The 56,431-nt window shown below is 72.7% G+C and carries 56 protein-coding genes and 1 riboswitch (1 of these 57 only partly in view); of the genes, 26 read left to right on the top strand and 30 right to left on the bottom strand.

The genetic code is table 11. The annotated features are described in order from the left end of the window. Window positions 1–165 precede the first annotated feature (165 nt). Both CLV40_RS16030 and CLV40_RS16025 read left to right on the top strand, forming a co-directional pair. The gene (locus CLV40_RS16030) at window positions 166–1,320 is read left to right on the top strand and encodes an FxsB family cyclophane-forming radical SAM/SPASM peptide maturase (RefSeq protein WP_104479693.1); all 1,155 of its coding nucleotides are present in this window, start codon (window positions 166–168) and stop codon (window positions 1,318–1,320) included. Further along, window positions 1,320–2,522, top strand: coding sequence for an aKG-HExxH-type peptide beta-hydroxylase (locus tag CLV40_RS16025; RefSeq protein ID WP_181043531.1), 1,203 nt, complete (start codon window positions 1,320–1,322; stop codon window positions 2,520–2,522). The genes CLV40_RS16030 and CLV40_RS16025 overlap by 1 nt, the downstream gene beginning before the upstream one ends. Before the next feature lie 339 nt (window positions 2,523–2,861). On the opposite strand, the gene CLV40_RS16020 is transcribed toward CLV40_RS16025, so the two are convergent. Continuing rightward, window positions 2,862–3,383 (bottom strand): hypothetical protein, encoded by a 522-nt coding sequence (locus CLV40_RS16020; RefSeq protein ID WP_104479691.1) that lies wholly within the window; start codon window positions 3,381–3,383, stop codon window positions 2,862–2,864. A 100-nt stretch (window positions 3,384–3,483) separates the two neighbouring features. On the opposite strand from CLV40_RS16020, the gene CLV40_RS16015 reads away from it, so the two are divergent. The 4 genes from CLV40_RS16015 to CLV40_RS16000 all read left to right on the top strand — a co-directional run bounded on the left by CLV40_RS16015 (window position 3,484) and on the right by CLV40_RS16000 (window position 6,604). Beyond that, the gene (locus tag CLV40_RS16015; protein ID WP_104479690.1) at window positions 3,484–4,197 is read left to right on the top strand and encodes an ABC transporter ATP-binding protein; all 714 of its coding nucleotides are present in this window, start codon (window positions 3,484–3,486) and stop codon (window positions 4,195–4,197) included. Next, window positions 4,194–4,928 carry an ABC transporter permease gene (locus CLV40_RS16010; RefSeq protein WP_104479689.1) on the top strand — a complete coding sequence of 245 codons (735 nt, stop codon included), beginning with the start codon at window positions 4,194–4,196 and terminating at the stop codon, window positions 4,926–4,928. The genes CLV40_RS16015 and CLV40_RS16010 overlap by 4 nt, the downstream gene beginning before the upstream one ends. Before the next feature lie 90 nt (window positions 4,929–5,018). Then, window positions 5,019–5,600 (top strand): S1 family peptidase, encoded by a 582-nt coding sequence (locus CLV40_RS16005; RefSeq protein ID WP_104479688.1) that lies wholly within the window; start codon window positions 5,019–5,021, stop codon window positions 5,598–5,600. Between the two features lie 50 nt (window positions 5,601–5,650). After that, on the top strand, window positions 5,651–6,604 hold the full coding sequence (locus CLV40_RS16000; RefSeq protein WP_146108048.1) for a hypothetical protein: 954 nt from the start codon (window positions 5,651–5,653) through the stop codon (window positions 6,602–6,604). Window positions 6,605–6,615: 11 nt separating this feature from the next. Here CLV40_RS16000 and CLV40_RS15995 read toward each other — a convergent pair whose 3' ends face one another. Next, on the bottom strand, window positions 6,616–7,902 hold the full coding sequence (locus CLV40_RS15995) for an erythromycin esterase family protein (RefSeq protein ID WP_104479686.1): 1,287 nt from the start codon (window positions 7,900–7,902) through the stop codon (window positions 6,616–6,618). Window positions 7,903–7,965: 63 nt separating this feature from the next. Between CLV40_RS15995 and CLV40_RS15990 the strand changes: the two genes are divergently transcribed. Then, entirely contained in the window at window positions 7,966–8,502 is a 537-nt protein-coding gene (locus CLV40_RS15990; RefSeq protein WP_104479685.1) for a helix-turn-helix domain-containing protein, read from the top strand. Window positions 8,503–8,542: 40 nt separating this feature from the next. On the opposite strand, the gene CLV40_RS15985 is transcribed toward CLV40_RS15990, so the two are convergent. Then, window positions 8,543–10,180 (bottom strand): alkaline phosphatase D family protein, encoded by a 1,638-nt coding sequence (locus CLV40_RS15985; RefSeq protein WP_104479684.1) that lies wholly within the window; start codon window positions 10,178–10,180, stop codon window positions 8,543–8,545. Between the two features lie 132 nt (window positions 10,181–10,312). On the opposite strand from CLV40_RS15985, the gene CLV40_RS15980 reads away from it, so the two are divergent. The 7 genes from CLV40_RS15980 to CLV40_RS37250 all read left to right on the top strand — a co-directional run bounded on the left by CLV40_RS15980 (window position 10,313) and on the right by CLV40_RS37250 (window position 16,039). After that, the gene (locus CLV40_RS15980) at window positions 10,313–10,663 is read left to right on the top strand and encodes an ArsR/SmtB family transcription factor (RefSeq protein ID WP_104479683.1); all 351 of its coding nucleotides are present in this window, start codon (window positions 10,313–10,315) and stop codon (window positions 10,661–10,663) included. Further along, window positions 10,660–11,124 carry an SRPBCC family protein gene (locus CLV40_RS15975; protein WP_104479682.1) on the top strand — a complete coding sequence of 155 codons (465 nt, stop codon included), beginning with the start codon at window positions 10,660–10,662 and terminating at the stop codon, window positions 11,122–11,124. Before CLV40_RS15980 ends, CLV40_RS15975 begins: the two co-directional genes overlap by 4 nt. A gap of 53 nt (window positions 11,125–11,177) precedes the next feature. After that, the gene (locus tag CLV40_RS15970) at window positions 11,178–11,573 is read left to right on the top strand and encodes a PPOX class F420-dependent oxidoreductase (protein ID WP_104479681.1); all 396 of its coding nucleotides are present in this window, start codon (window positions 11,178–11,180) and stop codon (window positions 11,571–11,573) included. 226 nt (window positions 11,574–11,799) lie between these two features. Next, a complete protein-coding gene (locus CLV40_RS15965; protein WP_104479680.1) occupies window positions 11,800–12,384 on the top strand; it encodes a TIR domain-containing protein in 585 nt (194 codons plus the stop codon). Window positions 12,385–12,400: 16 nt separating this feature from the next. Beyond that, a complete protein-coding gene (locus tag CLV40_RS15960; RefSeq protein ID WP_104479679.1) occupies window positions 12,401–14,491 on the top strand; it encodes a hypothetical protein in 2,091 nt (696 codons plus the stop codon). Window positions 14,492–14,526: 35 nt separating this feature from the next. Next, window positions 14,527–15,429, top strand: a complete 903-nt coding sequence (locus CLV40_RS15955; protein ID WP_104479678.1) for a hypothetical protein — start codon at window positions 14,527–14,529, stop codon at window positions 15,427–15,429. Then, window positions 15,422–16,039: a hypothetical protein gene (locus CLV40_RS37250; RefSeq protein WP_146108047.1), complete on the top strand. Its 618-nt coding sequence runs from the start codon at window positions 15,422–15,424 to the stop codon at window positions 16,037–16,039. The genes CLV40_RS15955 and CLV40_RS37250 overlap by 8 nt, the downstream gene beginning before the upstream one ends. Before the next feature lie 6 nt (window positions 16,040–16,045). On the opposite strand, the gene priA is transcribed toward CLV40_RS37250, so the two are convergent. Next, complete coding sequence (gene priA, locus CLV40_RS15945; protein WP_104479676.1) at window positions 16,046–16,774, bottom strand: bifunctional 1-(5-phosphoribosyl)-5-((5-phosphoribosylamino)methylideneamino)imidazole-4-carboxamide isomerase/phosphoribosylanthranilate isomerase PriA; 729 nt, start codon at window positions 16,772–16,774, stop codon at window positions 16,046–16,048. Window positions 16,775–16,783: 9 nt separating this feature from the next. Then, window positions 16,784–17,416, bottom strand: a complete 633-nt coding sequence (gene hisH, locus CLV40_RS15940; RefSeq protein WP_104479675.1) for an imidazole glycerol phosphate synthase subunit HisH — start codon at window positions 17,414–17,416, stop codon at window positions 16,784–16,786. Between the two features lie 125 nt (window positions 17,417–17,541). On the opposite strand from hisH, the gene CLV40_RS15935 reads away from it, so the two are divergent. The 3 genes from CLV40_RS15935 (at window position 17,542) to soxR (ending at window position 18,942) form a co-directional block, all read left to right on the top strand. Then, window positions 17,542–17,814, top strand: a complete 273-nt coding sequence (locus tag CLV40_RS15935) for a hypothetical protein (RefSeq protein WP_104479674.1) — start codon at window positions 17,542–17,544, stop codon at window positions 17,812–17,814. Window positions 17,815–17,909: 95 nt separating this feature from the next. Next, window positions 17,910–18,455, top strand: a complete 546-nt coding sequence (locus CLV40_RS15930; protein WP_104479673.1) for an RNA 2'-phosphotransferase — start codon at window positions 17,910–17,912, stop codon at window positions 18,453–18,455. Between the two features lie 22 nt (window positions 18,456–18,477). Beyond that, window positions 18,478–18,942 carry a redox-sensitive transcriptional activator SoxR gene (gene soxR, locus CLV40_RS15925; RefSeq protein ID WP_104479672.1) on the top strand — a complete coding sequence of 155 codons (465 nt, stop codon included), beginning with the start codon at window positions 18,478–18,480 and terminating at the stop codon, window positions 18,940–18,942. A gap of 294 nt (window positions 18,943–19,236) precedes the next feature. Here soxR and CLV40_RS38030 read toward each other — a convergent pair whose 3' ends face one another. The 6 genes from CLV40_RS38030 to CLV40_RS15900 form a co-directional block, all read right to left on the bottom strand. After that, window positions 19,237–19,398, bottom strand: a complete 162-nt coding sequence (locus tag CLV40_RS38030) for a hypothetical protein (RefSeq protein WP_181043530.1) — start codon at window positions 19,396–19,398, stop codon at window positions 19,237–19,239. Continuing rightward, window positions 19,399–20,016: an imidazoleglycerol-phosphate dehydratase HisB gene (hisB, locus tag CLV40_RS15920; RefSeq protein ID WP_104479671.1), complete on the bottom strand. Its 618-nt coding sequence runs from the start codon at window positions 20,014–20,016 to the stop codon at window positions 19,399–19,401. Then, a complete protein-coding gene (locus tag CLV40_RS15915) occupies window positions 19,998–21,116 on the bottom strand; it encodes a histidinol-phosphate transaminase (protein ID WP_104479670.1) in 1,119 nt (372 codons plus the stop codon). Before CLV40_RS15915 ends, hisB begins: the two co-directional genes overlap by 19 nt. Further along, window positions 21,113–22,435, bottom strand: coding sequence for a histidinol dehydrogenase (gene hisD / locus CLV40_RS15910; RefSeq protein ID WP_104479669.1), 1,323 nt, complete (start codon window positions 22,433–22,435; stop codon window positions 21,113–21,115). Before hisD ends, CLV40_RS15915 begins: the two co-directional genes overlap by 4 nt. 73 nt (window positions 22,436–22,508) lie before the next feature. Further along, complete coding sequence (locus CLV40_RS15905) at window positions 22,509–23,705, bottom strand: aminotransferase class V-fold PLP-dependent enzyme (protein WP_104479668.1); 1,197 nt, start codon at window positions 23,703–23,705, stop codon at window positions 22,509–22,511. After that, entirely contained in the window at window positions 23,672–25,168 is a 1,497-nt protein-coding gene (locus CLV40_RS15900) for an ABC transporter substrate-binding protein (RefSeq protein ID WP_181043529.1), read from the bottom strand. The genes CLV40_RS15905 and CLV40_RS15900 overlap by 34 nt, the downstream gene beginning before the upstream one ends. A gap of 35 nt (window positions 25,169–25,203) precedes the next feature. On the opposite strand from CLV40_RS15900, the gene CLV40_RS15895 reads away from it, so the two are divergent. Then, window positions 25,204–25,983 carry a carbon-nitrogen hydrolase family protein gene (locus CLV40_RS15895; protein ID WP_104479778.1) on the top strand — a complete coding sequence of 260 codons (780 nt, stop codon included), beginning with the start codon at window positions 25,204–25,206 and terminating at the stop codon, window positions 25,981–25,983. Window positions 25,984–27,517: 1,534 nt separating this feature from the next. Here the strand turns inward: CLV40_RS15895 and trpA are convergent. The 6 genes from trpA to nadA form a co-directional block, all read right to left on the bottom strand. Beyond that, window positions 27,518–28,321: a tryptophan synthase subunit alpha gene (trpA, locus tag CLV40_RS15890; RefSeq protein ID WP_104479666.1), complete on the bottom strand. Its 804-nt coding sequence runs from the start codon at window positions 28,319–28,321 to the stop codon at window positions 27,518–27,520. Next, on the bottom strand, window positions 28,318–29,538 hold the full coding sequence (gene trpB / locus CLV40_RS15885; RefSeq protein ID WP_104479665.1) for a tryptophan synthase subunit beta: 1,221 nt from the start codon (window positions 29,536–29,538) through the stop codon (window positions 28,318–28,320). The genes trpA and trpB overlap by 4 nt, the downstream gene beginning before the upstream one ends. A 93-nt stretch (window positions 29,539–29,631) precedes the next feature. Further along, window positions 29,632–29,802: a tryptophan biosynthesis modulator TrpM gene (trpM, locus tag CLV40_RS38025; protein WP_181043528.1), complete on the bottom strand. Its 171-nt coding sequence runs from the start codon at window positions 29,800–29,802 to the stop codon at window positions 29,632–29,634. A gap of 44 nt (window positions 29,803–29,846) precedes the next feature. Beyond that, complete coding sequence (gene nadC / locus CLV40_RS15875; protein ID WP_104479777.1) at window positions 29,847–30,665, bottom strand: carboxylating nicotinate-nucleotide diphosphorylase; 819 nt, start codon at window positions 30,663–30,665, stop codon at window positions 29,847–29,849. 14 nt (window positions 30,666–30,679) lie between these two features. Next, the gene (locus CLV40_RS15870; protein WP_104479663.1) at window positions 30,680–32,317 is read right to left on the bottom strand and encodes an L-aspartate oxidase; all 1,638 of its coding nucleotides are present in this window, start codon (window positions 32,315–32,317) and stop codon (window positions 30,680–30,682) included. Further along, window positions 32,314–33,321 carry a quinolinate synthase NadA gene (gene nadA / locus CLV40_RS15865; protein ID WP_104479662.1) on the bottom strand — a complete coding sequence of 336 codons (1,008 nt, stop codon included), beginning with the start codon at window positions 33,319–33,321 and terminating at the stop codon, window positions 32,314–32,316. Before nadA ends, CLV40_RS15870 begins: the two co-directional genes overlap by 4 nt. 61 nt (window positions 33,322–33,382) lie before the next feature. Here nadA and CLV40_RS15860 point away from each other — a divergent pair, with 61 nt between their 5' ends. Together CLV40_RS15860 and CLV40_RS15855 are read left to right on the top strand one after the other, a co-directional pair. Beyond that, window positions 33,383–34,093: an NUDIX hydrolase gene (locus CLV40_RS15860; RefSeq protein WP_104479661.1), complete on the top strand. Its 711-nt coding sequence runs from the start codon at window positions 33,383–33,385 to the stop codon at window positions 34,091–34,093. 50 nt (window positions 34,094–34,143) lie between these two features. Continuing rightward, window positions 34,144–34,824 (top strand): LON peptidase substrate-binding domain-containing protein, encoded by a 681-nt coding sequence (locus CLV40_RS15855; RefSeq protein WP_104479660.1) that lies wholly within the window; start codon window positions 34,144–34,146, stop codon window positions 34,822–34,824. A gap of 43 nt (window positions 34,825–34,867) precedes the next feature. Here the strand turns inward: CLV40_RS15855 and CLV40_RS15850 are convergent, their stop codons facing one another. From CLV40_RS15850 to CLV40_RS15825, 6 genes are all read right to left on the bottom strand, one after another. Then, complete coding sequence (locus CLV40_RS15850) at window positions 34,868–35,566, bottom strand: DUF2567 domain-containing protein (protein ID WP_245931322.1); 699 nt, start codon at window positions 35,564–35,566, stop codon at window positions 34,868–34,870. Window positions 35,567–35,754: 188 nt separating this feature from the next. Beyond that, window positions 35,755–35,958, bottom strand: coding sequence for a biotin synthase auxiliary protein BsaP (gene bsaP, locus CLV40_RS15845; protein WP_104479659.1), 204 nt, complete (start codon window positions 35,956–35,958; stop codon window positions 35,755–35,757). A gap of 10 nt (window positions 35,959–35,968) precedes the next feature. Continuing rightward, window positions 35,969–36,994, bottom strand: a complete 1,026-nt coding sequence (gene bioB / locus CLV40_RS15840; protein ID WP_104479658.1) for a biotin synthase BioB — start codon at window positions 36,992–36,994, stop codon at window positions 35,969–35,971. A gap of 110 nt (window positions 36,995–37,104) precedes the next feature. Beyond that, complete coding sequence (gene bioD / locus CLV40_RS15835) at window positions 37,105–37,821, bottom strand: dethiobiotin synthase (RefSeq protein WP_104479657.1); 717 nt, start codon at window positions 37,819–37,821, stop codon at window positions 37,105–37,107. Window positions 37,822–37,870: 49 nt separating this feature from the next. Further along, window positions 37,871–39,130: an adenosylmethionine--8-amino-7-oxononanoate transaminase gene (locus CLV40_RS15830; RefSeq protein WP_281261663.1), complete on the bottom strand. Its 1,260-nt coding sequence runs from the start codon at window positions 39,128–39,130 to the stop codon at window positions 37,871–37,873. Then, window positions 39,127–39,690, bottom strand: a complete 564-nt coding sequence (locus tag CLV40_RS15825; protein ID WP_146108046.1) for a hypothetical protein — start codon at window positions 39,688–39,690, stop codon at window positions 39,127–39,129. The genes CLV40_RS15830 and CLV40_RS15825 overlap by 4 nt, the downstream gene beginning before the upstream one ends. Window positions 39,691–39,959: 269 nt before the next feature. Between CLV40_RS15825 and CLV40_RS15820 the strand changes: the two genes are divergently transcribed. Next, complete coding sequence (locus tag CLV40_RS15820; protein ID WP_245931321.1) at window positions 39,960–40,334, top strand: hypothetical protein; 375 nt, start codon at window positions 39,960–39,962, stop codon at window positions 40,332–40,334. Between the two features lie 14 nt (window positions 40,335–40,348). Next, complete coding sequence (locus tag CLV40_RS15815) at window positions 40,349–40,933, top strand: DUF3558 domain-containing protein (protein WP_245931320.1); 585 nt, start codon at window positions 40,349–40,351, stop codon at window positions 40,931–40,933. A 122-nt stretch (window positions 40,934–41,055) separates the two neighbouring features. Here CLV40_RS15815 and CLV40_RS15810 read toward each other — a convergent pair whose 3' ends face one another. Together CLV40_RS15810 and dnaE are read right to left on the bottom strand one after the other, a co-directional pair. Continuing rightward, a complete protein-coding gene (locus tag CLV40_RS15810) occupies window positions 41,056–42,270 on the bottom strand; it encodes a cytochrome P450 family protein (protein ID WP_104479654.1) in 1,215 nt (404 codons plus the stop codon). Between the two features lie 71 nt (window positions 42,271–42,341). Further along, on the bottom strand, window positions 42,342–45,878 hold the full coding sequence (gene dnaE / locus CLV40_RS15805) for a DNA polymerase III subunit alpha (RefSeq protein WP_104479653.1): 3,537 nt from the start codon (window positions 45,876–45,878) through the stop codon (window positions 42,342–42,344). Between the two features lie 148 nt (window positions 45,879–46,026). On the opposite strand from dnaE, the gene CLV40_RS15800 reads away from it, so the two are divergent. Next, window positions 46,027–46,662, top strand: a complete 636-nt coding sequence (locus CLV40_RS15800) for a nucleoside/nucleotide kinase family protein (protein ID WP_104479652.1) — start codon at window positions 46,027–46,029, stop codon at window positions 46,660–46,662. Window positions 46,663–46,753: 91 nt separating this feature from the next. Further along, window positions 46,754–47,737 carry an AsnC family protein gene (locus CLV40_RS15795; RefSeq protein ID WP_104479773.1) on the top strand — a complete coding sequence of 328 codons (984 nt, stop codon included), beginning with the start codon at window positions 46,754–46,756 and terminating at the stop codon, window positions 47,735–47,737. Window positions 47,738–48,198: 461 nt separating this feature from the next. Here CLV40_RS15795 and CLV40_RS15790 read toward each other — a convergent pair whose 3' ends face one another. The 5 genes from CLV40_RS15790 to CLV40_RS15770 all read right to left on the bottom strand — a co-directional run bounded on the left by CLV40_RS15790 (window position 48,199) and on the right by CLV40_RS15770 (window position 53,282). Then, on the bottom strand, window positions 48,199–49,083 hold the full coding sequence (locus CLV40_RS15790) for an RluA family pseudouridine synthase (RefSeq protein ID WP_104479771.1): 885 nt from the start codon (window positions 49,081–49,083) through the stop codon (window positions 48,199–48,201). Between the two features lie 41 nt (window positions 49,084–49,124). Further along, complete coding sequence (gene lspA, locus CLV40_RS15785) at window positions 49,125–49,724, bottom strand: signal peptidase II (RefSeq protein ID WP_181043527.1); 600 nt, start codon at window positions 49,722–49,724, stop codon at window positions 49,125–49,127. 37 nt (window positions 49,725–49,761) lie between these two features. Next, on the bottom strand, window positions 49,762–51,147 hold the full coding sequence (locus tag CLV40_RS15780) for an aminotransferase class V-fold PLP-dependent enzyme (RefSeq protein ID WP_104479651.1): 1,386 nt from the start codon (window positions 51,145–51,147) through the stop codon (window positions 49,762–49,764). A 17-nt stretch (window positions 51,148–51,164) separates the two neighbouring features. Continuing rightward, window positions 51,165–51,281, bottom strand: a riboswitch (SAM riboswitch). Window positions 51,282–51,381: 100 nt separating this feature from the next. Continuing rightward, entirely contained in the window at window positions 51,382–52,863 is a 1,482-nt protein-coding gene (locus CLV40_RS15775) for a potassium/proton antiporter (protein WP_245931319.1), read from the bottom strand. A gap of 137 nt (window positions 52,864–53,000) precedes the next feature. Then, entirely contained in the window at window positions 53,001–53,282 is a 282-nt protein-coding gene (locus CLV40_RS15770) for a DUF167 domain-containing protein (protein ID WP_104479649.1), read from the bottom strand. A gap of 391 nt (window positions 53,283–53,673) precedes the next feature. Between CLV40_RS15770 and CLV40_RS15765 the strand changes: the two genes are divergently transcribed. Further along, the gene (locus CLV40_RS15765) at window positions 53,674–55,527 is read left to right on the top strand and encodes a glycosyl transferase (RefSeq protein ID WP_146108045.1); all 1,854 of its coding nucleotides are present in this window, start codon (window positions 53,674–53,676) and stop codon (window positions 55,525–55,527) included. Between the two features lie 121 nt (window positions 55,528–55,648). Then, a protein-coding gene (locus CLV40_RS15760) for a DUF4397 domain-containing protein (protein WP_181043526.1) crosses the window boundary here: on the top strand, window positions 55,649–56,431 show its 5' portion. Its footprint extends 69 nt past the window's final position; 783 of the gene's 852 nt are visible here — the first part of the coding sequence; its start codon is at window positions 55,649–55,651; its stop codon lies beyond the right edge, outside the window.

The raw sequence follows: 56,431 nt of genomic DNA, 5'->3' as shown, positions 1-56,431 counted from the left end.
CCGGGCCGGCAACGTGCCGCGCCATGATAGCCACAGGCACCGACCGCGGGGGCCCGGTCGCGCGCCCGCCGGGAACTGGAACACTCCGCGGGCGTGCGGCGATCCCCCTCGGGGGAGGAGTCGCGCCGAGGGTGCGGCCAGGACGTGCGGGAACGGTGTCAGCGTATGGGTGGTCCGGGCGCCACGGCGACGGCGGCGCGCACCCTGCCGCTGCGCCAGTTCATCCTGAAGGTGCACGGGCGCTGCAACCTCGCCTGCGACCACTGCTACGTGTACACGATGGCCGACCAGCGCTGGCGCGGCAGGCCGCGGGCGATGTCCGCGCGCACGGTCGAGCGGACGGCGGCGCGGATCGCCGAGCACGTCCGCGACCACGGCGTGGACGCCATCGAGGTGGTGCTGCACGGCGGGGAGCCGATGCTGGCCGGGGTCGAACGCCTGCGGCACTGCGTTTCCGCGGTCCGGGCCGCGGTGGGCCCGGGTGTGCGGGTCGGGTTCGCCATGCAGACCAACGGGACGCTGCTGACCGACGCGGCGCTGGACGCGTTGGCGGCGCTGGGGATCCGGGTCAGCGTGAGCGTCGACGGGGACGCGCAGGCGCACGACCGGCACCGCGTCGGGCACGACGGCCGCGGGTCGTACGCGGCGGTCAGCGCGGCGTTGCGGCGCCTGGGGTCCGCGCGGCACCGGGCGGCGTACGCCGGGTTGCTGTGCACGGTCGACCTCGCCAACGATCCACTGCGGACCTACGAGTCGCTGCTGGCGTTCGACCCGCCCGCCGTCGATTTCCTGCTACCGCACGGGAACTGGACGAACCCGCCGCCGGGCCGCGTGCCGGGCGACCCCCGAACACCGTACGCGGACTGGCTGATCCCGATTTTCGACCGCTGGTACGGCGCGCCCGAAACGGGGGTGCGGCTGTTCGAGGAGATCATCGCGGTCGCGCTGGGCGGCCGGTCGCGGGTGGAGGGTGTCGGCCTGTCGCCGTCGCGCATGGTGGTCGTGGAGACCGACGGGGGCATCGAGTCGTCGGACATGCTGACGTCGTCGTACGAGGGCGCTTCCGCGACGGGCCTGCACGTCGACCGCGACCCGTTCGACCGCGTCCCGCGCCCGTCGCCGGTGGTCGTGCCGCCGACGGGCTGCGGCGGGTGCCCGGTGCGGCGCCTGTGCGGCGGGGGGCTGCGGGCGCACCGCTACCGTGAGGGATCCGGGTTCGACAACCCGTCCGCCTACTGCCCGGACCTGTTCCGGCTGGTCGGCCACATCCGGGACCGGGTGGCGGCGGACCTGGCGGCGTTGGCTCGGGGGCGCGGGTAGTGCACCGGATCTCGGTCGGGGTGTTCGAGGAGCTGTCGGCGTGCGGCGGCGGGCCCGCGGCGGTGGCCGCGCTGGTGGCGGCGCGGCGGAGTCGGACGGTGCTGCTGCTGGAGCACGCGGTCCGGGCGTCGGGGGACCCCGAGGCGCGTCGGTTGTGGGCGTCGCTGCACGGGTCGTCGGTGTTGGACGACCCGGGGGTGGGCGCGTGGGCCGTGCGCGTCGCGTCGGGTGCGCTCGGTCTGGACGACCTGGGGTTGGTGGCGATCGCCGGGGCGGCGCGGCGGGGGCGCGAGTTGGGCGTGCGGCTGGCGGTGCCGGGTCGCGTCGAGATCCCGACGCTCGGGGTGTTCGAGGCGGTGGGGGCGTCGGAGGTCCGGGTCCGGCGGACCCCGGAGGGCGTGACCCTGTCGGTGGACGGGAAGCGGGCGCTGATCGGGCGCCGGTCCGAGCTGTGGCGGCCGATGCCGGTGATCTCGGTGGCCCACGCGGGGGTGACGGCGAGCTTCCGGTTCGACCACTGGCGGTGGGCCCCGCTGCCGCGGCGGGTCACGATCGGCGACGCCGACGTCGCCCCGTGGCGGGAAACCCTGGCGGCGGGCTGGCGGGTGCTGGTCGAGCACCACCCGGGGCGGGCCGCGGAACTGGCGGCGGCGGTGCGGGTACTGACACCGCTGCCGGACCCGCCGTCGGGCACGGCGAGCCTGACCCTGGCGGATGCGTTCGGTTGCGTTTTCCTTTCGCTGCCACCGAATCCGGCGGAGACCGCGGTCACCCTGACGCACGAACTCCAGCACGGCAAGCTGTCCGTCCTGCTGGACCTGTTCGCCCTGACCGCCGACGACCGGTCAGCGCGGTACTACGCCCCTTGGCGCACCGACCCCCGTCCGCTGCCGGGGCTGCTGCACGGCACGTACGCGCACCTGGCGGTCGCCGAGTTCTGGTCCCACCAACGGCTGGTGGAGCCGGACCCCACCCACGCCGACACCGAGTTCGCCCGCTGGCACCGGGCCACGGCGGACGCGGCGGAGACGTTGCTGGGCACGGGATCGCTGACGGACCTGGGCACGACCCTCGTCCGCACGATCCGCGCCCGCCTCGCCGAACTCGCGAACACCCCCATCCCCTCGGCGGCCCGCGAGGCGGCGGCCACCGCGGCCCGGAACCACCGCGACCGCTTCCGGGCCGAGCACGGGCAGCTTTAGGGCATGTCCCATGAGGTGGTCTTGGTGAGTCGCTTGCCGCAGGTCCATGCCGCGGCGGGGTGACGAAGCCGCAGACGTGTGCGGCTCCGCGCTCGTAGCGGATGGTCGAGCAGCGGCAGCTGGTGAGCCAGGAGAGCGTGCGTTCGACGACCCGGCTGGCCGTCAGCCGGTCGGAGAAGTCGGGCCAGGCACGCCGAAGCATCCCGACCGGCTCGATGAGCCCGGTTCCGGCGATACCGGCCAGGCGATCCGCCTGCCCACCCTAAGTCCACAAAGGATCAGCGGTTCGCGGCGCGAGGAGCGTGAGGCGCGGGCCACGACATCCTGGACGCAGTCGCCCTACCGGCCGGTGCGCCAGCGGGTGTAGTGGGTGGTGAGGTCGGCGATGTCGTCGAGGAGGGTTTTGGCGGTGACGCGGACCTCTTCCAGTTGGAGGTCGCGGTCGACCATCGCGGCGGCGCGGCCCTCGGGGCCCCGCCAGCGGCTCTGGCCGCGCCGTTCCAGGGCGACGGCTCGGCGGAGTTGGGTGGTGGGGCGCGCGTTGGCGCGGACCAGTTCGCGGCGGAGGGGCACCACCGCGACGAGGAAGTGGTGGGTGGGTGTGTCGACGCCCAGGCTGATCATCTCCGTGGCCTCCCGGGTGGCCTCGCCCAGTGCTCGGGTCAGGTCGTAGGCGTCGGCGACGAGGTCGAGGGCGTCCACCGCGTCCCCGCCCGCGTCGAGGTCGGCCAGGGCCGTCTGCCACGACTCGGTCCCGCTCGCGAGGGCGCCCTGGATGGTGTCCAGCACGGTGGCGCCGCGCAGGGGGCCGGGGTGGTCGAGTTCGTCGATCAGCGCGGCCAGGGGGCGCTCGGCGGGCATGGGGGTCCTCCGGGTCGTTCGAGGGTGCTCACCGTAGGTCTTCGGTGCTCGGGCGTGAAGGGCTTGACGGGCGAATCCCGGCGCGGACAGAATTAAACGCGTGACTAATTCAGCGGTCGCCGTCGACCGGCTCCGGGTGGCCCGCGGGGGTCGTGACGTGCTGCGGGACGTGGGGTTCACGGTGCCGCGCGGGTCGGTCACCGGACTGCTCGGGCCCAGCGGTTGTGGGAAAACCACTCTCCTGCGGTCGATCACGGGCGTGCAGGTCGTCGCGGGCGGCACCGTCGAGGTGCTCGGCCTGCCCGCGGGCCACCGCGACCTGCGGTCCCGCGTCGGGTACGCGACGCAGCACCCGGCCGTCTACGCCGACCTCACCGTCACCGAGTGCCTGCGCTACTTCGCGACCGTCCTCGGCGCCCCCGCCTCCGACGTCGACCGCGTGCTGGCCGATGTCGACCTCGCCGACCGCGCCCGGAACCTCGTCGGCAGCCTCTCCGGCGGCGAGCGCGGGCGGGCGGGCCTGGCGGTCGCGCTGCTCGGCCGCCCCGAACTGCTCGTCCTCGACGAACCGACCGTCGGCCTCGACCCGGTGCTGCGCGAGGACCTCTGGTCCCTCTTCCACCGCCTGGCCGCCGCGGGCACCACGCTCCTGGTCTCCAGCCACGTGATGGACGAGGCCGCGCGCTGCGACCGGCTCCTGCTGATGCGCGACGGCGCGATCCTCGTCGACGACACCCCCGACGGGCTGCGCGCCGCGACCGGGGAGACCGACCTCGAACGGGCTTTCCTGCGCGTGATCCGGGAGGCGGCGTGAACCCGGCCACCACCGCCGCCACCGCGCGGCGCGTGCTCACCCAGCTGCGCCACGACCCGCGCACGGTCGCGATGCTGCTGCTCGTCCCGGCCCTGCTGATGACCCTGCTGCGCTTCGTCTTCGACGACGCCCGCGCGTTCAGCGCCATCGCCCCGGCCCTGCTCGGCGTGTTCCCCTTCGTCATCATGTTCCTGATCGCGTCGGTGACCACGCTGCGCGAGCGCACCACCGCGACGCTCGAACGCCTCATGACGATGCCGCTGGCCCGCCTCGACCTGATCCTGGGCTACGCGCTGGCCTTCGGTCTGCTCGCCGTGCTCCAGGTCGGCGTCGCGACCGGGGTTTCCCTGCTGTGGCTGGGTCTCGACGTCGCCGGTTCGGTGTGGACGCTGCTGCTGATCGCCGTGCTGGACGCGCTGCTCGGCATGGCGCTGGGCCTGTTCGTGAGCGCGTTCGCGACGAGCGAGTTCCAGGCGATCCAGTTCATGCCGCTGTTCGTGCTGCCGCAGTTCCTGCTGTGCGGGTTGCTGCAGCCGCGCGCGGAGATGGCGTGGCCGCTGGAGTGGCTGTCGACGGTGATGCCGTTGTCCTACGCGGTGGACGCGCTGACGCTGGTGACCCGGTCGGCGGAGTTCAGCGGGACGCTCGTGCGCGACCTGGTCGTCGTCGCGGGGTGCGTCGTGGTGGCACTGGCCCTCGGCGCCGGGACGCTGCGCAGGCGGACCGCGTAAACGGTAAGCGCCTAGGCCGAACAGCGGGTACCGGGGTGACCGTTTCGCCGCTTACCGTCGAGTCTCGACCGTTCGGGGAAGGCTGATGCGATGCGTGTCCTGGCGACCCTGTGTGCCCTCGTCCTCATTGTCCTGACCGCGCCGTCGGCTGCGGCGGCGCCCGTTCAGCTCATCGGCGGCGACCGGATCACGTACAACGGGAAGACGTGCGTCATCGGCTTCAACGCGCGCACCGGCTCGGGTGTCCGGATGGTCATCACCACGTCGGCGTGCGGTGGCGGGAACCAGGCGTACGGCCTCATCCCGGCACCCGCCGACTCGGTGTCGACACCGTACGTGCGCACCGGAACCGGCACGACCACCGTGCGCGGCCGCACCGAGGCGGCGGTCGGGACCTCGGTCTGCCGCTACGGCCCGACCACCGGCTGGCACTGCGGCACCGTCCAGGCGAAGAACCAGACCGTCAACTTCCCCGGTGGGTCGATCACGGGGTTGACCCGCACCACCATCTGCGTCGAACCGGGTGACGCGGGCGGCCCGGTGGTCTGGAACGGACAGGCCCAGGGGGTCGTCGTCGGCGGCTCGGGCAACTGCTCCAGCGGCGGTACGAGCTACTACCTGCCCATCGCGACGGTCCTATCGCGGCACGGGCTGGTCCTGTACACGGGGTGATCGCCTAACATCCCTCCCCGTCGGCTGGTGATTGGCTCTCGGGGGCACGGATGCGCGGTTTACGCAGGCTCGCGGCGGTGATCGCGGCGGTGGCGGCCACCGCGGGGTGCACGACGGTGGTGTCGCCGCCGGAGTGGTACGCCAAACCGGCCGTCAGCGACTACAAGCCGCCGATGGTCGACGTGGGCGCGCTGCTGGGCGACCTGACCACCCTCGACCCGTGCTCCCTGTTCGAACCGTCGGACTTCGGCAACGGCCTCTTCGTGTCCGGCACGGGCTTCGACGAGTGCCTGCTCACCCTCTCGACCCCGGGCAGCACGGAGCCGGGCGTCATGATCTCGGTCGGCGGCGTCGACCAGGCCAAGCAGTTCACCGGCCAACGCGCACCGGTCGAGAAGGACGGCTTCCGCACCACGGAGTACCTGGACAACTACGCCCAGTGCGGACGGCTGGTGCTCTTCGACGACCTCGCGCTGAGCGCGTACATCCGGCGGATGGGCGGGGGCGCGCAGAACCAGTGCTCGCTGCTGGGGGCGGGCTTCACCAAGATGCTCGAGCGGTTGAAGAAGAACCCCAAGCAGGTCAAGCACCGGGTGTACGGGAAGAACTCGTTCGGGCCGGTCGACCCGTGCCGGGCGATGCCGTCGGCGGGCACGGCGGGGCTGACCGTGAAGCGGAGCTGGCCGACGAAGCACACGTGCCAGTGGAGCAACGCGGCCCAGACCATCATCATGCGGGTGACGTTCGGGTTGTACTCGTCGCCGACACCACCGGCGCGGCCGGTGACGATCGCGGGGCGGGTGACGGACCGGATGGAGGCACCCGCGGGGAACACGGTGCACTGCATCCTGCAGTACAACCACGTGAAACTCCCGGATGAGCCGAAGTACGAGTCGGTGAGCCTGGTGGTGAGCCACATGACCAGCACCGACATGGCGGCGGCGTGCGATCAGGCGGGGAAGGCGGCGGAGCAGCTGTGGGCCCAGCTGCCGCCGACTTCCTGAGTCGCGCGGGGTCAGCCCGCCCACCGGGAAAACGCTTGCCGCACTTCGTCAGGGGAATGGGCGAGGGCGTCCTTGTCGGGTTCGGCTCCGGTTACGCGGGGCAAGTGGACGATCACGTCGTAGGCGGCGAGAGGATCCAGATCGGCGTAGTGGGTCCCGTGGCGTTGGCACGTGGCAGCGGCGACCGTGGCGACGTCGGTTGGAGGCAGGGTCCGGAGGTCTGTCGCGAAGGGACTGTCGTAGCAGGCCTCCATGAGGGCGTCGAGGCTTCCGGGTTGGGGTGGCCCCAGGTCGGAGAAGATCTTGCCGCGGTAGAAGTCCGGGCTGGTCGTGAGGGTTTGACCGGTGCCGGTGGTCGTGCCGATGACCCGGTAGTCCTCCCCCAGTCGCTCGGCCAGGTGCATGCCCATCGGGGTCATCGGCGCCATGCCGGGGAGGGGGCAGGGCCAACGTTGGATGTGGCCGTTGTGCGCGCCCAGCACGACCCGCCCCTCCCTGCGCAGGATCCATTCGACGGTGTCGGCCATCGCGGCGTCCCGGTTGAGCATCGCGGTTCGCAGGTCGCCGCGGGCGATGGCTCGGATCACGCTGTCGAGGGTCAGGACGAGTCGCAGGGAGCGCAGGGCGCGGTTGTAGGCGTCGACCGTGGTTCGGCGTTGGTAGTCCAGGCGTCGGCCGATCAGGTGTGCGGCGAGGGTGGCCAGGCCCGCGGTCAGCGCGTCTCGGGTGTCGGGGGTCAGATCGGCGTAGGCGGCGACGGCGGAAGGGGCGGAGAACGCCGACGGTGGGGCGAAGATCGCGGCGGTGTCTCTCAGGTGGGGGTCCACTGTGAACTCGGGGTCGGCGTCGGCGAGGTAGGCGGTCACGGCGTCGAGGCCGGGCAGTAGGGAGACGTTGGAACCGCCCAGATCGATGCCGTAGTAGCCCACCGAGCGCGTGCGCATCCACTCCAACTGCGCCCGCATCGGTTCCCACAGCAGCATCAGCGACGTCATGCCGTCGCCCATCACGCCGCCGAGGCGGTCGGGGGCACCGTGGACCCAAGCGTCGGCGCGCCATCCCTCGGTGAACCCGGACTCCATGGCGTAGGCACCGAATCCGTGCCGTTCCACCAGGTAACGCAGCAGGCGGTGGCGCAGTTGGTACGACTCGGTGTTGTAGTGCGCGCTCTCGCCGATGGCCACGACCCGGGCGTCGCCGATCGCGGCGTCGAGCCAGTCGAGGTCGTCCAGGGGCGCGGTCGGGTCGAGCGTGCGCAGTGGCCGCACCGCCGCGGCACTCATCCGGGTGTTCGTCATGGCGGACCCCTCCTCGTATTGTCCCAACTTTGGGAATAGTACCAAGTATGGGATAATCACGGGGTGGACATCCTCGGCCTGCTGCTGCACCCGATCCGGCTGCGCCTCGTGTCGGCCATGTCCGGCGGTCGGACGCGCACCACGTCCGACCTGTGCGCGAGCCTGGCCGACGTACCCCGGACCAGCGTGTACCGGCACGTCGGCCTGCTGGCCGACGCCGGTTTGCTCGAGGTCGTCGACGAGCGGCCGGTACGGGGCGTCGTCGAACGCCACTACCGGTTGCGCCGCGAGCGGACGTCGATCGACCCGGCGGCGGGCGCGTCGATGTCGCTGGACGAACACCGACACGGGTTCGCGGCGGCCGTGGCCGCGCTCCTGGCGGAGTTCAACGCCTACCTCGACCGGCCGGGAGCCGATCCGTTCACCGATTCGGTGGGCTACCGGCAGGACACCCTGTGGCTGAACCCGGACGAACTGGCCGACATGATCGGCGAGCTGCGCCGGGTCTTCGCCGCCCGCGCGGGGAACGCGCCCACACCGGGACGCGGGCCACACCTGATGAGCGCGATCTTCTTCCCCACCGGCGACAAACACGAGTGAGGGCCCCGGGTTCCCACGAGGCGGGAACCCGGGAGCCCGATCAGGCGACGGGGCCCGAAGCCGCGCGGACGCGCTGGCTGCCGTCCACCGTGGCCAGTGACTTGGCGTGGTGGGAGGTCGAGGTGGGGCTTAGGCGGTCGGCCAGGTAGTACCAGTCCATCTGGACCCGCTGGGGGTTGACGTCGACCACCGAGTAGCCGTGGGAGTCGAGTTCGATGTACTCGAGGTGCCAGTTTCCCGCGTACAGGGCGGTTTCGGCGGCCACGGACAGGGTGCGCGGCGGGACCTTCAGGAGGTCGTCGATGTTGTCGCTGGTGACCGAGGTGGTGACGAACTCGGTGGCCACGGAGTTCCCGTTCCACCAGTAGGTCGAGCGGTCGATCGGGACGTCCGCGCCCCAGGACGAGTGGATGTCGCCGGTGAGGAAGACCGTGTTCTTGACCCGGTTGTCCCTCAGGTGGCCCAGCAGCTCCTGCCGGTCCGCCGTGTACCCGTCCCATGCGTCGGCGTTGGCGGCGACGCTGCCGATGGGCAGGCCCAGCAGGGAGCCCAGGGACTCCAGGAAGCGGGACTCGACGGTGCCCAGGGAGATCGGGGTGATCATGACCGAGTTGCCGACCAGCTTCCACCGGACGTCCGTGCCCGCCAGGCCGTTCTTGAGCCAGGTCATCTGCGCGTCGCCGGTGATGGTGCGGTTCGGGTCGCCGGGGTCGCCGTTGGACGGGGTAGTCTGCTTGGAGCGGTAGCTGCGCAGGTCCAAAAGCGACAGTTCGGCCAGCCTGCCCCACCGGAACCGGCGGTAGATCTCGCCGCCCGCGCCCTGGCGCACCGGCATCCACTCGAAGTACGCCTGCCGGGCCGCGGCCTTGCGGGTGTTCCAGTCGCCCTCCCCCGGCTGGTGGTTCTCCGCGCCGCCGGACCAGGTGTCGTTGGCGTACTCGTGGTCGTCCCAGGTGATGAACCACGGCTGCGCGGCGTGCAGCGCCTTCAGGTCCGGGTCGGTCTTGTACTGTGCGTGGCGGCGGCGGTAGTCGGCCAGCGACAGCACCTCGGTGGCGGGCACGTGCGGGCGCACGGTCACGCCGCGGGCCCCGTAGCCGCCCGCCTGGTACTCGTACAGGTAGTCGCCGACGTGCAGGACGCCGTCGAGGTCGGTGCGGGCGGCGAGGTGGCGGTAGGCGGAGAAGTAGCCCGCCTGCCAGTTGGAGCAGGAAACCAGGCCCAGCCGGAGCTTGCCGACGTCGGCGTTGGCGGCGGGCGCGGTGCGCGTGCGGCCGACGTCGGAGCGGACGCCGTCGAGGCTGAAGCGGTAGTGGTAGGCGGTCGCCGGGTTGAGGCCCGCGACCGCCACCTTGACGGTGTGGTCCCGGTCGGGGCCGGTCTGGACGGCGCCGGAGGCCACGACCGAACCGAACGCGGCGTCGGTGGCGACCTCCCAGCGCACCTCGACCGACGGCCCGCTGCCGGAGCCGGGCGTGGACTCGGGCGTGGGGGTGACGCGGGTCCAGAGCAGGACGCCGTCGGGCAACGGGTCACCGGAGGCGATGCCGTGCGCGAACTGCGGGGCGGTCGCGGCGGCGGCCGTGCCCGCCAGGGCGGCGGGGACGAGCAGCGCGCCGCCCGCCACGGCGGAGGACTTGAGGAACGAGCGGCGGCCCAGCGGTGGGGTGGGAGTCATGCCTTAGGTGATACATCTCCAAGGTAAGTGTCACACCCACTGATCGCGTGAACTTCTCCGGAACTCCCCCTTGACGCGGCGCTCCGCCACGCGCATCCTTAACACATCCCTTCTAGAACGAAATGGTTATGAATGACCGACCAGCTGAGCGCCGTGTTCGCCGCGCTAGCCGACCCCACTCGGCGGGCGATCCTGCGGCGGCTGCGCGAGGGCGACGCGAACGTGGCCGAACTGGCCGCGCCGTTCGCGATGTCGCAGCCCGCGGTCTCCCGGCACCTCAAGGTGCTGGAGGCCGCCGGGTTGATCTCCCGCAGCCGCCGGGCCACCGCCCGCCTCAGCCACCTGGAGGCAACACCGTTGCGTGACGCCACCACCTGGTTGGCCGACTACCGCGAGTACTGGGAGGAGAGCCACAACCGGCTCGACGAGCTGCTCGCGCGGCTACAGGACACCGACAACCCCGGAGAGGAAGACCCATCATGAGCGAGACCGTGATCACCGCGGAGCCCGGCAGCCCCTACATCACCATCTCCCGCGACTTCGACGCCCCCGCGGCGCTGCTGCTGCGCGCCTACACCGAGCCCGACCTGGTCGCCCAGTGGCTGGGCCCGCGCCGGTTGACCATGAAGGTCGACCACTGGGACGCGCACGGCTACCGCTACCTGCACGTCGACGCGGACGGCAGCGAGTACGCCTTCCGGGGCGTCTTCCACGGCACACCGTCGCTCGAGGACGGCCTCGTGCAGACCTTCGAGTTCGAGGGCGCCCCCGGCGAGATCGCCCTGGAGCGCGTGCGGTTCGAGGAGAAGGACGGCAGGACGACCGTGCGCAGCGTCTCGGTCGGGTTCTCCGTCGAGGGCCGCGACGCGATGATCGCCAGCGGCATGGAGCACGGCATCCGCGACTCCTACGACCGGCTGGCAGAGCTGCTCGCCAAGCTGTGAGCGTCCTGCGCGCGGGGCCGGTTCCCCCGGCCCCGCGCGGGTAGCCTCGACGCATGCCGTCGCAGGAAGACCTGACGAACCCCAACTACCTCCTGGTGACCACCCGCAAGCGGGACGGCTCCACGGTCCCCACCCCGGTGTGGGTCGTCCGCGAGGGGGCCGACCTGGTCATCTGGACCGTCCGCGACTCCGGCAAGGTCAAGCGGATCCGCAACGACCCCCGGGTGACCGTCGCGCCGTGCGACGCCCGCGGCAACCCCACCGGCCCGGCGTCCCCCGCCACCGCCCGCCTGCTCGACGACGCCGAGTCCGACCGGGGCCGCAAGCGGATCCAGCGCAAGTACGGCGCCATGGGCTGGCTGGTCGTCCAGGGCAGCAGGCTGCGCCGGGGCACAACCGGCACGATCTGCGTCGCCATCACCCCGGACGCGCCGGAAGAACATTCCTGACCTGCGACAACCGTCGTGTCCAATCGATTGTGGACACCAATCCGAACACCGCCGCCCACCATTCGGGAATGGACGAATAGTGGACGAACACGGACCACCGGTGGGAGTTCTCCCGGAATCGGTGGACAATCGCGCACGCCTGTGGCAAGGTCCCCACTCGTCGACCGGGCACTCCCGGTTTGGTGAATCCCCCTCCCCAGCCGGTTTACCGTGAGGTGCGCGACCCGTGACGAGCATCTTCATCAACTACCGCACGTCCGACGTCGGGTACGCGCCGAACGCCGTGCGCGGCGGGCTGGCCGCGCACTTCGGCGCCGAGCACGTGTTCCTCGCGGCGCGGTCGATCCCGCTCGGCGCGGCCTGGCCGCCCGCCCTGCTCGACGCGGCGGCGGGGTGCCGGGTGTTGTTGGCACTGCTGGGTTCCCGGTGGTCGAGCGCGACCACCGACACCGGTGACCGCTGCCTCGACGACCCCGACGACCTCGTCCGCGCGGAGATCCGCGCGGCGCTGGACCACAGCCGCGTCGTGGTGCCCGTGCTGTTCGACGACGCGCCGAACCCCGCCGACCGGCCGCTCCCCGGCGATATCGCCGCGCTCGCGCGCAGCCAGGCATTCCGGGTCCACCGCCGCAGCATGGAACACGATATAGACGCCCTCGCCAAGCGGCTGCGCGCGGAAAACCCCGATCTGCCGCGCCCCGCGGAATCGGTCACAACGCACACCGAAACGCGGTTCGGCGCGGTCACCGGCCGGGTCGACAAGCTGTTCCAGATAGGCCAGATGACCGTGAACGGCGACTTCAACGCCTGATCGGACCTGACGCGGAATGCGCACCGACACCACTCCGGCCGACACCGACCCCGACCCGCTCGCGGCCGAACCCGCACCGCCCGAGGCCGAGGACGGACCCCCGCCGCCGTCGTCGCGGGCCGAGGCGCTGGAGCAGCTGGGGACCGACCCCGCCGAGCGGCGGGATTCCCTGCGCTCCGACCGGATCCTGACCCGCGGACTGGACCGGATCGCCGCCCCGGGCGGGCGGATCACCGTCTTCCAGGGCGACATCCAGGTCATGGGCGACCTGGTCACCGGCGGCAAACCGGGCGGGCGCCGGTACGCGCCGCGCAGCACGCCCGTCGGCCCCGCCGAGCTCGACGACCACACCGGCTGCTTCGTCCCACCCGACGGCTTCGACGACGTGACCGCGACCCTGCGCGCGCGGCACCTGGTGATCGTCTCCGGGCCGCGCCGCACCGGCCGCTACAGCACCGCGCTCGCCGCGCTGGTCCACGAGACCGGTCCCGAACCGCGGGTTTCCCGGCTGCACGGCCGGGTGCTGGGCAACCTGGCGTGGCGGGTGCCCCAGCCGGGCACCGGGTTCGTGGTGGTCGACGACGACAACGCGGCCGACGCCATCACCGACGCCTGGCTCACCCGCACCGCCGAGGAACTGCGCGAGGCGGGCAGTCACCTCGTGGTGGTCACCGGGCCGGTGCGCGGTGCGCTCGCCACGGCGACCCACCGCGGCACCTACGTGGTGGAGCACCTGCCGCCCGACCCGGTCGAGGTGCTGCGGGCACGGCTCGTCCGAGCCGCGCCGCACTGGTCCGCCGAGTCGCTGGACGACCTGGTGACCCGCCGCGAGCTGCTGGACCCGTTGATCGAGCGCGGCACCCCCGGGTTCGCCGCGCGGGTCGCCGAGCGGCTGGCCCAGGGGGTGCGCTACGACGAGGACCTGGCCCCGGTCATCGCCGCGCTGCGCGACGCCGACGCCCAGGTCGTGGAGTGGCTCAGCGCCGAGCCGGACACCCGGGACCTGGCCTTCACCCTGGCCGCCGCGGTGCTGGAGGAGTCGACCTACCTCACCGTCGCCGACGGCGCCGTGGCGCTGCTCGGCAGGCTCGGCGGCACCGGCGGGCGCGCCCTGCGCTACCAGCGGGAGCTGGTCGCCGAGCACACCTGGATCGAGCTGGTCCGGCCCGATCCGGACGAGCCGCCGGTGGTCCGCTTCCGGCACGGCGACCTGCGGGCGGCGGTGCTGTCGCGGCTCTACTACGAGCTGGACGGCTTGCGCCCCAAGGTGTTGGAGTGGCTCGGCACCCTGGTCGACCACCTCGACGTCGAGGTGCGCACCCGGGCCGCGTTCGCCGCCGGGGTGCTGGCGGCGGGCGACTTCCAGCACGCGCTGCACCGGTACCTGCTGCCGTGGGCGCGGGCGAAGTCGGCGGTGCGCAGGCACAGCGCGACGGTCGCGCTGAACGTGGTCGCCGCGGTCCCCCGGCACACCGCGGCGGTGTGGGCGCTGCTGGAGCAGTGGGCCGCGACCGGTGGGCCGCGGCAGCGCGCCCTGCCCGCCGCAGCGGCGACCGCGGTCGGCGGCCCGATCGGCGACACCGACCCCGACCGCGCGCTGCGCGTGCTGTCCACTGTGGTCACGAGCGGTGACTGGGGGCTGCTCGACCCGGTCGCGGCGGGCGCGCGGCTGCTCGTCGAACGCGGTCACGACCGGGAGGTGCTGGCCGCCCTGCTGGTGTGGACCGAGGGCAAGAGCGGGGACGACACCACGGTGAAGGCGCTGACGGTGTTCGTCGCGGCGGCGGACGTGCTCACCTCCGCGCGCGGGGAGCCGCTGGTGCCCGCGCTGCTGGCCGGGGCGGCCGACCACCGCGAAGCCCTGGCCCTGCTGTGGCGGCGGGCGCTGGCGGACCAGGAGGTCAAACCGCTGGCCGAGGCCGCGCTGCGGGCGTGGGTGCGGCTGGTCGGCCTGGCACCGGAGCACTACGGCGCGCTGCTGGACGTGCTGGACGAGATAGCGGTCGACGAACACGAGGACCGCGTGTTCCACCTGCTGGAGCGGTGGGCGCGGGAATCGGGTCACCCGGCGGTCGACCTGCACGACGACCTGCTCCAGCGGGCTTGACCGCGACCAGGACACCGAGAAGCGGGGGAACTCACGTGAACACCTACAACCCGATAGTCGAGATCACCGAGCTGTCGTCGGTGCGGCTGCTCACCCCGGTGCGCCCGCCCCGGCTCGGGCGAGCGCTGGTGCTGGAGGACAAGTCCGGGGAGTTGCGCGTGATCAGCCCCGGCGACCGGGTGCCGCGGTCGCGGTTCGGCGGCCACCTGCGCTCGTACCTGGTCGACACCTCGGCCTACGCGCTGCACTTCGCGACCATCCTGCCGTGCGCCGACCCCGCGCACTGGTTCCACGCGAAGGTGTCCTTCAGCTGCCGGGTGGTGGACCCGCTGCCGATCGTGCGGGACGGCCTGCGCGACATGACCGAGGCGCTGAAGCCGTCCCTGGAGGGGCTGCTGCGGCCGATCGGCGGGCAGTTCGACGTGCTGCGGGCGCGGCAGGCCGAGCGGGCGATGAACGAGCGGCTGGCCGTGGCCACCCACGTGGACGCGGTCAACCTGGGCGACCTGGTCGTGCACCTGGCGGCCGCCGACAGCACCGGGTTGGTGGCGGCCCGCGCGCAGATCCGCGTCGACGACGTCCGGCGGGAAGCCGCGCGCAAGGTCGTGGACGGGGGCCGGGACGAGATGCTGGCGCACCACATGGCGCTCAACGGCGGCGACCCGACCGGGTTCCTGGCCGCCGAGGAGGAGTCCGCGGCGCGGCAGGACCGGACCAAGCTGGATTTCCTCGGCATGGTGCTGAAGTCGGACTCGGTCGAGCCGGTCGACCAGAGCCGCGCGATCCACGCGACCGGGCGGGCCCTGCTCGGCGAGGACCCGTCGACCGCGCGGGTGGAGCCGCGCCAGTCGCGCAGGCCGCTGCGCCCGGAACTCGGCGGCACCCGGGAGGCGCCCGCGATCGAAGCGTCCACAGAGGACGATGAGCGGCGTGGCTGAGCGGATCCTCGACGACGGCGCGCGGCAGCCGGACATCGTCCTCACGCCACCACCGCCACCCGCCACCGCGGTCCCGGCACCGCCCGTGCCGCAACGCCCGACTCGGCCCGCGCCGCCACCGCCAGGTCTGCCACCCGCGTCGAGACCGAAGGCGCGCAGGCGTTCCCGGCCGCTTTCCCCGCGTACCAAGCGCAAAGCGCGGAAGGCGGCCTTGTGGGTCGCGGTAGCGGTGGCGCTGTACGTGTTCGGGCCGACCGCGATGGACCGGCTCGCGCACATCCTGCCCGAGCCCGCGACGGCGTCACCGACCGGGAACCCGTGCCCGGCCGAGGCCCGACCGGACGGAGCGGAGGCCACGCTGATCGCGTCGTACACCACGGTGCGGCACACCATCGTGCTGTGCCGCACCGCGTCCGGTCTCCCGTACTACGACGGCCGGTTCACCGACCGGCCGGTGACGAAGGAGAACCACATCAACATCCGCGCCGAGGAGACCCCCGAGGGTTTCCTGGCGGTCAACGGCGACTACTCGTACCGGATCAGCGGCGACTACGTGACGATCACCGGCGGCGGCAAGCGGGAAACCCTCCGGCTCACCAAAACGGGATGAGCGCCCCTAGACGGCGGCGAGGGCTTCCGGCAGCGTAAAGTTCTTGTTGTACAACGCCTTGCCGACGATGGCGCCCTCGACACCGATCGGTGCGAGCGCGGCCAGCGCGCGCAGGTCGTCCACACTGGACACGCCGCCCGAGGCGACGACGGGGGCGTCGGTGGCGGCGCAGACGGCGCGCAGCAGGTCGGCGTTGGGACCCTGGAGGGTGCCGTCCTTGCTGACGTCGGTGACGACGTAGCGGGAGCAGCCGTCGCGGTCGAGGCGGGTGAGGACCTCCCAGAGGTCGCCGCCGTCCTTGGTCCAGCCGCGGGTGGCGACGCGGTGCTCGCCGTCCTTGATGCGCACGTCGAGGCCGACGGCGATGCGCTCACCGTGGGTGGCGATGGCGCGGGCGCACCACTCGGGGTTCTCCAGGGCGGCGGTGCCCAGGTTGACCCGGGCGCACCCGGTGGCCAGCGCGGCGGCCAACGAGTCGTCGTCGCGGATGCCGCCGGAGAGCTCGACCTTGACGTCCAGGGCGCGGACCACCTCGGCGACCAGGTCCTGGTTGCCGCCGCGGCCGAAGGCGGCGTCGAGGTCGACCAGGTGCACCCACTCGGCCCCGTCGTTCTGCCAGGCCAGCGCGGCGTCGAGGGGGGTGCCGTAGGTGGTCTCGGTGCCCTCCTCGCCCTGGGTCAGGCGGACGGCTTGGCCGTAGGCGACGTCGACGGCGGGCAGCAGGTAGAAGCTCACCCGGACAGCCTAAGCGACGCTCGCGAGCCAGTTCTCCAGCAGGTGCGCGCCCGCGTCGCCGGACTTCTCCGGGTGGAACTGGGTGGCCGACAGCGGGCCGTTCTCGGCGGCGGCCACGAAGTCGTCACCGTGCGTGGCCCAGGTCACCAGGGGAGGGATCATCGGCGGTTCGGGGTGCAGCTGCCACTGGCGGGCGGCGTAGGAGTGCACGAAGTAGAAGCGGGTGTCGGGGCCGAGGCCGCCGAAGAGGACCGACTTCTCGGGGGCGTGCACGGTGTTCCAGCCCATGTGCGGCACGACGTCGGCCTCCAGCCGGTCGACCACGCCGGGCCACTCCGCGCAGCCCTCGGTCTCGACGCCGTGCTCGATGCCCCGGTCGAAGAGGATCTGCATGCCGACGCAGATGCCGAGCACCGGGCGCCCGCCCGCGAGCCTGCGGCCGATGATGCGGTCGCCGCGGACGTCCTTGAGCCCCGCCATGCACGCCGCGTAGGCCCCGACCCCGGGCACCACCAGCGCCTCGCACTCGAGCGCGGTCTGGAAGTCACCGGTGACCTCGACCTCGGCCCCCACCCGGCGCAGCGCGCGCTCGGCCGACCGAAGGTTTCCCGACCCGTAATCCAGAACGACGACTCTTGCCACGCCGCTCAGCGTAGTCGGCGGCCTCCGTGATCCAACTGTGACATGCGGCTGTGGTTGAGCGGTGACCCGAGCGGGTACCTACCCCGTGACGAGTATGGGGTCGGGGGACCTGACGGAGGGGCGCCGTGAAGACTCGAAGCCTGGACCGCAGACCGGTCCGCTGGTCGCTGGCGGCGGTCCTGACGGCCGCGGCGGGCGTGCACGGCTACCTGGCCGTCACCGAGTCCGTCATCTGGCCGATCCCCCTGGCCGTCCTGTGGCTGGCGTTCGCCGTCGCCGTCGTCATCCCCGCCGCCGAGGACGTCACCGTGCCCGCCCCCCGCACGGCCCGCGAGGCCTTGGCCCTCACGCAGCAGCAGCCTGAGCCGAGGCCCGCCCACCGACCCGTCCATGCCTGAGCCCCGGGTGTCCACTGGGGAGTGATCGAGCGGACCCGGCCTTCGGCGGAAATCGCTTCCGGGGTGGGCAGGCCGGCTGGTTGACTGAACCGGACATGGAAGACAAGAAGATCATCAGCCTCTCGAAGAGGCTCGCCAAGGTGCTGCGCCACGACCCGGGCAGCGTCGGCGTCACGCTCGACCCGGCGGGCTGGGTGCCCGTCGACGACCTGCTCGCCGCGCTGGCCCGGCACGGCACCCGGATGGACCGGGCGCTGCTCGAGCGGGTCGTGGCGGAGAACAACAAGTCCCGCTACGCCTTCGACGAGACCGGGACCCGCATCCGGGCCAGCCAGGGGCACAGCGTCGAGGTGGAGCTCGGGCTGCCCGAGGCCAGTCCGCCCGAGGTGCTCTACCACGGCACGGTGGCCGCCGTGCTCCCCGCGATCCGGGCGGAGGGTCTGCGGCCGATGCGGCGGCACGCGGTGCACCTGTCAGCGGCCTACGACACGGCGGTCAACGTCGGGGCCCGGCGTGGGAAGCCCGTCGTGCTGAGCGTGCAGGCCGGTCGGATGGCGACCGACGGGCACGTGTTCCACCTCAGTGCGAACGGTGTCTGGCTGTGCGCGCACGTGCCGCCCGGTTACCTCGACCTACCTTGAGGTCGCCGGTAGGCTCGACCAGGTGTCCAAACTGCCCGAAACGCTGACCATCGGCGAGGTGGCCGACCGCAGCGGCGTCCCGCACACGGCCCTGCGCTTCTACGAGGAGCGCGGCCTGATCACCTCCGAGCGCACGGCGGGCAACCAGCGACGCTACCCCCGGGCCGTCCTGCGGCGGCTGGCCTTCATCCGCACCGCCCAGCGCGTCGGGCTCACCCTCGAGGAGATCCACGACGCGCTGGAGACGCTGCCCGAGCGCCGCACCCCGACGAAGGTCGACTGGTCGCGGCTGTCCAAGGCCTGGCGCACCGAACTCGACGCCCGCATCGACTCGCTCCAGCGGCTGCGCGACAACCTGACGTCCTGCATCGGCTGCGGGTGCCTGTCGCTGAAGAGCTGCCTGCTGGTCAACGTCGACGACCGGATGTCCTACTTCGGCCCGGGCGCGCCCCGGCTGAAGGCTGCCACCGAGGGCGGCATCGAGTAGGTCCCGGCCCGGGCCTCTCGACCCGCCCCGCCGCGAAGTCCGCCTTCCGTCCTGGTGCGCGCGGCCTGCCCCGTCCTGGTGCGCCCCGCCCCGTCCTGGCGTGCTTGCGCCCCGCCCAGCCGCACCCACTCTCCCCATCGCGCCACCTCGGCCCACCCCCGTCACCGCGACCACGATGACCAGCCAATACACATTATCTTGATAGCGAATAGTCGCTAGTGGAAAGCAAGCAGCGAAACGGTGGCTCGGGACACCGCGGTGCCCGAGCCATCGCGTCGGATCAGGAGGGGTGGGTCAGGAGGACACGTACCAGGCCACGGCGCCGCCCGCCGCCAGCAGGGCCAGGACCAGCAGGATCCCGGCCATCAGCTTGGCCGTCTTCCACGTCGAGTACACGCCGCCGACGAGGATGCCCGCGAGGGCGATCAGGCCGATGGTCAGCGCTTCCTTCGGCACTTACAGCACGCCCTTCGTCGAGGGGATGCCGCCGATCCGGGGGTCCGGTTCGACGGCCGCGCGCAGGGCGCGGGCGAAGGCCTTGTACTCGGCCTCCGTGATGTGGTGCGGGTCCCGGCCGTGGATCACCCGCAGGTGCAGCGCCAACTGCGCGTGGAAGGCGATGGACTCGAAGACGTGCCGGTTCAGCACCGTGGGGTAGTTGTTGCCCACCACGAAACCCGTCATCACGTCCGGCTCGCCCACGTGCACGCAGTACGGCCGACCCGACGCGTCCACGGCCGCGTGCGCCAGCGTCTCGTCCATCGGGATCCAGGCGTCGCCGAAGCGGCGGATGCCCTTCTTGTCGCCCAGCGCCTCGCGCAGCGCCTGGCCCAGGACGATGGCGACGTCCTCGACCGTGTGGTGCGCGTCGATGTCGACGTCGCCGGTCGCCCGGACCACCAGGTCGAAGGCGCCGTGCGTGCCGAAGGCGGTGAGCATGTGGTCGTAGAACGGGACGCCGGTGGCGATCTCCACCTTGCCGGAGCCGTCGAGGTCGATCTCCACGACCACGGACGACTCGCTGGTGATCCGCTCGACGCGGCCGACTCGGTTGCTCACTGCCCGTTCCCCCATGCTGTGTCGCGCTTCGCCGCGGCGAGGAACGCGTCGTTCTCGGCCGGGGTGCCCACGGTAACCCGCAGGTGCCCCGGGATGCCAACGTCCCGGATCAGCACGCCTTCGTCCAAAAAGGACTGCCAGGCGGCCCGGGGGTCGGCGAAGTGTCCGAAGAGGATGAAGTTGGCGTCGCTCGGCACGACCGCGTACCCCAGCCCGGCAAGCGCTTGCGCCACCCGGTCGCGCTCGGCCGCCAGCGCGTGCACCGACGCCAGCGTCCCCGCGGCGTGCCGCAGCGCCGCGCGCGCCGCGGCCTGGGTCAGCGCCGAGAGGTGGTACGGCAGCCGCACCAGCAGCAGGGCGTCCACGACGGCCGGTGCCGCCGCCAGGTACCCCAGCCGCCCGCCCGCGAACGCGAACGCCTTGCTCATCGTCCGGCTCACGATGACCCGGGTCGGGAACTCGTCGATCAGGCGCACCGCGCTCTCCTGCGGGGAGAACTCCGCGTACGCCTCGTCGACCACCACGATCCCCGGCGCCGCGGCGACCAGCGCGCGCAGGTCGTCGAGCGGGATCGACTGCCCCGTCGGGTTGTTGGGGCTGGTCACGAACACCACGTCCGGCTGCCGCGACGCCAGCACCTCGACGGCGGCCGCGACGTCGAGGGAGAAGTCCGCGCGCCGCGGCGTCGGCGCCCACTCGGTCCGGGTGCCCGCCGCGATGATCGGGTGCATCGAGTACGACGGCTCGAAGCCCAGCGCCGTCCGCCCCGGCCCGCCGAAGGCCTGCAGGATCTGCTGGAGGATCTCGTTGGACCCGTTGGCGGCCCACAGGTTCGCCACCGTCAGCGGCGTGCCAGTCGCGCCGGAGAGGTACGCGGCCAGGTCCGTCCGCAGCGCCACCGCGTCCCGGTCGGGGTAGCGGTGCAGCGTCCCGGCGACCTCCGCGACCGCGGCCGCGATGTCGTCGACCAGCTCGGCGGGCGGCGGGTACGGGTTCTCGTTCGTGTTGAGCTGGTACGGCACGTCCAGCTGCGGCGCGCCATAAGGCGTGCGTCCGCGCAGGTCCTCGCGCAGCGGCAGGTCCGAGAGCACCGCCCGCTCCCCCGGGGCGCTCACGCGCCGTCCCGGAAGCGCGCGGTGACGGCCTGGCCGTGCGCGGGCAGGTCTTCCGCGTTCGCCAGCGCGACGACGTGCCCGGCGACCTCGCGCAGCGCGTCCTCGCTGTAGTCGACGACGTGGATGCCGCGCAGGAACGTCTGCACCGACAGCCCCGACGAGTGCCGCGCGCAGCCGCCGGTCGGCAGGACGTGGTTGGAGCCCGCGCAGTAGTCGCCCAGCGACACCGGCGAGTGCGCGCCGACGAACACCGCGCCCGCGTTGCGGACCCGGGCCGCGACCGCGCGCGCGTCGGCCGTCTGGATCTCCAGGTGCTCGGCCGCGTAGGCGTCCACGACCCGCAGTCCGTCGTCCACAGAGGACACCAGCACGGTGCCGGACTGCTTGCCGGACAACGCCGTCGCGACCCGCTCGCTGTGCTTGGTGGCCGCGACCTGGCGGACCAGCTCGGCGTCGACCGCGTCGGCCAGCTCGACCGAGTCGGTGACCAGGACGCTGGCCGCCAGCGTGTCGTGCTCGGCCTGGCTGATCAGGTCGGCGGCGACGTGCACCGGGTCGGCGGTGGCGTCGGCGAGGATGGCGATCTCGGTCGGCCCGGCCTCGGAGTCGATGCCGATCAGCCCGCGCAGCAGGCGCTTGGCGGCGGTGAGGTAGATGTTGCCCGGTCCGGTGATCATGTCGACCGGGTCGAGCGCGGCGCCGTCGGTGTCGGTGCCGCCATGGGCCAGGATCGCGGCGGCCTGCGCGCCGCCGACGGCCCACACCTCGTCGACGCCGAGCAGCGCGGCGGCGGCCAGGATGCTCGGGTGCGGCCTGCCGCCGAACTCGGCCTGCGGCGGCGAGCACACCACCAGCGACTCGACGCCCGCGGCCTGGGCGGGCACCACGTTCATGACCACGCTCGACGGGTACACCGCGAGCCCGCCCGGCGCGTACAGGCCGACGCGGGCGACCGGCACCCAGCGCTCGGTGACCGTGCCGCCGGGCACGACCTGGGTGGTCTTGTCGACGCGCCGCTGGTCGTCGTGCACCCGCCGGGCCCGCGCGATGGACTCCTCCAGCGCGGCCCGCACCTCGGGGGCCAGCGCGGCGAGCGCGGCGGCCAGCTCGGCCACGGGCACCCGCACGGAGGCGGGCCGGACGCCGTCGAAGCGCTCGGTGTACTCCAGGACGGCCTCGACACCCCGCGCCCGCACGTCGTCCACGATCGGCCGGACCCGATGCAGCACCGCGTCCACGTCGACCTCGGCCCGCGGCAGCGCGGCGCGCAGCTCGGCGGGCGACGGGACGTTCGATCGCAGGTCGGTGCGGGTGAGCATGTGGTCCTTTCCACGGGTGAACCGCACCAGAATATGCGTAGCGCGAATGCGTGGACCGAGGTGGTACCGCAGGTCACAGGTCCGCGACGGCGCCCACCGCGGTGTCGATCTGGGCGTGGGAGACGAAGTAGTGCGGCGAGGCCCGCACCACCTGCGGCAGCGCCCGGCGGGTCATGTCGTAGCGGGTCGAGGGCAGGGAGCTGACCGTCACCGTGACGTCCCGGTCGGCCAGTGCGTCACGTACGTGCTCCGCGGACCGGCCGTCGACGGTGAAGCTGACCAACCCGCAGCGCTGGGCCCCGATGTCCCGCACGGTCACCCCGGGGACCTCGGCGAGCCCCGCCCGCAGCCGCGCCGCCCGGTCGCCGACCGACGCGGCGATCCGATCGACCCCCAGGTCGGACGCGTAGCGGACGGCGGCGAGCAGCCCGAGCCGGTCGGCGACGCTGTGCTCCCACAGCTCCAGCACCCGCGCGTCGGCGCGGAGCTCGACCTCGCGCAACCCCGTCCAGACCGCGCCGCGCAGGTCGACCAGCCGGGGTCGCAGCCGCGCCAGGACGTCCCGCCGCACGGCCAGCACGCCGGTGCCGCGGGGTCCGCGCAGCCACTTGCGGCCGGTCGCGGTGATCATGTCGACGCCGGTGCCCGCCAGCGAGAGGGGCAGCTGGCCGAACGACTGGCACGCGTCGAGCAGCACGAGCGCCCCGACCCCGTGCGCGGCGGCGGCGACCTCGGCGACCGGGTTGACCAGGCCGCCGTTGGTGGGCACGTGCACGAGCGAGACGAGCCTGACCCGCTCGTCGAGCGCGCCGCGCAGCGCGTCGAGGTCGATCGAACCGTCCGGTCCGGAAGGGACGGGTTCGACGCTGAAGCCCGCCTGGTCGGCCACGCGCAGCAACGGGATGGCGTTGCCGCCGTACTCGGCCTCGGTGGTGAGCACGCGGTCGCCGGGGCCGAGCGGGATCGCGTCGAGCAGGGACAGCCAGGAGCGGGTGGCGCTGTCGGTGAACGCGACCTCGTCGGGGGCGCAGCCGAGGAAGTCGGCGAGCAGGCCGTACCCGGCCTCCAGGTCGTCGCGCCGCTCGGCGGCGGCCCGGTAGCCGCCGATCTCGGCCTCGCGCCGCAGGTGCCCGACCACGGCGTCCACCACGGCCGACGGCGGCAGCGACGACCCGGCGCTGTCCAGGAACACCCGCCCGGCGGCGGGGGTGTCGCCCTGGGCCGCGGCGGCGTCGATCAGTTGGGCGTCCAGGCTTGCAGGTTCCACCACGGCCCCCAGGTGTAGTCGGTGCCCGCGGCGTCGACCACGGGCTGGTATCCGTTCCAGTTCTCGCGCATGACGTAGCTATGGTCGGGCGCGGCGAGCACGACCATGGTCGGCGCGGTCGCGTACGCCCGTTCCAGCGCGCGGAACGCGACGGCGCGCTGGGCCGGGTCGGTGGTGGCGCGGGCGGCGTCGAGGTTGGCGGCGATGGTGCCGCCCGCCGGGTGCAGCAAGGGGTGCAGCGCGGGGTCGGGGTCGAACGGGTCGCCGAAGGCGACCAGGTGGGGCGTGGCGGGGTCGACCTCGGCGGTCGGGTTCGCGGTGACCTCGACGCCGACCTTCTTGGCCGTGGCGGCGAACGCGGCGACCAGGTCGCGGGAGGTGACGTCGGCGACGCGGTAGCCGACGGCGACCGCGGCCCGCTCCCCCGCCTTGGCGCGGATCCCGTCGGCGCCCGCGACCCAGCCCGCGGCGTCGAGGACGGTGGCGGCGCGGGCGGGGTCGTAGCCGATGTCGGCGCCGGGCTCGACGAACTCGGCGAGGGTCGGCGGCACCGGCAGCGACGCGGGCTTGCCCTTGCCCGCCAGGACCTGCTCGACCAGGTCCTGGCGGTCGACGGCGAGGTTGAGGGCGAGGCGCACGGCCGGGTCGGCGGTGGGCCCGGTGGCCGCGAAGGTGACCGCGCGCAGGTCGGCGCTGCTGTGGTTGACCACGGCGAGGCCGTCGGTCTTGGCGAAGTCGGCGGCCAGCCGGGCGGGCAGCGCGGTGCCGTCGAGCTTGCCGTCGCGCAGGCGCTGGGCGCGGACCTCGTCGTCGGGGATGAACTCGACGGTGACGGTGGTGATGGCGGGGCGGGTGCCGAAGTAGGCCTTGTTGGCGGTGAGCACCAGGCGCTTGCCCCGCTGCCAGTCGGACACCTGGTAGGGGCCGGTGCCGACGAGCTTGTCCGGGGTGCCCGCCGAGGGGATGCCGAGGACGAGCAGGTCGGGGAAGTAGGCGCACGGGGTGTTCAGGTCGAAGCGGACGGTGGCCTGGTCGACGGCCTTGACCCCGTCGAGCATCCAGAACCGCGCCTTGAGCGGCGAGTCGGCGATGACCCGCTGGTAGGCGGCGACGACGTCGGCCGAGTCGAAGGCGCTGCCGTCGGTGTAGGAGACGTCGGTGCGCAGCCGCGCGGTCCACGACTTCCCGTCGGCCGACGGGACGGGCAGCCCCGTGGCCAACGCGGGCCGCAGCGTGCCGACCGGCTGGTGCTCGACCAGCCCGTCGAAGACCTTGGCCGCGCCGTTGAGCGCGTACCCGCGCACCGGGTCGAGGCTCGCGGGCTCCTGGGCGACACCGATGACCAGCGAGGTCCCGGCCGGGTCCCCGGACGCGGGCGGTGGCGGGTCGGCCGTGCAGGCGAGCGCCAGCCCGAGAACCGCCACCAGGCAGAGGACGACACCGGTTCGACGCGGCAGGATCGGCACGAGACCCGACAGTAGTGGATGACGAGGGAGCGACCGTGCGAGTAGCGCTGTGTCAGATCAGTTCCACCCCGGACCCCGCGGCCAACCTCGACCTGGTCCGCGCGGGCGCCCGCGACGCGGCGGACCGCGGCGCGGCGGTGGCGCTGTTCCCGGAGGCGACGATGGCCTCGTTCAGCGTTCCGCTGGGGCCGCTGGCGGAACCGCTGGACGGGCCGTGGGCCTCGGCGGTGCGGGAGATCGCGGAGGAGACGGGGGTGCTGGTCGTCGCGGGCATGTTCACCCCCGCGGAGGATGGCCGGGTCTACAACACGCTGCTGGCGACGGGGCGGGGCCAGCACGTCGGGTACCGGAAGATCCACCTGTTCGACGCGTTCGGCTTCGCGGAGTCGCGGACGGTCGCGGCGGGGTCGTCGCCGGTGACGGTGACGGTGGACGGGCTGACGCTGGGGTTGGCGACTTGCTACGACGTGCGGTTCCCGGAGCTGTTCCGGGCGTTGGCGGACGCGGGGGCGGTGGGGGTGCTGCTGGGGGCGTCGTGGGGGGGGGGGCCGGGGAAGCGGGAGCAGTGGGAGTTGCTGGTGCGGGCCCGGGCGTTGGATTCGACGTCGTGGGTGTTGGCGGCGGGGCAGGCGGATCCTGGGCCGGTGGCGGGGAACACGCCGTTGGGGATCGGGTACAGCACGGTGGCCGGGCCGAAGGGGGAGGTCGTGGCGCAGCTGGCGGGTGCGCCGGGGGTGGTTGTGGTGGACATCGACGCGGAGACGGTCGAGGAGACGCGGAAGGTGATCCCGGTGTTGGCCAACCGGCGGCTGTGAGGGCCTGGTCGTGGCTTGCCTGGTGCGCGCACCAGGCAAGCCACGACCACCGTCGCATCGCTCGTCCACCAAGAGTCGGGAACGCGCCCCCGCCCTTCCCTTGGGGTGGTCTGCCCCGCTCCAGCCTATCGGCACCGGGCCGCATCGGAAGGGACGCCGAAGTCCTGTGGACCGGCTCGGCCTATGTGGACAACTCGCGGTCGTGCCGAGAACCGCGCGCGGGCCGGGGAGAGACCTTGGGCAGTGCAGCGGCCAGCGCGGTGGTGGGTCGGCGGGGCGAGAACAGCTTGGCCGGACGAGGTTGCCGAAGTCCGCCAACCTTCGGGGTCGGCGTGGTGGGTGGGCGCATGCGGTTTGGTCGGGTGGGGGAGTTGTGAGGTCGCGGGGTTGAGCGGGCGAGAGCAGCTTGGCCGGGTCGAGCGGGGCCGACAACGTCGGGCACTCTGCGGCAGGTAAGCGATCCACGAGATCGGCGCCAACACGCCCGACTTCGCCGGTGCCGCGCGACCTCCACACCGGCAGGCTCGAACACCACCCCGTCCAGGGACAGCGCGAGAACATGTCCGACGAGTGGCCGGCAAACTTTTTGCACACCCCGCCCAGACCCAGGACAGCCCCCGCCCTCCTCTTGGGGGGGACAGCCCTGCTCCAGTCCATCGACGCTGGGGCAGCGGGGAAGGGCAGGCGAAATCCTGTTGATGGGATCGGGAGCGCTATTCATACGGCCTACCAGCCGAGTCGATAGAACTCGAGCGTTGTAATGATCCGAATGATCGCGGGGAACTCCCGATAGGGCCCTCCGTATCGGCTGGAGATCATTTTCCAGTGTGTGAGGTGGGCGATGCATCATTCGACCGCAGCTCGTCTGGCCGAGTGGTTGTGGTTGTGGTCGATGTCGCCGGGCGAGGAGTCGCCTCGACACGGTTTCTGGATGGGCGCGATCACGCCCGGGCCGCGATAGGCCTTGTCGCCGAGTATGTCGTGGTCGGCGAGGGTGTCCTCCCAGCTGGTGATCGTGAATGCTCTTCGGTCGTGGGTGATCCCTTGGTTGGCATGGAGACTGCGAGGAGTTGTCCCTCGAGGCCGGATACGACCTGGACGTTCAGTCCGGATCGGCGCCATGTGCCGAAGTGGTCGTCCCGGTGACCCGCGCGGTCGCCGGTGGGGAGCGGGGTGCCGTCGATGCCCCCTACGCGGCCGGTCAGCACGCCGGGAAATAGCGGGACGTGAAGGCATGACGCCTGGCCGATCAGTGGAAGGAACCGGCGGAAGACGCGCGAGACGGTGGATTGACTCACGCCGACGAGGTCAGCCGCGACCGTGTGGCTCATGTTCTGGCGGGCCAATATCAACGATCAAGCCCTGTAGCGGACTGATATCGCAACGGCCCCACCCGCCAGGTCGGATTCCGTGAGAGGAACCCGACCTTACCGGCTGGGGCCGTTCCCCTTTTCGGGGGAGATCAACTTTTGAATAGCCCTCTGGGGCATGTGGACAACTCGTGATCAAGCGAGGATTCGCGGGTGGGCAGGCGTCAGGTTTGGTGGAGGGCGGTGGCCAGCGCGGTGGTGAGTCGGCGTGGGGCGGTGGGGTCGGTGGGGGTGTCCAGGAGGGTTTGGACCAGGGCGGAGGCGACGATGACGCCGTCGGCGAAGGTGGCGGCCTGGGCGGCTTGGGCCGGGGTCGAGATGCCGATGCCGACGCAGATCGGGAGGTCCGTGCCGCGGCGGAGGCGCTCGACGAGGGTGGCCGCCGAGGTGCTGAGGGTGGGGCGGGCGCCGGTGACGCCCATCAGGGCCGAGGCGTAGACGAAGCCGGTGGTCGCGGCCGTCACCTCACGCAGGCGGGCGTCTGTGTTGCTGGGGGCGACAACGAACACCGTGGCCAGGTGGTGGGCGGTCGCGTGTTCTCGCCAATGGGCGGACTCCTGGACGGGCAGGTCCGGGAGGATGCACCCCGCGCCGCCCGCTTCGGCCAGTTCGGCGCAGAAGCGGGCCACGCCGTAGCGGTCGATGGGGTTCCAATAGGACATCACCAGCACGGGTTTGCCGGTGGCCGCATGGGTTTCCCGGACGGTGTGGAGGACGTCGGCGATTCGGGTGCCGTCGCGGAGGGCCTGGTCGACGGCGGTTTGGATCACCGGGCCGTCGAGGATCGGGTCGCTGTGGGGTAGGCCGACTTCGATGATGTCGGCGCCGCTGTCGAGGATCGCGCGCAGAGCGGTGACGCCGCCGTCGACCGTGGGGAAGCCTGCGGGGAGGCCGCCGATCAGGGCGGCGCGGCCCTCGGCGCGGGTCTTGGCGAGGGTGGCGGTGAGCAGGTCGAGGTTGCCGGTCATGCGGTGGCTCCGGAGAAGTAGCGGGTGGCGGTGTCCATGTCCTTGTCACCCCGGCCGGACAGGCTGACCAGCAGCAGGCCGTCAGGTCCCAGTTCGGCGCCGACCTCCAAGGCACCGGCGAGGGCGTGCGCGCTCTCGATCGCGGGGATGATGCCCTCGGTGACGGCCAACAACCGGAACGCGCGCATGGCGGCGGTGTCGGTGACGGGGCGGTACTCGGCGCGGCCGGTGGTGTGCAGGTGGGCGTGCTCCGGGCCGATGCCCGGGTAGTCCAGGCCCGCCGAGATGGAGTGGGCCTCGGTGATCTGGCCCTCGTCGTCTTGTAGGACATAGGAACGGGAGCCGTGCAGGATGCCTGGTTCGCCCGCAGATAGGGACGCGGCGTGCTTGTCGGTGGTGAGGCCGTGACCGGCGGCCTCGCAGCCGATCAGGCGGGCGGTCGTGTCGAGGAAGGGGTGGAACAGGCCGATCGCGTTGGAGCCGCCACCGACGCAGGCGATGATGGCGTCCGGTTGGCGGCCGGTGCGGTCGAGGAGTTGGGTGCGGGCCTCGACGCCGATGACGCGTTGGAAGTCGCGGATCATGGCGGGGAACGGGTGCGGGCCCGCGACGGTGCCGAAGACGTAGTGCGTGGTCTCGACGTTGGCCACCCAGTCGCGGAAGGTCTCGTTGATGGCGTCCTTGAGGGTGCGGGAACCGGACTTGACCGGGATGACCGTGGCGCCGAGCAGTTCCATGCGCGCGACGTTGAGGGCTTGGCGGGCCATGTCGACCTCGCCCATGTAGACCACGCACTCCAGGCCCATCAGGGCGGCGGCGGTCGCGGTCGCCACGCCGTGCGAGCCCGCGCCGGTCTCGGCGATGACCCGCGACTTGCCCATCCGCTTGGTCAGCAGCACCTGGCCCAGCACGTTGCTGATCTTGTGGGAGCCGGTGTGGTTGAGGTCCTCGCGCTTGAGGAAGACCCGCGCGCCGCCCGCGCGCTCGGCGAAGCGGGGTACCTCGGTGAGCGCGGTCGGGCGGCCCGCGTAGTGCGCGAGCAGGTGCTCGAACTCCGTGGTGAACGCGGGGTCCACCTTGGCCCGTTCGTACTCGGCGGCGACCTCGTCCACGGCGGCGGTGAGCGCCTCCGGGATGAACTTGCCGCCGAATTCGCCGAAATAGCCGTCGGCGGTCGGACCGTGTTTCGCGGCGGGGAAGAATGAATGGTCGAACATTTTTCGGCATGCTCCAACCCCGGAGCGGTCGGCTCCGGTCGCACGGTCGATGGTGATCGAAAGCGCGCGAGAATGCCGAAAGAAAGGGGCGAACTACCCCTGGGAGACGACGCCCGGCGCGCGGGACAGCCGCCATCGCATGCCGTTGACCTGCCCCGCCTCGGCGCCGATCACGTACCGGACCCGACGCCCCCGCACCAGGCGCGCGGGCGCGCGGCAGCCGCGGGGGCGGCAGCCGGGAGCGAGGCGCGTGGCGATGGACACGGAGTGGAGCTTATCCGAATCCACCGCCACGGCACAACGAGAAATCAGCGCAAATCCATTCCGAGGTCCAGCGCGGGCGAGGAATGCGTGAGACCGCCCACGGCCAGGTAATCGACACCGGTCTCCGCATAGGTCCGGGCGACGTCCAGCGTCAAACCGCCGGACGCCTCCAAACGCGTCCCGGAACCGGTCGCGCGGCGGACGGCTTCCGCGCAGTCGGCGACGGTGAAGTTGTCCAGCAGCACCAGTTCGGCCTCGGCGGCCAACGCCTCGTCCAACTGGTCGAGGGTGTCGACCTCCACCTCGCACTCCAACGCCGGTGCCAGGGCGCGGGCCGCCTTCAGCGCGGCCGTCACGGAACCGGCGGCGACGACGTGGTTGTCCTTGATCAGCACCGCGTCGCCGAGACCGAGGCGGTGGTTCACGCCGCCGCCGCACCGGACCGCGTACTTCTCCAGCAACCGCAGGCCGGGCAACGTTTTCCGGGAGTCCCGGACCGCCGCGCCCGTGCCCTCGACCGCGGAAACCCAAGCCGCGGTGGCTGTCGCCACGCCGGACAGGTGGCAGAGGAAGTTCAGGGCCGTGCGCTCGGCCGTCAGCAGCGCTCGGGTGTTCCCGCGCACCACCAACACCGGCTGTCCCACGACCGCCGCGCCCGCGTCGTCCACAGAGGACAAAACCGTCAGGTCCGGCACGACTTCCGTGAACACCGCCAAGGCGACCGGCACGCCGGACACCACACCGGCGCGCCGGGGGGTCAGCTCCGCCACCGCCACCGCGTCTTCCGGGACGGTCGCGTCGGTGGTCGCGTCGGGTCCGTACCGCAGGTCTTCCGCCAGCGCGGTGGCGACCGCGCGGGCCATGTCCTCCCGGTCGATCACGCCGCACCCCGCAGGGCGGTCAGGGCGCCGAGCACCGGCTGACCCGACGGCGTGAGCCGGACCCACTGGCTCCGCGCCCACGCCGCGTCCTTCTCCGGGAAGTCCGTGCGCACATGACAACCACGGCTCTCCTCGCGCGCCGACGCCGCGGCGATCAACGCCCGGCTCACCAGCGTCAGCGCCGCGTCCTCGACCAGCTCCCGCGACGCCAGCACCCGGTCCACAGCGGACACGTCGAGCACCGAGCCGACCACCGCCAGCCCCTCGGCCTCCCGGCCGATCGCCGCGTACCGGCTCATCACGCGCTGCACCGAGTCCCGCTCCGCGACCGGCGCCACCGGCAGCGAGGTCACCACGGCCGACCGGGGATCGGCCAGCCGACCCGCCGCCAGGTCCGCCGCGACGGCTTCCGCCGCCCGCGTCCCCACGACCAGCCCCTCCAGCAAGCTGTTGGACGCCAACCGGTTCGCCCCGTGCAGCCCCGTGCTCGCGACCTCCCCGGCCGCGTACAGCCCGGCCACCGGCGTCCGACCGTCCACATCGGACACGACGCCGCCGCACGCGAAGTGCGCGGCGGGCGCCACCGGGATCGGCTCCACCACCGGGTCCACGCCCGCCGCCAGGCAGGCCGCGTACACCGTCGGGAACCGGGTCCGGAAGGTCGCGGCGTCCAGGTGGGTCGCGTCGAGGAGCACGTGGTCGTCGATCCCCCCGCGCCCCAGGGCCATGTGCCGGGTGATCGCGGCGGACACCACGTCGCGCGGCGCCAGGTCCGCCAGCGGGTGCACACCCGCCATGACCCGCGCACCGGTCGCGTCGACCAGCACCGCACCCTCGCCGCGCACCGCCTCGGTCACCAGCGGGCACCGCCCGCGCGCGCCCTGGCCGGTGTAGAGCACCGTCGGGTGGAACTGGACGAACTCGACGTCGGCCACCGGCGCCCCGGCCCGCAGCGCGAGCGCGAGCCCGTCGCCGGTCGCGACCTCCGGGTTCGACGTCGCCTGGTACAGCTGCCCCAGCCCGCCCGTGGCCAGCAGCACGGCGGACGCGGTCAGCACGCCCGGCACGCCGTCCGGGTCCAGCACGTGCAGCCCGGCCACCGCGCCCAGCGGCGTCTTCAGCGCCTGCACGGCGACGTGGTTCTCCAGCACCGGCACCCGGCCGTCGCGGGTGGCGGCGAGCAGCGCCCGCTCGACCTCCGCGCCGGTCGCGTCGCCGCCCGCGTGCACCACGCGGAACGCCGTGTGGCCCCCCTCGCGGGTGCGCGCCAAGCCGCCCGACGCGCCCCGGTCGAACTCGGCGCCCAGCTCGCGCAGCCGGGTCACGGCGGCGGGGCCGTCGGCGATGATCGCGCGGACCGCGTCCTCGTCGCACAGCCCGGCGCCCGCGACCAGGGTGTCGGCGATGTGCCGGTCGACCGAATCGCCCTCGTCGTGCTCACCCGGCAGCACCACGGCCACGCCGCCCTGCGCCCACCGGGTGTTGCCGTCCTCGGCGGCGGCCTTGGTCACGACCAGCACCCGCAGGCCCAGCGCGTGCGCCCGCAGCGCCGCCGTCAGCCCGGCCACCCCGGTGCCGACGACCAGCAGGTCCGCCCGCGCCTCCCAGCGCGGGATCGGTGTCGCGGCGGTCATTCCCCACCGCCGGGCTGGCCGATCTCGATCATCCGCTGCACCGCGCCCCGGGCCCGCGCGGCGGTCTCCGGGTCCACGTGCACCTCGTCGCGGTTCTCCCGCAGCGACCGCAGCAGCGCCGCCGGGGTGATCATCTTCATGTACCGGCACGACGCCCGGTCGTTCACCGCGCTGAACTCGACGTCCGGCGCGGCCTTGCGCAGCTGGTGGATCATGCCGATCTCGGTGGCCACCAGCACCTGCTTGGCCTTGGTCGCGCGGGCCTGGGTGACCATGTCGCCGGTCGAGAGGATCTTCACCCGCTCCTGCGCCACGATGCCCTCCCCCGCGAGGTAGAGCGCCGAGGTGGCGCAGCCGCACTCGGGGTGGATGAACAGGTCGGCGTCGGGGTTCGCGGCGGCGCGCTCGGCCAGCTCGGGGCCGTTGATGCCTGCGTGCACGTGGCACTCGCCCGCCCAGATGTGCAGGTTCTCGCGGCCGGTCTCGCGCTTGACGTGCGCGCCGAGGAACTGGTCCGGCAGGAACAGCACCTCGCGGTCGGCCGGGATCGAGGCCACCACGTCGACGGCGTTGGACGACGTGCAGCAGATGTCGGTCTCCGCCTTCACCTCGGCGGTGGTGTTGACGTAGGACACCACGACGGCGCCGGGGTGCTCGGCCTTCCACGCCCGAAGCTGCGCGCCGGTGATCGAGTCGGCGAGGGAGCAGCCCGCTCGCGCGTCCGGGATCAGCACGGTCTTCTCCGGGCTCAGGATCTTCGCCGTCTCGGCCATGAAGTGCACGCCGCAGAAGATGATCGTCGACGCGTCGCTGGACGCGGCGATCCGGCTCAGCGCGAGCGAGTCACCGGTGTGGTGGGCGATGTCCTGGATCTCCGGGAGCTGGTAGTTGTGCGCCAAGAGCACCGCGTCGCGCTCCTCGGCGAGCGCGCGCACCTCGTCCCGCCACGCGGCGTTCGCCTCCACCCCGGTGAACGGGGTCAGGTCGATCGTTTCCGCGGTCATGGGTCGTCCTCCTCGTTTGTCCGATTTCCGATCCGGAGGTTTTCGCCTTAGGATCGAAAACATGACCGATGCTACCACCGGGACACCACCGCTCGTCCACGAAGTACTGGCCGCGGTGCTGCAAGTGCGGCAGGGATCACTGCGGGTGCTGCTGTGGGAGCGCGCGTTGGAACCGCACGCGCACCGCTGGTCACTGCCCGGCGGGCGGCTGCGCGCGGACGAGGACGTGGAGGCCTCGATCCGCCGCCAGCTGGCCGAGAAGGTCGACGTCCGGCAGGTCGCGCACGTCGAGCAGCTCGCGGTGTTCAGCGCCCCGGACCGGGTGCCCGGTCCCCGCGTGGTGGCCACCGCCTTCCTCAGCCTGGTGCCGTCGCACCTGGACCCGGCGCTGCCGCCGGACACCGAGTGGCACGAGGTCTCGGCCATGCCGGAGACCGCGTTCGACCACGGCGCGATCGTCTTACGGGCACGTAATCGGCTGCGCGCCAAGCTGTCTTACACAAACATCGGCTTCGCCCTCGCGCCCCCGGTGTTCACCGTCTCGGCGCTGCGGTCGCTGTACTCGGCCGCGCTGGGCTACCGGGTCTCGGCCACCAACCTGCAGCGCGTGCTGTCCCGGCGGGGGCTGCTGGAGCCGACCGGGGAGACCGAGCGGCCCGGTCGGTCGGGCGGACGGCCCGCGGCGCTGTTCCGGTTCCTGGAGGCCACGATGGCCGTCACGGACCCGTTCGCGGTGCTCAAGCCGCCCAGCCCGCGCGGAACGGGGACCTGAGCCCGGCGGATCGGGCAGCGGGTGTCGGCGCTTCGTCGTAGCGTTGTCGCGTGGCCGATTCGCTTCCGCTGTTCCCGCTACGGGCGGTGCTGCTCCCCGGGGCGAACCTGCCGTTGCACGTCTTCGAACCGCGCTACCGCCAGCTGACCGTCGACCTGATGACGGGCGCGCTGCCCGAGCGCCGGTTCGGGGTGGTCGCGCTGCGGCCATCGATGGACCACGAGGTGACCGACGTGTCCCAGCTGTGCGCCATCGGCTGCTCGGCGGAGCTGCGCGAGGCCAAGCGGCTGCCGGACGGGCGCTTCGACATCGTCACCACCGGTGAGCGCCGCTTCCGGCTGCTGGACGTCGACGCGACCGCCGCGCCGTACCTGATGGGCACGGTCGAGTGGGTGCCCGACGCCGAGCAGCCGACGGTGGCCGCCGACTCGGTGTCGATGCTGGCCGAGGCCGCGCGCGCGGCCCACCGGCGCTACTGCACGGCCGCCTGGCAGACCGAGGACTGGAGCGAGCCCGAGGCCGACATGGCCCTGTGCGAGCTGGCCCACGCCCTGGCCGCGGACTGCCTGCTGAGCCTGGAGGACCGCCAGCGGCTGCTGGAGGAGACCCGTCCCCTGCACCGGCTGCGCCTGGTCGGCGAACTGCTCAACCGGGAGGCCGGGATCCTGTCGGCGCTGCACGCGGTCCCGGCGCCGCCCTCGGAGTTCAGCACCCCCATCAGCATGAACTGAGATGGTTCCGCCTTCCCGCCACCCGGTCGGGTGGCGGGACGGACTAGCCCAGGCGGCGGCCGAGGTCGTCGCGGCCGTTCCAGGCAGCGGCAAGGCCGTAGGCGATGGCCGTGCCCAGGGGCCAGGCGATGAGACCCCAGGCGGATTCCAGGCGGGGGGCGAGGTCGAGGACGTCGCCGAGCTTGGGGGCGTCCGGGAGCGGGAAGCGGGACCCCGCCCAGGACAGACCGACCTGGTAGGCCAGCCAGGCGGCGACGGCCGAACCCACGACGGCGGCGACGAAGACCACCGGGCCGCGGCGTTCGCGCAGCAGCCAGACGGCGGCGCCGGTGACGATGCCCGCGCCGAGACCGAGCAGCATGAACAGCACGAGGTCGTCGAAGCGGTGGTAGCTCTCGGTGCGGATGGCGGCGAGCTTGCCCTCGTCCACCACCTGCACCAGCATCCCCGGCGCGAGGGCGGACCACAGCCAGCCGACGGCCAGGCCGAACACCGAGACGGCGGACAGCACGCTGACGGCCGGGATGAGGTCGCGCCGCACCGCGACCCGCGCGGGCCGGTGCGACCACGCCCACGGGTCGACCGCGCCCGGGTAGGCGGGGAGGTCGGGCACGTCGTGGTGCCGCCCCCACGCGGTCTGCGCACCCGGAGTGCCCTGGTCGGCGGGGGCGTGCTCGTGGTCCGCGGCGGTTCCTTGAGCGCCGTCGCTGGTGTCCTGCGACCGCACCGGGTGTTCCGCCACGCCGTGACCTCCGCCTGCCAGACCTGTCCGTTGGTGTCGGACCGTCACGGCCCGCTCCCGCGAGACTAGCCCGTGTGCCGGAGCTTCGTGCTCGCGGCCACAGCGGCTCGGCAACCGCGGGCACGCCAGGTCGGGAACGATGCCGGGCGGGGACGTGGGGGTGGGTGGCGGGAGGAAATGAACAGGGCCTACTCCGTCAGCGCCGGCGTGCCCGCGCTGGTCGTCTCGCCGTGCCTGCTGCACCGGGCAGACCACCCGACCGGGGTCACCTGCACGACCATGCGCCGGGCGCAGTCCGGGCAGAAGCGCGGCGGCTCCAGGGCCGCGCGCGGGCCGCGGCAGCCGGGGTGGTCGCCCTCGGCCTCGGGCAGGCCGCAATGCACGCAGAACACCCGAACTCCTTTACAGCGTGTCGCTGAGCGCCTTGATCGGCATCTTCAGGTCGGCGAGCATGTCGAGGTCCTGCTGCGCGGGGCGGCCCAGGTTGGTCAGGTAGTTGCCGACGATGATCGCGTTGACCCCGCCGAGCATGCCCTTCTCGGCGCCCAGGTCGCCCAGGGTCAGCTCGCGGCCGCCCGCGAACCGCAGCATGGTGCGCGGCATGGCGAGGCGGAACGCGGCGACCAGCTTCAGCGCCTCGCGGCCCGGTACCGGCTCGTACTGCTCGTACGGGGTGCCCGGCTGCGGGATGAGGAAGTTCATCGGCACCTCGTGCGGGTCCAGCTCGGCGAGCTGGACGGCGAACTCGGCGCGCTGCTCGGTGGTCTCCCCCATGCCGAGGATGCCGCCGGAGCAGACCTCCATGCCCGCCTCGCGCACCATCCGCAGGGTGTCCCAGCGCTCCTCCCAGGAGTGCGTGGTCACCACCTGCGGGAAGTGCGAGCGGGCCGTTTCGAGGTTGTGGTTGTAGCGGTGCACGCCCATCGCGACCAGCTCGTCGACCTGCTCCTGGGTGAGCATGCCCAGCGAGCAGGCGATCTGGATGTCGTTGCCGGAGTCGCGGATGGCCTTGATGCCGTCGCGGACCTGGGAGAGCAGCCGGGCGTCGGGGCCGCGCACGGCGGCGACGATGCAGAACTCGGTGGCGCCGGTGGCCGCGGTCTGGCGGGCGGCCTCGACCAGGCCCGGGATGTCCAGCCACGCGGAGCGCACGGGGCTGGGGAACCGGCCGGACTGGGAGCAGAAGTGGCAGTCCTCGGGGCAGCCGCCGGTCTTGAGGCTGACGATGCCCTCGACCTCGACCTCGGGACCGCACCAGCGCACCCGCACCTCGTGCGCGAGGGCGAGCAGGTCGTCGAGGCGGTCGTCGTCGAGCCGCAGCACGTCGAGCACCTGCGCCTCGGTGAGGCCGACACCGCGGTCGAGCACCTGCTCGCGCGCGACCGCGAGCACATCGGTGGTCGTGGCTCGCTCGGCGGCTGCGGTCACGATCGTTCCTCCTGCTGGTCGTGTGGTGCTCGATGCCCGGGGTCACCGGATCGGGGTCAGTCTGCCGTATGAGCAGCGCGCCGATCAGCGACGAATCTCACGCTCGGGGGTCAGGCGGGGTGGGCGTCGGCGAAGTCCTTGGCGTCGAAGTCGCCGCCGAGGGCGGGGGCCAGGGAGCGGCGGGCGACCTCGGTGAACTCGGCGCGGGGTAAGCCGCCCGCGCCGTCGGGGAAGGCGCCGACCACGGGGGCGCCGCCGACCACGGGCAGGTCGTCGAGGTTGCAGCGGGCGGCCAGGTCGGGCTCGGCGGGCCAGGCGCCGACGACCAGCCCGGCGCAGGTGACGCCGCGCCTGCGCAGCGCCTCGGCGGTGAGGGCGACGTCGTTGAGCGTGCCCAGACCCGCGCGGGCGACGACGACGACCTCGGCGTTGAGCGCCCAGGCGACGTCGGCGAGGGTGCCGCCGTCGGGGTCGAAGCGGACCAGCAGGCCGCCCGCGCCCTCGACGAGCACCAGGTCGTGGGTGTGGTCGAGCTCGACGGCCGCGCCCGCCACCTCGCTGGGTCGCACCGGCGGCATCCCGATCCGGCGCGCGGCGGTGTCGGGGGCCAGCGGGTCGGGGAAGCGGCGCAGCTCGCGCGCGGTCACCCCGCCCGCGAGCCGGGTGACGTCGGCCAGGTCACCGGGTTCCCCGGCGGCGACGCCGGTCTGGGCGGGTTTGAGCACCGCCACCCGCAGTCCCCTGGCCAGGGCGAGCGCGGCGATCCCGGCGGTGACGACGGTCTTGCCGACGCCGGTGCCGGTCCCGGTGATCACGAGGACACTCACGGTGCACCAGGCTAGCTCCCCCGGTGACCGACGATCCCATGACCACCGGTCAGCCCGCGGCGGCCGCGGCCAGCACCCCCCGGGTGATCGCCGCGACGTCGGCTTCGGCGCTGGTGAACGGGGGCATGGTGTAGACGAGGTCGCGGAAGGGGCGCAGCCAGACGCCCGCCGCGGTCGCGGCGTCGGTCGCCTTCACCAGGTCGACGGGGTGGTCGAGCTGGACGACGCCGATCGCGCCGAGCACCCGCACGTCGCGGACACCGGGCAGGTCGCGGGCGGGGGCGAGGCCGTGGGTCAGCTCGGACTCGATGCGCTTGACCGTGCCCCGCCAGTCCTGGCCGAGGAGCAGGTCGGTGGAGGCGAGGGCGACGGCGGCGGCGAGCGGGTTGCCCATGAAGGTGGGGCCGTGCGCGAGGACGGGGACCTCGCCCCGGGAGATGCCGTCGGCGACGGCTGCGGTGCAGAGGGTGGCGGCCATGCTGAGGTAGCCGCCGGTGAGGGCCTTGCCGAGGCACATGATGTCGGGGGCGATGCCCGCGTGGTCGGCGGCGAAGAGCTCGCCGGTGCGGCCGAAGCCGGTGGCGATCTCGTCGAAGATCAGCAGGACGTTGTTGGCGAGGGTGAGCTCGCGCAGGACGTGCAGGTAGCGCGGGTCGTGGAAGCGCATCCCACCCGCGCCCTGGACGACGGGTTCGACGATGACGGCGGCGAGGTCGTCGGCGTGGGCCTCGATGGTGTCGGCGAGGTGGGCGACGTAGTCGTGTTCGAAGGCGGCAGGGGGTTCGTCGGCGAAGACCTGGGTGGGCAGGACGCCGCGCCAGAGGCCGTGCATGCCGCCGTCGGGGTCGCAGACGCTCATGGGGTGGAAGGTGTCGCCGTGGTAGCCGCCGCGCCAGGTGAGGAGGCGGGTCTTGCGGGTGTTGCCTCGGGAACGCCAGTACTGCAGGGCCATCTTGACCGCGACCTCGACGCCGACGGAGCCGGAGTCGCAGAGGAAGACGTGCCGCAGCGGTTCGGGGGTGATCTCGACGAGCCTCGTTGCCAGGCGTACGGCGGGTTCGTGGGTGAGGCCGCCGAACATGACGTGGCTCATCTTGTCGGCCTGGGCCTTGAGGGCCGCGTCGAGCACCGGGTGGCGGTAGCCGTGGATGGCGGCCCACCAGGAGGACATGCCGTCGACCAGTTCCCGGCCGTCGTCGAGTCGCAACCGGACACCTTCGGCCGACTCGACGACGAGCGGCGTCTGCGTGCCGGGCATGGGTCCGTAGGGGTGCCACACGTGCGCGCGATCAAGCGCAACCAACGTCACCGACCCAGGCTAACCCCGGCGATCTCCTTGCGGCGGGCCACCAACCTGGCGATCTCGCGGCCGTGGTCGGTCGGCAGGATCCACTCCCCCGGCGGGACCGTGATGCGCACGGCGGGCCCGGGCGTGACCGTGACGCGCAACTCCCCGACCCCGGGCACGGGCAACGTCGCGCGCCGGGCGACCATGACCTGCTCGACGGTGCCGACCCCGCTGAGCGCGACCATGGGGCGGACCAGGCGGAAGCGGCCCCCGGTGAGCGTGATCCGGTCGTGGGCGACGAGGAGTTCGAGCCCCTTCGCGCCCCGGGCCTGCCAGGGCACCTCGAGCGGTGAGTCGGCGAGTTCGGGGGTGTACGGGTCGAGGACGTGCGCGCGGGCCTTGGCGGCCAGGGTCCAGCCGAGGACGGCGAGGAGGGCGGTCGGGGCGAGCCAGGGGGTGAGGGCGGTGAGGTAGGCGCCGTTGAGGAGGCCGAGGAGCGCGCCCGCGTGCGGCCAGCGGTGGGGGCGGTAGCGGCGGGAGCGGAAGTAGAGGACGCCCGCCGCGGCCAGGAGAGCGGGCACGGCAAGCCCCACGAGCGGCGCTTCGAGGATCGGTGTGAGCGCGAGGCCGAGGGCGGGACCAGCGAAAACGACCAACGCCAACCGGGGCCGCACCCGCCGAAGCCGGGCAGCCACCACCGCGCCTACGTCACCACCACGCCCCCGCACAGCGACCTACGCTACCCAACCAACCCCCAAACACCCGGCATTACCCACCCACCGCGCGCCCCCGTTCCACACACGAACCGACGACCCGCCACCTAGGCTTGACCCGATGCGGGGAGGACAACATGTTCGCGAGTGAACCGGGCGGCATGGTGGAAGGCGTAGCGATGCTGCGCTCAGCCGCCACCGACGGCGGCTTCGCCGTCAACGAGACCGGCGGCCAAGCGTTGCTGACGGCGATCCAGAACATGCTCGACTGGATCGACGGCCAGCAGTACAACTTCCAACTCCTGTCGCGGGAGCCGCAGCTGGGTAGCACCAACGCGGCTGCCATCATGAAGCCGTTCATGGTGTCGGTGGCGACAGATGAACGCGGGTTCGTGACCCAGGTCATGGCGCTGCGCGATTCCCTGGAGGAAGCGAAAGCAGCCATCAAGGACGCCATGAAGAACTACCACAGTGCGGACGCTGCGGAAGCCGGCCACTACCCCGGACAGTGAACAGGACACACGAGTTGAAGTCTCGCAATCCGCGGCTCGCTCTGGCGGCCGCCGCCATCGCCGCCGCCACGATCGCTTCGGCATGCTCAACCGGTACCCAAGGTGTGGCTGTACCGGCGCCTGGGCACGAGTCGGCCAACACCACGACAGAACCGCGGTCGACAACGAAGCAGCCGCCCAAGACGTCGGTGTCCAACAGCGGCGGTCTGGCAAAGCTCGACCCGTGTGACGCCCTCACACCAGCCGGGAAGTCACAGCTCGGCCTCACCGGCGAGGGAGTGCCTGACGACCTCGGCTCGGGGCGCTCCTGCGTCTGGAAGCAACGGGTGCAGGAAGACCTGTACCACTACGGGATAACCCTGTACGACAAGTCCGGGCTCAAGGACCTTCCCGACGACCTGAACAAGCGGGAACTGCCACCGATCAACGGCCGTGAAGCGGTTCAGATACCGAGCCTGGTGGGTGGTAGCTGTTCGGTCAACGTCGCCGTGACGGAGAAGTCCAATGCCATGGCACTCGTCGTCGCGGGAGCGAACCGCGCCAAAGCGTGCGAGTTGGCTCTATCGCTGGCCGAGGCCTTCGAGCCCCAACTCCCGTAGCCCGCTGACGCGCGTCCGCTCGACCAGGGCCGAGCCTGCTCCCAAGGCCAATGCGCGCGAGGTCCCTTGGTCGACGCGAAGTCGATGGAGTCGCGACCTGATGGGGAACAAGCGCCATGTGCTCAGCGCAGGCGTACGGGGAGGCTGGTCAGGCCGCGCATGAGGTTGCTTTCTCGCCAGGTCAGGTTGGACTGGGGGGCGGCCAAGCGCAGGTTGGGGAATCTGGCCAGGAGGGCGGCGATGGCGACTTCTCCCTCCAGCTTCGCCAGCGGTGCTCCCACGCAGTAGTGGATCCCGTGACCGAACGCCATGTGGCCGGGCTGTTTGCGGGTGATGTCGAGGCGTTCCGGGGAGGGGAATTGGGCGGGGTCGTGGTTGGCCGAGGAGAGGCCTATGACCACGAACTCGTCTTTTGGGATTTCCGTGTCGCCCAGGGTTATCGGTTCTTTGGTGAAGCGCATGGTGGCCAGGGTGACGGGACCCTCGTAGCGCAGGAACTCGTCGACCGCGTCCGAGATGAGGGTGGGGTCGGTGCGGAGGAGGGCCAGCTGGTCCGGGTTGCCGAGCAGGGACAGCACGCCGTTGCCGATGAGGTTGACGGTTGTCTCGTGGCCCGCCAGCAGGAGCAGGAACGTCATCGAGATCAGTTCCGTCTCGCTGAGCCGGTCGCCGTCCTCGGACGCCTGGATCAGCGCCGTCAGCAGGTCGTCGGCGGGGGCCGCGCGCTTGATCGCCAGGAGGTTGGTGAGGTACCCCCACATGGCGGCCGCGGCGGCGTTGATCTCCTCGCCCGACGCGGGGGAGATCACGACCTTGGTCCACTCCCGGAACGACTCGCGGTCGTCGGCGGGGACGCCGAGGAGTTCCGAGATCACCGTCATGGGGAGTGGGAACGCGAAGGCGTCCAGGAGGTCCACCTCGTCCTGGTCCGCCATCTTGTCCAGCAGGTCCGCGGCGATGGCCTCGACCCGGGGGCGCAGGCCGGTGATGCCGCGGACGGTGAACGCCTTGGTGACCAGCTTGCGCAGTCGCGTGTGGTCTGGGGGGTCGGAGTTGAGCATGTGGGCGGCCAGTTCGGCGCCGCGCTCCACTGGGCCGCGCGGCTGTTCGCGGTGCCGGTCGAACAAGGGGGCGACGACGCGGTAGTCCTTGCTCAGCCGTGGGTCGGCCAGGGCGGCTCGGGCTTCCGCGTACCGGGTCACCAGCCACGCGCGCACGCCCTGGGGCAGCACCACGCGCCGTACCGGGCCGTCTTCGCGCAGTTCGGCGAAGACCTCGTACGGGTGCTGGAAGAACCGCTCGTCCCGCAGCCGCACCAGGTCGTCCTGTACGGACATGACTCCCCCTCGGGTAGTTGGCTATGCCAACTACCTTACCCGGTTCGCGCGACCACGCGGAGTGACCGGACTCAGGACAGGCAGCCCGGGCCCAGCAGGGCCTTGAGGTCACCCATCAGCGACGGCGACGGGTTGACCCGCAGCGCGTCGTCGAGCCGCAGCAGGGTCTGCCGGGGCCCGTTGATCAGCTTGAGGTGCACCTCGGTGGTCCCCGGGTGCGCCCCCAGCACGTCCTTGAGCTGCGCGACCAGCGGCGGCGTGCACTTCGTGGCCGCCATGCTCAGCCGGAACGGCGCGCCCGCCGCGTTGGACAGGTCCGGCACCGCGAGGTCGTTGGCGATCAGCGACGTGCGGTCCTCCCGCTTCGCCACCCGCGCCTTGACCAGCACGATCGCGTCCTCCAGGACGCCCATGCCGATCACCGCGTAGGTCTTGGGGAAGAACAGCACCTCGATGCCGCCTGCCAGGTCCTCCAGCTGCGCCGACGCCCACGACTCGCCGTTGCGGTTCACCCGGCGGTTGACCGACGCGAGGATGCCGCCGAGGGTGACCTGGGCGCCGTCGCCGATGCCGCCCTCCAGGATCGCCGCGATCGTGGTGTCCGACTGCGCGGTGAGGATGTGCTCCACGCCGTTGAGCGGGTGCCCGGACACGTAGAGGCCCAGCATCTCCCGCTCCAGCGCGAGCTGGTGCTTGGTCTCCCACAGGTCGTCGGGCACGCGCACGTCGAACACGCTGGAGACGTCGGCCGCGTCGTCCGAACTGCCGGAGCCGAACAGGTCGAACTGCCCGATCGCCTCCGCCTTCTTGGTCTCCATGATCGCGTCGATGGCGTCGGTGTGGATGAGGAACAGGCCCTTGCGCGGGTGCTTGAGCGAGTCGAATGCCCCCGCCTTGATCAGGGATTCCACGACCTTCTTGTTGCACGCCGACGCGTCGACCTTGCGCAGGAAGTCGGAGAAGTCGGCGAAGTCGCCCTTCTCCACGCGGGACTTGATGATCGAGTCGACCACGTTCGCGCCGACGTTGCGGATCGCGCCGAGGCCGAAGCGGATGTCCTGGCCGACCGGGGCGAACTCCTTCTCGGACTCGTTGACGTCCGGCGGGAGCACCGTGATGCCCATCTTGCGGCACTCGGACAGGTAGACCGCGGCCTTGTCCTTGTCGTCGCGGACACTGGTGAGCAGACCGGCCATGTACTCGGCGGGGTAGTTCGCCTTGAGGTACGCGGTCCAGTAGGACACCAGCCCGTACGCGGCCGAGTGCGCCTTGTTGAACGCGTAGTCGGCGAACGGGACCAGGATGTCCCACAGGGTCTTGACGGCGTCCTTGGGGTAGCCGTTGCGCTCCATGCCCGCCGCGAAGTTGACGTACTCCGCGTCCAGCACTTCCTTCTTCTTCTTGCCCATGGCCCGGCGCAGCAGGTCCGCTTGGCCGAGCGTGTAGCCCGCCAGCTTCTGCGCGATCGCCATGACCTGCTCCTGGTAGACGATCAGGCCGTAGGTCGTGCCGAGGATGTCCTCCAGCGCCTCGGCCAGCGCCGGGTGGATCGGCGTGATGTCCTGCTGCTTGTTCTTGCGCAGCGCGTAGTTCGTGTGCGACTTGGCGCCCATCGGGCCCGGCCGGTAGAGGGCGCCGACCGCGGAGATGTCCTCGAAGTTGTCGGGGCGCATGAGGCGCAGCAGGTCGCGCATGGGGCCGCCGTCGAGCTGGAACACCCCGAGCGTGTCGCCGCGCGAGAGCAGCTCGTAGGTGGCCTTGTCGTCGAGCCCCAGGGTCTCCAGGTCCGGCACCGGTTTGCCGTTGCGCTCGATGTTGCGCAGCGCGTCGTCGATGACCGTGAGGTTGCGCAGCCCCAGGAAGTCCATCTTCAGCAGGCCCAGCGACTCGCAGGTCGGGTAGTCGAACTGGGTGATGATCGAGCCGTCCTGCGGCCGCTTCCACAGCGGGATGGTGTCCATCAGCGGCTCGGCGGAGAGGATGACCGCGCAGGCGTGCACGCCCGCGTTGCGGATCAGGCCCTCCAGCCCGCGGCCGGTGTCGATGATCTCCTTGACCTGCGGGTCCGAGTTGTACAGCTCGCGGATCTCGGTGGCCTCCGCGTAGCGCTTGTGCTGCGGGTCGAACAGGCCGTTGAGCGGGATGTCCTTGGCCATGACCGCGGGCGGGTACGCCTTGGAGATCCGGTCGGCGATGGCGTAGCCGGGCTGGCCGAACAGCACCCGGGCGGAGTCCTTGATCGCCGCCTTGGCCTTGATCGTGCCGAAGGTGATCACCTGGGCGACCTTGTCCGCGCCCCACTTCTCGGTGGTGTAGCGGATGACGTCGCCGCGGCGGCGCTCGTCGAAGTCGATGTCGATGTCGGGGGGGCTGACCCGGTCCGGGTTGAGGAACCGCTCGAAGATCAGCCCGTGGGCCAGCGGGTCGAGGTCGGTGATGCCCATCGCGTAGGCGATGAGCGCGCCCGCGGCCGAGCCGCGGCCGGGGCCCACCCGGATACCGTTGTTCTTCGCCCACTGGATCAGGTCGGCGACCACCAGGAAGTAGGCCGGGAAGCCCATCTGCAGGATGACGCCGATCTCGAACTCGACCTGCTGGGTGTGCACCTCGTCCACACCGCCGGGGAAGCGCCGCCGCATGCCCTCCCAGACCTGCTCGCGGAAGTACTCGTCCTCGGTCTTGCCGTCGGGGATCGGGAAGCGCGGCATCAGGTTGCGGAACTCGAACATCCCCGCCGTGTCGACCTTCTCGGCGATCAGCAGGGTGTTGCGGCAGCCCTCCTGCCACGGGTCGGAGGCGTCGACCGCGCGCATCTCGTCGGGGGACTTGAGGTAGTAGCCGTCGCCGTCGAACTTGAACCGGGTCGGGTCCTGCAGGGTCTTGCCGGTCTGCACGCACAGCAGCGCGTCGTGCGACTCGCGCTCGTCCTTGAAGGTGTAGTGCGAGTCGTTGGTGACCACGAACGGGATGTCCAGCTTGCGGGCGACGTCGACCAGCCCGCCGCGGACCCGGCTCTCGATCTCGATGCCGTGGTCCATCAGCTCGACGTAGAAGTGGTCCTTGCCGTAGATCTCCTGCCAGACCGCGGCGGCCTCCAGCGCCTCCTGGTCCTGGCCGAGGCGCAGCCGGGTCTGCACGTCCCCCGACGGGCAGCCGGTGGTGGCCATCAGGCCCTCGGCGTGCTCGGCGATCAGCTCCTGGTCCATCCGCGGCCACTTGCCGAGCTGGCCCTCCATGGAGGCCAGGCTGGACAGCTTCATCAGGTTGCGCAGGCCGGTCTCGTTGCGCGCCCAGATCGTCTGGTGGGTGTACGCGCCGGAGCCGGAGATGTCGTCGCTCTTCTGGCCCGGGTCGCCCCAGCGCACGCGCTCCTTGCTGAACCGGGACGCGGGCGCGATGTAGGCCTCGATGCCCAGGACGGGCTTGATGCCCGCGCCCTTGGCCTGGCGGAAGAAGTCGTAGATGCCGTTGGTGTGGCCGTGGTCGGTGATCGCCACGGACGTCATGCCGAGCCGCTCGCACTCGGCGAACATGTCCTTGAGCTTCGCCGCTCCGTCGAGCATCGAGTACTCGGTGTGCACGTGGAGGTGAGCGAAGGAGTCAGCCACGACGACACCCTAGCGACCCCGGCCGTTCAGGTCCGGCAGCGGGTGCGCGACGCGCCGGGTGTCATGCTGCGGTGGCGGATGTCTTGGCATTACAGGGAAAACGCCGAAACCGCGAGATTATAACCCCAGTCGCGGACCGAGGAGGACGATGAGATTCCGGCCGGTGTCACCGGACGTGTTGGCCGATGAGCTGACCGCGACCGTCGACGCGCGCGACCGCGCCGGGTGGACCCGGGTGCTGCTCGACGGGGCGCCGCCGAGCGGGGTCGGGGCGCTGGCCGACGCGGTCGGCGAGCGGCTGCGGGTGCTGGGGCGGCCGGTGGTCCGGGTGTCGGCGGCGGACTACCTGCGGCCCGCGTCGCTGCGGTTCGAGCGCGGCCGGGCGGACCCGGACGCGCGGTACGAGCTGTGGCTGGACGAGGGGGCGCTGCGCCGGGAGGCGCTGGACCCGCTCGGGCCGGGCGGGTCGGGGAAGGTGCTGACCACGTACTGGGACGCGGCGGCGGACCGGGCGAGCCGGGCGGACTACACCGCGGTCGGCGCGGGCGGGGTGCTGCTGGTCGACGGGGAGCTGCTGCTGGGCCGGGGGCTGCCGCACGAGCTGTCGGCGCACCTGTGGCTCTCGGCGCCCGCGCTGGCCCGGCGGCTGCCCGTCGGGGAGCACTGGGCGCTGCCCGCGTTCGCCAGGTACGACGCCGAGGTGCGCCCATTGCACTCGGCGGACACCGGCGTCCGGGTCGACGACCCGAGGCACCCGGCGGTGCTCGACGACACCCCGGTGTGACCAGCCGATCACCGACCGCTCAAGATCGCCAACCGTGACCCGCGGCGAACCCGGCTTCCGGGGCGGGGGCGGGGGCGACCGGGTACCGTCCGTGGTCGTGACGGATCCGGTGGATGCCCGCCTGCTCGGTGTGGTGGCCGACATGGGCAGGGCCGCGGTGCACGAGATCGCCGCGCGGTTGGGCATGGACCCCCGCGAGGTGGCCTCGCGCCTGGTCGCGCTCTCCGGCTCCGGCCTGCCCCTGCTCGTCGGCGTGGAGTGCGACCCGAACGGTTTGCGGGCGGCGCTGGCGCGGATGGCGCCGCAGCCGTACTACCAGCAGCAGCAACCGCAGCAGGGGTACCCGCCCTACCAGCCGCCGCAGCAGGTGCAGCAGGTGCAGCAGGTGCAGCAGCCGATCCCGCAGTACGTGCCGCCGCCCAACTACGCGCACCACAGCGGCCCGGTGCGCACGGGCCCGCCGAGCACCCCGTTCCCGGCGCCGGTCGGTCCGCCGAGCATGCCGACCCCGGTGCAGGCGGGTCCGCCGAGCCAGCCGGTCCCGGTGTCCGAGCCGATCAACACCTGGGGCCCGCCGCAGTCGTCGAGCTGGGCGCGCGGCGACCAGCAGTCCCCCCTGGCCGGGTCGATGGACCGGACCCAGCCCGCGGCCCAGCGCCAGGGCCGCGTCGGCGCGACCCTGGAGACCAACGGCCTGGAGGGCGAGCGGTTGGCCATCCAGCTGGTGGAGGTCGTGGACCCGGCGGACTACCTGTTCACGGCGGCGGGCTACCGGTTGCAGCCGGGTGAGCGGTCGATCGTGGTGCACACGGAACTGACGAACCGCGGCGCGGTGCCGTTCTCGACGCTGCCGGACCTGTACCTGGTCCTGGCGACCCCCGCGGGGGAGACGATCTCGAAGGCCCCGGTGTCGCTGTCGTCGCGGCCGCCGCACCGGATCGGCGTGCAGCCCGGGGAGACCGCGGGTGGGCACACGGTTTACGTGGTGCCGGAGAACGTGCAGATCACGTCGGTGCGGTGGAGCCCGCGACCGGACGAGGAAGCCCTGACGCTGACCTGGACCGTCGAGAACTGACGGATTGGTAACGCACCGCCCCGGCTCGCCCGACTCACTACCCCATCTGCCCCGAGCAGTCTAAGATCACCGTGCTGGGTCAACAGGTTCTGCGCTGCCCTCCTCACTCGAAGGGATCGCCCGGCGCAGCCGAGTTAGAGCCCGTCGACCTCATTTGGGAGCACCCACGGCACCATTGATTGGTGCCGATAACTGAACAAGGTGGTTTCGCTACGGCTGGGCAGACTCGGACCGGCTCTACTCGGCGGAGCTGTGCCTTGAGTTGGTCCTACACGGTGCTCATCGTGGTCCTAGCCGTACTCGCGACTGCCCTGTTGCTGGTTCGCGCCGCGCGGTCGAGGGATGTCACAAGTATGAAGCTCACCGCGCGAGCCGGGCGGTTGCTCGAACTGTCCGTGGAGTTGAAGCGCTCCGAAGGTGAATCGGACTCCGACTCCACGGACGTCGAGGAGAAACCGTGATCAGTAGTCCGCTTCCAGCACACCCAACGCCGAGGCGAGGTCCGGCGGGTATTCGCTCGTGAACTCGACCCACGTCCCGTCCGCCGGGTGGTGGAAGCCGAGGGTCCGGGCGTGCAGCCACTGGCGGCTCAGGCCGAGGCGCTTGGCCAGGGCCGGGTCGGCGCCATACGTGAGGTCTCCTACGCAGGGGTGCCGCAGGGCCGAGAAGTGGACGCGGATCTGGTGGGTGCGGCCGGTTTCCAGCTTCACGTCCAGCAGCGACGCCGCGCGGAAGGCCTCGATGGTTTCGTAGTGGGTGATGCTGGGTTTTCCGCCTGCCACCACGGCCCACCGGTAGTCGTGGCGGGGGTGGCGGTCGATCGGCGCGTCGATCGTCCCGACGCTCGGGTCGGGGTGGCCTTGGACGAGGGCGTGGTAGCGCTTCTCGACCGTGCGCTCCTTGAAGGCGCGCTTGAGGACCGTGTAGGCGTGTTCGCTCTTGGCCACCACCATCACGCCCGTGGTGCCGACGTCCAGTCGGTGGACCACGCCTTGGCGTTCGGCGGCGCCCGAGGTGGAGACGCGGATGCCCGCGGCCGCCAAGCCGCCGATGACGGTGGTGCCGCTCCAGCCGGGGCTGGGGTGGGCCGCGACGCCGACCGGCTTGTCGACCACGACGACGTCGTCGTCCTCGTGCAGGATCTCCATGCCCTCCACGCGGATCGCGCGGACCTCGACCGGGCGCTCCGGCTCGGGCAGGGTCACCTCCAGCCAGGAGCCCGCCAGCAGCCGGTCGGACTTGCCCGCCGGGCGGCCGTCGACCAGCACGCCGCCGGTCTCGGTGATCGCGGCGACGACCGTGCGGGACAGGCCGAGCAGCTTGGACAGGCCGGCGTCGACGCGCATGCCGTCGAGGCCGTCGGGGACGGGGAGGGTGCGGGACTCGCTCACGAAGCGCCCTTCTCCTTCGCGCGGCGGGTGACGGTGCCGTCGTAGTCGCGGCCGAGCAGCGCCATCAGGACGATCAGCGCGCCACCCACCGAGATGCCCGCGTCGGCGACGTTGAAAACCGGGAACACGTCCGCGTTCGGCGCGAACGGCGAGATGAAGTCGACCACGTGGCCGTGCAGCACGCCGGGGGCGCGGAACAACCGGTCGGTCAGGTTGCCCAGCGCGCCCGCCAGCACCAGGCCCAGGCCCAGCGCCCAGCCGGTCGACCGGAGCTTGGGCACGATCCAGATGATGGCGACCACGACGGCGGCGGCGACCAGGGTGAACACCCAGGTCATGCCGGTGCCCATGCCCCAGGCCGCACCCGGGTTGCGGATCAGCTGCAGGTACACCAGCCCGCCGAGCACCCGGATCGGCGCCTCGCCCTCCAACGTGGCCACCACGATGATCTTGGTGACCAGGTCCAGCGCGTAGACCACCAGCGCCGCGACCAGCAGCACCAGGCGACGTCGCGGCAGCGCGGCCTTCTGCTCGCCGGGGGTGTCCACGGCGCCCTCGGACGGGACGTCGCCGCCGCTGTCGTGTTCGGTGCTCACCGAGCCATTGTCCACGGTCGGCGCGCCCGCCCGGACCTCAGGCCAGGAACGGCGGCAGCGGACGGGTGTCCTCGACCGGCGCCCACCGCCCGTCGACGACCGCGTACGCCACACCCGGACCGTCGGCGACCAGCGTGCGCAGCGCCGCGACCACCCGGTCGACGTGCTCGGCCGTGGTCCCCAGCCCGATGCTGACCCGCACCGCGCGCTGCTCCCCCGCGCCGACGCGGCCCAGCAGGCGTCGGGTCGCGATGTGCGCGCAGAAGGCGCCGTCGCGCACGCCGATCCCGTACTCGGCCGACAGCACCGCCGCGACCAGCCCCGACTCGATCCCGTCGACGGTGAAGCTGACCACCCCGACGCGGTCGCCGTCCTCCTCGAACAGGCTCAGCGCCCGCAGCCCCGGCACGCTCGCCAGCCCGGCGCGCAGCCTGCGGAACAGCGCGCGCTCGTGCAGCACGACGGCGTCCCAGTTGGCCGACAGCGTCTCGCAGGCGACCGCGAGCGCGTGCGCGCCGACCACGTTCGGGGACCCGGCCTCGTGCCGCTCGGGCACCGCGGACCAGGCCACGCCCAGCCGGTCGCCGTGGTCGACGACCTGCGCGGTGGCGCCGCCGCCGACCAGGTACGCCTCGGCGGCCTGCAGCCAGTCGGCGCGGCCGATCAGCGCGCCGCCGCCGAAGGGGGCGTAGAGCTTGTGGCCGGACACCGCGACGTAGTCCACGCCCAGCTCGCCGATGCGCACGGGCCGGTGCGGCGCGAGCTGCGCGGCGTCGAGCACGACCCGGGCGCCGTACCGGTGCGCGACCTCAGCCAGCGCGGCGACCGGCCACAGCTCACCGGTCACGTTCGAGGCACCGGTCAGCACGACCAGCCGGGGACCCTCCGGGCACCGGCGCAGCGCGGCTTCGAGGGCGGGCACGGTCTCGGCCGCGGTGGCGGGCGCCTCGACGCGGCGCACGTTCGGGCCGCGCCACGGCAGCAGCGCCGCGTGGTGCTCGGTGTCGAACAGCACGACCGAGGTGCCCTTGGGCACCGCGCGGGCGAGCAGGTTGAGGCTGTCGGTGGTGTTGCGGGTGAAGACGACGGTGTCGGTGCGGCGGGCCCCGACGAAGCGGCGCAGGACGTCGCGGGCCTGCTCGTAGACCTTGGTGCTGACCTGGGAGGCGAACCCGGCGCCGCGGTGCACGCTGGCGTACCAGGGCAGCAGCTCGTCCACGGCGTCGCGCACGGTGTCGAGGCAGGGCGCGCTGGCCGCGTGGTCGAGGTTGGCGTAGCCGACGCGGGTACCGTCGACCAGCGGGACGAGCAGGCGGGCACCGGCCACGGTCGGCACCTCGGGCAGCGGCAGCGGGGCGGCCTCGGCGCGGGCGGTGGGCACGGCGGACACGGCGAGCGTCACGGGACGGACCTTCCAGGTCATGGGACCCGGGTTCGAGGGGTCCGCGCTTGTCCGCCCCGCACCACGCGGGAGGACCAGGTCTTCACCCGGGGCACCCCACCGCGGAGGAGGGTTGCCGGCCAGCAAACCGGGGTTTAGCGCTGGCACTCAATACCTTGGCGAAAACCATAGCGGACGACCCGCCGCGAACGCGAGTGGGCGCCCGGGGAATGAGAGCGTCGTCACCCCCGGGCGGGAATCCCCAAGACCCGGCGGCTACTCCTCCCCCGTCACCCCCTTCCAGCGGGCGTAGCGGCCGGCGCGGTCGACGGCGCGGATGCGGGTCTCGGTGGCGGCCCTGGCCCGCTGGGTGGCGACGATCAGGATCTGGTCGCCCTGCTGCAACCGGGTGGTGGACTCGGGGGTGAACCCGCCGCCCGCCCGGGCGACCAGGCTGACCGTGGCGCCCGGCGGCAGGCGCAGCTCGGAGAGGTAGACGCCGTGCAGCTTGGAGCCCTCGGGGATGGTCACCTGGAGCAGTTCCGCGTCCAGTTCGTCGAGGGTGGCCGCGTCGACCTCGACCTCCTTCGGGCTGGCGCCCGCGCTGAGCCCGAGCAGCCGGGCCAGGAAACCCAGGGTGGTGCCCTGCAGCAGGGTCAGCACGATCACCAGGACGAAGACCGCGTCCACCAGCTTCTGCGCGCCCGGCAACCCCTGCGACAGCGGGATCATGGCCAGCACGATCGGCACCGCGCCGCGCAAACCGGCCCAGGAGAGGAAGACCTGCTCCCGCCATGGCATGCGGAACGGCAGCACCGAGATCAGCACCGAGACCGGGCGGGCCACGAAGGTGAGCACCGCGCCCGCGACCAGGCCGGGGACCAGCGCGTCGAGCAGCCGGTCCGGCGAGGCGAAGAGTCCCAAGAGGACGAACAGGCCGATCTGCGCCAGCCAGCCCATCCCCTCGGCGAAGGAGACCGTGTCGGAGCGGTGCGGCAGCTTGGAGTTGCCGAGCACCAGCGCGGACAGGTAGGTGGCCAGCAGGCCCGACGCGTGCACGACCTGGCCGCAGGCGAAGGCGAGCACGCACACCGCGACGGTGGCCAGCGGGTAGAGGCCGGTGGCGGGCAGCGCGGCGTGGCGCAGCGCCTGGGCGCCGAGCCAGCCGAGCGCCAGGCCGATGAGCGCACCCGCGCCGAGTTCGTAGAGCGCGGTCAGCGACAGCAGCCAGTCCACGCTGTCGGAGGAGGCGAGCACCACCACGGCGATGTAGCTGGGCGCGTCGTTGATGCCGCTCTCCAGCTCCAGCGAGCCGACCAGCCGCCTGCTGACCGACAGCGAGCGCAGCACGCTGAACACCGCGGCCGCGTCGGTCGAGGCGAGCACCGCGCCCCACAGCAGCGCGTAGCGCCACTCGAAGCCCAGCAGCCAGTGCAGGCCCGCGCCGGTGATGCCGACGGTGACCACAACGGCCACTGTGGACAGTGCGATCCCGGGCAGCAGCGCGGGTTTGACCTCGCGCCAGCGGGTGGTCAGCCCGCCCTCGGCGAGGATGAGCACGAGCGCGGCCAGACCGAGGGACTGGGTCAGCTCGGCGTTGGAGAACTCGATGCCGAGCCCGGACTCGCCGATCACCAAGCCCAGGGCCAGGTACAGCAGCAGCGAGGGCAGGCCGAGGCGGACCGAGAACCGGACCGCGAGCACCGCCACGAGCAATACTGCCGCGCCGATCCCCAGCGCGTTGGTCAGCTCGTGCACGCCACCTCCCGGCCGTAACCCGTCTCGCGTCGGAACCATTGTCCCTTGCCGACCCGGAAGCGCTCGCACCGGGCAAAGCGGTCACGGTTCGCGAGCACCGGAAGCCGGTCACCGGGGTCGCGCGCCGGCGCCGTCGTTCACGCGCCCGCGTCGAGCAACCGGTCCAGTGTGGTCTCCGCGTTCGGCGGAACCGGGTCGATCTCCACGACCTTGTCCCGCCCCCGCTCGCCCACCGCGATCACCACGTCCCGCGGCCGCGCCCCGAACGCCGCCGCGAGCGCGCGGCGGACCGCCTCGTTCGCCTTCCCGTCGACCGCGGGCGCGGCGACCGCGACGACGAGCGCGCCGTCGGACCACCGCCCGCCGACGGCCGCCCGGCGCGCGCCGGGCTTGACCCGGACGCCGAACCGGAACCCCATCAGCCGATCGGTCCACAGTGGAGCGTCCAGGGCCGGACGCGGGGCGGGTTCACGAACGCACCCTAGCGGCGCCCCGGGGCCGGACTCGTCGCCGGAGTCCGGTCATGGGGTGATCGGATTCCCGGAAGTGGTGAACCGGACCTGAGATGATCTACGCGGAAGGCCCCGCCGGTGCACCCGAACGGCCCAAGCCGGGCTGCGCCGTCACCCGTAAGGACCTTGCCGTTCGCCACGGAAAGTTGCACTGCGCAATTGCGTGACTACCGGTCTAACATGGGTCGATCAGCGCGCGGCCCCCGGACCCCCGGCCGACGTCCCGCCGGATCACCCACCGAAGGAGGTTCCGGCTCGCACCCGGCCCACGGGCCGGGTCCGCCGAGCGGGCAGTCCCATGACCTCACGACGCCTGAGCGTGGAGACCCCCGACCACTTCCCGGACCGGATCCCCGACCCGCTCGGCGCCACCACGTGGCGCGCCGCGGCGCTGGCCCGCACCCGGGCGCTCGACCGCGAGATCCTGGCCACCGCCGGGCTGCTGGCCGTGACCGCGTCGGCCGCGGTGCTGCGGCTGGCGGCGGCGGGCGCGCCCGCGCAGCCCGGCGAGGGCCGCGCGGTGGCGCAGACCTTCGCCGTCGACTCGCTGGGCACGCTGCTCGACTCCCGGACCTCGCCGCTGGCCTGGCTCCAGGTCGGCGGGTACACCGCGGCCACCGACGCGTTCGCCCGGCACACCTCGGCGCTCGGCGCCGCGCGCGAGCCGATGGTCATCGCCGCGGCGGGTGCCGCGCTGCTGCTGTGGGTGCTGGCGCGCCGGATCGGGCTGAGCGTGGCCACGGCCACGGCGGCGGTCGCGGTCACCGCCGCGGCGCCGCTGGCGGTGGGACTGCAACTGGGGGCGCGGCCGGAGAACGTGGCCGTGCCGTGGCTGCTGGCCGGGACCGCGCTGCTGTGGACCTCGCGCAGGCACCGCAGGCTGCCGCCGGACCTGTGGGGCACCGCGTTCCTGGTGGTCGCGGTGATCACCGCGCCGGTCGCGGCGGTGTTCGTGGTGGTGACCGGGTCCTGGTTGGTGTGGCGGCGCGGGCGGCGGCGGTTGTCGCTGATGCTGGCGTGCCTGTTCGCGCTCGGGACGGGCATCGGGCTGGGCGCCTCGGCCGCGCTGAGCGGGCTGCGGGTGGCCGCCGAGGGCCCGGCGGCCGGGGACTGGGCCCGGGTCGACCCGGTGTTCGTGGTGGCCGGGCTGCTCGCCGCGGCCACCGGGCTGCTGTCCCACCGGTTGCGCCCGCTGGCCGCCGGGGTGCTGGCGATGGCCGCGGTCGCGGCGGTGCCCGGCGGCCCGGGGTCCGGGGCGCTGGTGGTGGTGGTCGCCCCCGCCGCGCTGCTGGTCGCGGGGGTGGTGGAACGCGCGGTCCGGCACCGGCTCACCGGGCCCCGGGTCCGGCCGCACGCGCTGCGGCTGCCCGTGGTCGCGCTGGCGGTCGCGGTGGTCGCCGCGGCCGTGCCCGCGTGGCTGACCGGGCTGCGGTCGGTCGTCGGCACGGCGAGCGACCCGGCACCCGGCGCCGCCGCGGCGCGGTGGGTGCGCGACAACCTGCCCGGCGCGGTGATCGCCACCGACGGCATCACCTGGGCGGACCTGGTGCGCGGCGGCCGGTCGCCCGAGATCACCGTCCGCACCCTGGATTGCCCGGAGGACTGCCTGTCCCGGTCGTGGCTGGTGATCACCCCGGTGGCGCGCGCCGCGTTCGCGCGCCGACCCGCCCTGGCCGAGGCCGCCGCGGCGGGCGAGGTGGTGGCGGCGTTCGGCGGCGGGGCGGACCGGGTGCTGGTCCAGCGGCCCGCGGCCGACGGGGTGGTGGCGGCCGGTGAGGCCGGGGCGCGGTCGCGGGCGGGTGCGGCGGTGGCCGGGTCCAACCGGCTGACCGCGCCGGGGGACGTGCACGAGGCGTTGCGCGAGGGCCGCGCCGATCCCCGCGTGCTGACCGCGCTGACCGCGCTGTCCGCGACCCGACCGGTGCGGGTGGCGGCGCTGCCCGCGGTCGCGGGTGAGGACGCGGCCGAGCAGCCGCGGCGCCAAGTCCTGCTGACCGCCGCGGGGGAACCGGCCGAGCAGCTGGCCCTGTTCTTCACCAGCCAGCACGGCGTCTTCCGCCCGGATTCGGTCCGCACCACCCCGGAGGGCGTCCTGGTCCGCTACCCGGCGGGCGTACCGGGAGGGCTCCTGCTGCCCTTCGACAACCCCTGAGCACCCGGTCGCCGCGCGGACCCCCCTTGCGCCACACGCCGCCTGCGCGATGGACCCGGTGACCCACCAAGATCAACCGACTACCCGATCCCCACCGGCTGCCCGGAAAGGAAACCCCGCGATGCGCGTCGCAGGCGCGATGGTCGCCGTTCTCGCCCTGCTGGTACCCCGGCAGGCCGCCGCGCAACCCGCCCAGGGTTGGGTGCGGCTCGGGCACCTCTCCCCCGCCGCCCCGCCCGTCGACGTCCACCTCGCGCCGTTCGGCGGCGCCGACGAGGTGCTGGTGCGCAAGGCGGGCTACGGCGCCGTGACGCCCTACACCGCCCTCCCGGCGGGCGCGTACACGGTGTCGATGCGCGCGCCGGGGACCGGTGCCGACACCCCGGCCGCGCTCAGCGCCACCGTGCGGATCACGCCCGGCACGGCGTACTCCCTGCTCGTCTTCGCCACGGGCCCCGGGGGCGCGCTGCGCGAGGACCTCGTCATCGACGACCTGTCCGCGCCGCCGCCGGGGACCGGCAGGCTCCGGCTGGTCCAGGGCAGTCCGACGCTGGCCCCGGTGACCGCCGAGGTCGGCCTGCCGGGGTCCGCCGCCGAGGCGCGGCTGGCCGACCGCGCGGCCTACGGGCTCACCGGCCCGTACACCGACCTCGCCGAGGGCCGCTACACCGTCCGCCTGCGCGGCGGGTCCGCCGAGCCCGCGGAGACCACCGTGTCCGTCGACGTCCGCGCGGGCAGCGCCACCACGCTGCTGGCCACCGAGACCGGTGGCGCGCTCACCACCACGGCGCTCGTCGACAGCGCAGGCGCCGCGGCCACCCCGCTGCGCGGCGTGGAGACCGGCGCGGGCGGGACCTCCGTCGCGGAGCCGAGGTTCTGGCCGACCACGGCCGTGATCCTCGCC

The organism is Actinokineospora auranticolor, assembly GCF_002934265.1.
Taxonomy (GTDB): Bacteria; Actinomycetota; Actinomycetes; order Mycobacteriales; family Pseudonocardiaceae; genus Actinokineospora; species Actinokineospora auranticolor.
Note: the sequence above shows the minus strand (reverse complement) of the source record. Positions and strands in the feature narration are given on the sequence as shown.

Bases quoted from the DNA above. Each gene is read 5' to 3' on its own strand.
- CLV40_RS16030 (WP_104479693.1), top strand. From the start codon at position 166: ATGGGTGGTCCGGGCGCCACGGCGACGGCGGCGCGCACCCTGCCGCTG.
- CLV40_RS16020 (WP_104479691.1), bottom strand. From the start codon at position 3,383: ATGCCCGCCGAGCGCCCCCTGGCCGCGCTGATCGACGAACTCGACCAC.
- CLV40_RS16005 (WP_104479688.1), top strand. From the start codon at position 5,019: ATGCGTGTCCTGGCGACCCTGTGTGCCCTCGTCCTCATTGTCCTGACC.
- CLV40_RS16000 (WP_146108048.1), top strand. From the start codon at position 5,651: ATGCGCGGTTTACGCAGGCTCGCGGCGGTGATCGCGGCGGTGGCGGCC.
- CLV40_RS15995 (WP_104479686.1), bottom strand. From the start codon at position 7,902: ATGACGAACACCCGGATGAGTGCCGCGGCGGTGCGGCCACTGCGCACG.
- CLV40_RS15985 (WP_104479684.1), bottom strand. From the start codon at position 10,180: ATGACTCCCACCCCACCGCTGGGCCGCCGCTCGTTCCTCAAGTCCTCC.
- CLV40_RS15980 (WP_104479683.1), top strand. From the start codon at position 10,313: ATGACCGACCAGCTGAGCGCCGTGTTCGCCGCGCTAGCCGACCCCACT.
- CLV40_RS15975 (WP_104479682.1), top strand. From the start codon at position 10,660: ATGAGCGAGACCGTGATCACCGCGGAGCCCGGCAGCCCCTACATCACC.
- CLV40_RS15970 (WP_104479681.1), top strand. From the start codon at position 11,178: ATGCCGTCGCAGGAAGACCTGACGAACCCCAACTACCTCCTGGTGACC.
- CLV40_RS15960 (WP_104479679.1), top strand. From the start codon at position 12,401: ATGCGCACCGACACCACTCCGGCCGACACCGACCCCGACCCGCTCGCG.
- CLV40_RS15930 (WP_104479673.1), top strand. From the start codon at position 17,910: ATGGAAGACAAGAAGATCATCAGCCTCTCGAAGAGGCTCGCCAAGGTG.
- hisB (WP_104479671.1), bottom strand. From the start codon at position 20,016: ATGGGGGAACGGGCAGTGAGCAACCGAGTCGGCCGCGTCGAGCGGATC.
- hisD (WP_104479669.1), bottom strand. From the start codon at position 22,435: ATGCTCACCCGCACCGACCTGCGATCGAACGTCCCGTCGCCCGCCGAG.
- trpA (WP_104479666.1), bottom strand. From the start codon at position 28,321: ATGACCGGCAACCTCGACCTGCTCACCGCCACCCTCGCCAAGACCCGC.
- trpB (WP_104479665.1), bottom strand. From the start codon at position 29,538: ATGTTCGACCATTCATTCTTCCCCGCCGCGAAACACGGTCCGACCGCC.
- nadC (WP_104479777.1), bottom strand. From the start codon at position 30,665: ATGGCCCGCGCGGTCGCCACCGCGCTGGCGGAAGACCTGCGGTACGGA.
- CLV40_RS15870 (WP_104479663.1), bottom strand. From the start codon at position 32,317: ATGACCGCCGCGACACCGATCCCGCGCTGGGAGGCGCGGGCGGACCTG.
- nadA (WP_104479662.1), bottom strand. From the start codon at position 33,321: ATGACCGCGGAAACGATCGACCTGACCCCGTTCACCGGGGTGGAGGCG.
- CLV40_RS15860 (WP_104479661.1), top strand. From the start codon at position 33,383: ATGACCGATGCTACCACCGGGACACCACCGCTCGTCCACGAAGTACTG.
- CLV40_RS15820 (WP_245931321.1), top strand. From the start codon at position 39,960: ATGTTCGCGAGTGAACCGGGCGGCATGGTGGAAGGCGTAGCGATGCTG.
- CLV40_RS15810 (WP_104479654.1), bottom strand. From the start codon at position 42,270: ATGTCCGTACAGGACGACCTGGTGCGGCTGCGGGACGAGCGGTTCTTC.
- CLV40_RS15800 (WP_104479652.1), top strand. From the start codon at position 46,027: ATGAGATTCCGGCCGGTGTCACCGGACGTGTTGGCCGATGAGCTGACC.
- CLV40_RS15790 (WP_104479771.1), bottom strand. From the start codon at position 49,083: ATGCGCGTCGACGCCGGCCTGTCCAAGCTGCTCGGCCTGTCCCGCACG.
- CLV40_RS15780 (WP_104479651.1), bottom strand. From the start codon at position 51,147: ATGACCTGGAAGGTCCGTCCCGTGACGCTCGCCGTGTCCGCCGTGCCC.
- CLV40_RS15770 (WP_104479649.1), bottom strand. From the start codon at position 53,282: ATGGGGTTCCGGTTCGGCGTCCGGGTCAAGCCCGGCGCGCGCCGGGCG.
- CLV40_RS15765 (WP_146108045.1), top strand. From the start codon at position 53,674: ATGACCTCACGACGCCTGAGCGTGGAGACCCCCGACCACTTCCCGGAC.